Here is a 57,195-nt window from a genome sequence, read left to right as displayed (position 1 = left end):
ACGGCGTACGGGGCTTGGCCACCGTCTGGTCGGCCGTCATGCCTCCGCCCCGCGCCGTCCGAGTGCGTGGAACAGGGCAGTGGCGAGGACGAGCCCTTCCCGGGCGATCGGCGCGAGCAGGTGTTCGTCGGGCGCGTGCTGCAGGCACCCGGGATAGGAATGCGGCAGCCACAACGTCGGGAGGCCGAGCAGGTCGGTGAACACATGGTTCGGCAATCCCCCGCCGAAGCTCGGCAGGATCGCCGTCCGCTGCCCGGAAACCTCGTCGAGCACGCTCTTCGCCCAGCCGACCCACGGGTCGTCGACAGGGGTACGGCTGGCGACGAAGCTGCCCTCCGCGGTGACGTCGACCATCGAAAACCCTTTAGCGGCAAGATGTTTCGTGATCGCCTCGCCCACGCCGTCGACGTCGGTCCCCGCGACGTAGCGCAGTTGCAGCATCGCCCGGGCGCGGCCAGGGATGGCGTTGACCGGACGGTCGATGTCGGCCGCGCCGAGCGAAAGGACTTCGAGCGTGTTCCAGCCGTACAGCCGCTCGGCCGCGGTCAGCTTGGTGTCGCCCCAGCCGTCGTCCAGCGCCGGATCGCCCGGCTTGTTCCCGATCTCGAGGTCGGCGAGCGCCGCACGGACACTGTCGGGAAGCTCGGGCGGCAGGAGCTCCGGCACCTGGACGCGGCCGTGCCCGTCGACGAGAGAGGCGATCGCCCCGGCGAGGGTGGTGGCCGGATTACGCAGGACACCGCCCCAGTTCCCCGAATGATAGGCGTCGGGCCGGAGATCGACGTCGAGCGCGATCCGGACGCTGCCCCGCGCGCCGAGGAACAGCGTCGGCGTCGCCGCGTCCAGGCGCGGACCGTCGGACGCGATGAGGACGTCGGCGCTCAGCGCCTCCCGGTTCGCCTCGACGAACTCGTCGAGCCCGGGCGAGCCGATCTCCTCCCCGGTCTCGAACAGGAACTTCAGGTTGAAACCGAGCGAGCCCGTTTCGGCGAGGATGAGCCTGAGCGCGGTCAGATTGACCAGGTGCTGTCCCTTGTTGTCCGCCGAACCGCGGCCGTACCAGCGCTCGCCGTCGGCGGTCAGCGTCCACGGGTCCCGGCCCTCGCTCCACCGGCCCTCGTGCCCGTCGACGACGTCGGCGTGGCCGTAGCACAGGAGGGTCGGCAGCTCTGGGCGCTCGATACGGGTGCCGATCAGGAACGGGCCGCCGGCCGGGTCGGGGTTCGGGTACGTCTCCACGGAGCAGCCGAGCGCGGTCAGCGCGGGGGTGAGCACCTCGTCCAGGTATGCCTTGATGGCAACGCGACCGCTCGGATGGTCGCTCACCGTCGGATATCGGACTAGCTCGGCGAGCTCGGCGAAGAACGCGCCGGAGTCGACGTGCTCGTGGGCTTTCATGACCAGTTCCGCTGGGATCACCGCGTTGTCTCCCGATTCGCTCGTCGAGTGTCGCAGTGGAGCGTAAGTCGGTTTGCGTACCCTGACCATTGCCGTTTACCGTGCTCCGCGTTCTCATTGCAGCAAACCTGCGGAGCCCTTGATGCGACTACTGCCGATCGCGCTGACGTACTTCCTCGAAGTCGCCCGCACCGGTTCGGTGTCCGAGGCGGCGACCGAACTGACCGTGGCCCCCTCGGCCATCAGCCGTCAGATCGCCAAACTCGAAGCCGGCATCGGGGTGCCGTTGTTCGTCCGGCATCCGCGGGGCATGGTGCCGACCGAGGCCGGGACCCGGCTGCTGGACCACGTCCGGCGCAGCGAGGCCGAATCCGCCGTTCTCGTCGACGAACTCCGCACCGGCCGCGGGCTGCACGCCCGGTCGCTGACGGTCGCCTGCTCCGAAGGGTTCGCCCGCCGCGTGGTGCCGCAGGCCATCGCCGCGTTCCGGCGCGACCACGACGTCTCGTTCCACATCGACGTCGTGACCAGGGACGAGGCGACGCGCCGCGTCCTCGAAGGCGCGGCGGACGTCGCCGTCACGTTCGCGACCGGGCCTCAGCACGGCGTGCGCGTCGAGAGCGCCGTCGTGGTCCCGGTGTACGCGATCGTCCCGCTCGATCATCCGCTGACCAGCCGCGACGCCGTCGGGCTCGCCGAACTGTGCAGGCATCCGCTCGCGCTGCCGGCGCCGGGGCAGAGCCTGCGCGACCTGTTCGACATCGCCGCACGGATCGAGAACCTCACGGCGCATCCGGTGCTGGAGTGCAACGAACTGAGCCCGAAGTACGAGTTCGTCCGCTGTGGCGGCGGGATCGCCCTGGTCGGCGGGCTGGGTGACATCGAGCAGGACGCGGCCACCGAAGGGGTCGCCTACGTGCTGCTCGACAACGCCGTGTTCCGCAAACGCGAAGCCCAGGTGCAGACCATGGCGGGACGGACGTTGTCCTTGGCGGCCATGCGGTTCACCGCGCTGCTGACGTCGTTCGTCCGAGCGCCGGTCAGCCGATCAGCACTCCGGGATTGAGGATTCCCGCCGGGTCGAGCACCGATTTGGCAGCGGTGATCGCGGCGGCGAAGGGGCCGGGACGCTGCCGGTCGTACCAGGGCCGGTGATCGCGGCCGACGGCGTGGTGATGGGTGATCGTGCCGCCGTGGCCCGCGATCGCCTCGGAGACGGCGGTCTTGATCTCGTCCCACTGCGCGACCGTGCTCCCCCAGCGCCCGGCGGCGTAGATCCCGTAATAAGGCGCGGGTCCGTCGGGGTACACGTGGCTGAAACGGCAGGTGACGACGCCCGCGCCGCCGCACACCTCGTCGATCGCGGCGCGGGCCGCCGAGGTGATCGCGTCGTGGAACTCCGGGAAGCCGTCCCACGTGCACGCGGTTTCGAAGGTCTCGACGATCAGCGAGCGGCGGGCCAGCGCGTCGCGTTGATAGGGCATCCGCAAGAAGGCCGACCGCCACGCCGACGCGCTGTCCTGACCGGCGGAATCCTTGCCGCGCCTGGCTTTCACGACACCGCCGTGGCCCGCGGTCAGTTCGAGCGCGCGGTCGAGCCAGGTGTCGACCGGGTGATCGGCGGATTCGAACGCGACCAGCAGGAGGCCGCCGCCCACACTCGCGCCCGCGTTGATGAACGCCTCCGCCGGGTCGAGCAGACGGCAGTTCGACGGGTACAGCCCGGACTGCGCGATCGCGCGGGTGGCGGCGACGGCGTCTTCCTGCCGTTCGAAGGCGACGGACGCGGTCACCTGCCAGACCGGCCGGTCCTGCAGCCGCATCCAGGCTTCGGTGATCACGCCGAGCGTCCCCTCGGAGCCGAGGAACATCCGGTCCGGCGAGGGGCCGGCGCCCGAGCCGGGCAGGCGCCGCGATTCGCTGATCCCGGCGGGTGTGACGACGCGCAGCGATTCGGTGAGATCGTCGATATGCGTGGCGAGGGTGGCGAAATGCCCGCCCGCGCGCGTGGCGAGCCAGCCGCCGAGCGTCGAATGGGCGAACGACTGCGGGAAATGCCGCAGGGTCAGCCCCAGCGGGCGAAGCCGGTCTTCCAGCGCGGGCCCGAAGATCCCGGCCTGGATCCGCGCCGCGCGGCTGACCGTGTCCACTTCGAGTACCTCGCCGAGACCGGCCAGATCCATCGAGACCGCGGGGCCGTCGAACCGCGGTTCGACCCCGCCGACCACGGAACTGCCGCCACCGTAAGGAATCAGCGGGATCCCGGAGGCCGTGCACCAGTCCAGGAGGTCGACGACGTCCTGTTCCGTGCGCGGGCGGGCGACCAGATCCGGCACGTGGTCGAGCCGTCCGAGCAGATTGCGGACGACGTCGCGGAACGCCTTGCCGCGCGCGTGGGACAGCCGGTCGACCGCCCCGTCATTGCACAACGCGGCGAGCGTCGCGGGCGGCCGGATCCTCGGCGCCGGGAGGTCGAGAGCCGCGGGGTCCGGTGGCGCGTGGTCGGCGAAGTCGTGGCCGGGCAGCACACCCGAGGTGCGGGCGACCAGCGCGTCGGACTCTTCCCTGGACAGTTCGCCGTCGGTGGTGCCCCAGCCCCACCACGAACGCTCCTCGGCCGGCATCGTCGCCTCCGTTCGATCTGACTCTCTAGTAAGTTACTTATCAGTCAGTTAGCGTGTCAACGCATGGAGCACCGCACCGCCGGGCTGCTGAGGAAAGCCGCCCCCGTTCTGGTCGACCGGATCCTGCCCCGGCTGGATCACCGCATCACCGCCTGCGCGCGGATTACGGCGGCTTCGGCGCGGGTCTCGCGATCACCACGACGCCACAGGTCTCCTACTTCGTGCGGACGCCGATCTACGACCGAAGCTGCCGGTCGACTTCTTCACCCACCACGTGATCAACCTCGACGAGCGCACCCAGCTGTTGCTCACCGACGTCCGCGCGGCGGGCGCGTACTCGTTCGAGGGCGCGTTCAGGAGCCGGGCGGTTTCGGGGACCGGGTATTTCGAGTGGGTAGACTGCGAAGACCGCTAACGTGCGTCTTCGTGACGGCCGCCCCCAAAACACTCCCCCTGATCTACGTCGACGTCGATGGCCCGCTCATCCCGTTCGGTCTCGACCCGTCCCACTACCGGTCGTTCGCACCGTCGCCGCGGCATGACGAGAACCCGCTCCTCGGCCGGCTCGACCCTTCGCACGGGTCGAGGCTGCGAGCCCTTCCCGGCGAACTCGTCTGGGCCACGACCTGGCTGCACGATGCCAACGACTCCCTCTCTCCCAGGCTCGGCCTGCCCAGCCTGCCGGTCGTGGACTGGCCGGAGCCCTCCGACAGCGACGAGTTCGACACCCGTATCGGCCTGCACTGGAAGACGCGCCCTCTCCTGGAGCACGCCCAGGGTCGCCCGTTCGCCTGGATCGACGACGAGATTTCCGACGTCGACCGCGACTGGGTGTCCGGCCTGCACACCGCGCCGGCGCTGCTGTACCGCGTCGATCCCCAGCGGGGCCTGACCGGCGACGACTACCGCGAACTCCACGCATGGCTGCGGGAATCCCGCCGCTCCTGACACACCGGACAGCTCTTCCGCCCACGACCGATTCGACGCCTTCGACGCTTTACAACGTTGTATCAACGATGTAAAAACATCCTGACGGCCAGCCGTGGCCCGGCTCACACCGGTTCCCACCGGCCACGGGGTCGTGGTTTCACGCCTGCACAGGTCCAGCGGGAGGCGTACCTCCGCCGAGGCGGCCGCCCCCGGAGAAGGGTGTCGAGCAGATGTTGCCAACGTTGTCACCACAACGCCCCCGGAGACGCTTCCGGAAATCCCTGACCGCCGCGGTGGTCGCCCTCACCGCCCTGGCGTCGACGCCGGGGGCCGCGACGGCCGCGGAGAGCGGCTGGAAGATGGGCAAGCCACGCCTGACCACCCCGTGGACGAACCAGGTTTCGCCCACCAACGCGTTGCCCGAGTACCCGCGGCCGCAACTGGTGCGCGAGAACTGGCAGAACCTCAACGGGGTCTGGGAGTTCGCCGGCGCCGCACCCGGTGAGGTCCCGCCCTTCGGCGAGAAGCTCGCCGAGAAGATCCTGGTCCCCTACCCCACCGAATCGGCGCTGTCCGGGATCCAGCGGCACGAGGACTTCATGTGGTACCGGCGCACGTTCACCGTGCCCCGGAACTGGAACGTCGGCAAGGACAACACCCTCCGGATCAACTTCGGCGCGGTCGACTACAAGGCGAAGGTCTACGTCAACGGCAAGGAGGTCGCCGCGCACCAGGGTGGCTACGGCGCGTTCTCCGCGGACGTCACCTCGGCGCTGAAACCCCAGGGAGAGCAGGAGATCATCGTCGGCGTCGAGGATCGCACCGACGCCACCTGGCAGCCCGTCGGCAAACAGCGCCGGGTCCCCGACCGCGGGATCTTCTACGAAGGCGCGTCGGGGATCTGGCAGACGGTGTGGATGGAACCGGTCGCGGCCAAGCACGTCGGCACGCTCGGCATGGTCCCCGATCTCAAATCCTCCACGCTCAAGCTCACCGTCGACACCGGCGGCAACTCCGGGCTGACCGTCGAGGCCGTGGTCCGCGACGGCCGGAAGGTGGTCAGCCGCAGCAAGGCGGCCGCGGCCGGCACGATCTCGCTGCCGGTGCCCCAGGCGAAACTCTGGTCGCCGGACTCGCCGTTCCTCTACGACCTCGACGTCGAACTGAAGGACGGCCGCCGCACCGTGGACAAGGTGTCGTCCTACTTCGGCATGCGTGAATTCGGCACCGCGAAGGGCGCCGACGGCAAACTCCGGTTCACCCTCAACGGCAAGATCCTCTTCCTCCAGTCCACTTTGGACCAGGGTTACTGGCCGGACGGCATCTACACCGCGCCGACCGACCAGGCGCTGCGCTTCGATCTCGAGCAGCACAAGGTCCTCGGCTTCAACACGGTCCGCAAGCACATCAAGACCGAACCCGATCGCTGGTACCACCACGCCGACAAACTCGGCCTGCTCGTCTGGCAGGACATGCCGTCGATGCGCACGGGCGGCCGCCCGCCGGTCGACGCCCAGCGGCAGTTCAAGGCCGAACTGAAGGAATTGGTCGACCAGAAGAAGAACTGGACCTCGATCGTCGGCTATGTGCCGTTCAACGAGGGTTGGGCGGAGTGGTCGCGCGAGGAGACCGGGCAGGTCGCCGAGAGCGTCAAGGCCCAGGACCCGACCCGGCTGGTCAACGCGCACAGCGGGGTCAATTGCTGCGATTCGCTCGGTGACTCGGGCAAGGGCGACGTCCTCGACTGGCACTCCTACCCCGGCCCCGCGAAGCCGATGCCCGACGCCAAGCGGATCTCGATCGACGGTGAGCACGGCGGCTACGGCCTCGAAGTCCAGGACCACATGTGGTTCGGCGAAGGCCACGCGTACGAGATGGTGAAGGACCAGGCGACCCTGAACAGCCGCTACGTCCAGAATCAGCGTGACGTGCTCGCGTCCGCGCAGAGTTGCGGTATCAGCGGCTCGATCTACACGCAGATCACCGACGTCGAGCACGAGGTCAACGGCTTCTTCACCTACGACAGGCAGGTGAAGAAGATGGACTTCGCGCAGGTGCGCGCGGTCAACCAGGCGATCATCCGCAACGCCGACGGCAGCGGCTCGGGCGCGCCCGACCCCGGCCCCGGCACTCCGGGGATCGACGGCGTGCACGCCTACAAGTTCGACGAGGGCACCGGTTCCAGTGCCAAGGACTCGGTCGGCAGTGCACACGCCACGCTGACCAACGCGCAGTGGGCGGGCGGTGTCGAAGGTGGCGCGCTGGCCTTCGCGGGCAACGGGCAGGCCGACACCGGGGCGAACCTCGTCAACACGGCGGGCAGCTACTCGGTTTCGGCGTGGGCGAAGCTGGATGAGGCGAGCGGCGCGTTCCAGACCGTCGTCAGCCAGGACACCGGTCGCGACAGCGCGTTCTTCCTGCAGTACTCCGGGCAGGACCAGCGGTGGGCGATGAGCTTCGTCGGCCTCCGCGCCCTGTCGCCGGAGAAGCCGGAAGTCGGCCGCTGGTACCACCTGACCGGGGTTCGCGACGCCAAGGCGGGCACGTTGTCGCTGTACGTCGACGGCACGAAGGTCGCCTCGCAGAACGCCTGCTCGGCCGCCCCGAGCACCGGGCACACGGTGATCGGCCGCGGCCAGTACGGCGGTCAGCAGGTGGACTTCCTGCGTGGCGCGGTGGACGACGTCCGGCTCTACGACCGGCCGCTGTCCGACGCCGAGGTCGCCACGCTCGCGAAGCGCGACTGAGCCCGAGCACGCGGCGCCGGGGTCACTCCCGGCGCCGCGTGCCCGTCACCCATTCCCGCACGATGTCGCCGAGCACGGGCAGCGGCACCTGCCCGTTCCTGAGGACGACGTCGTGGAAGTCGCGGATGTCGAACGCCTCCCCCAACTGTTCCTCGGCGAAGGCACGCAACCGCTGGATCTCCAGCCTGCCCGTCATGTACGACAGCGCCTGACCGGGCCATTCGATGTAGCGGTCGGTCTCCGATCGCACTTCGACGTCACTGAGCACGCAATGGTCCGCGAGGTAGTCCACGCATCGCTGCCTGCTCCAGCCCAGCGCGTGCAGTCCGGTGTCGACGACGAGCCGCGCGGCGCGCAAGGAATCCTCGGCGACCATGCCGAGCCGCATCACGTCGTCGGAGTACAGCGCCATCTCGTCGGCGAGCCGTTCGGTGTAGAGCGCCCAGCCCTCGTCGAACGCCGAAAGCGGGACGAGCCTGCGCAGCCGCGGCACGTCCTCCAGCTCGTAGGACACTCCTGCCTGGAAATGGTGCCCTGGAACGGCTTCGTGGAAGGCGACCGACTCGGCGATGAACCGGAACCGCTCGGTCACCCGGTAGGTGTTGGTGGAGTAGACGCCGGGTCGGCTGCCGTCCGCCGACGGCGGCATGTAGTACGCCTGCGCGGCGGAGGGCCCGTCGGCTTCCGGCACGGCACGCACGACGCATTCGGCCGACGGTATCCGCCGGAACCAGCCGGGCGCGGCGGCCGCGGCCCGCGCGACCGCTTCCGTCGCGGTCGTGATCATCTCGTCCGCGTCCCGCCAGCGCAGCGACGGATCGGTGCGCATCCGCCGCCGGACCGCGACGGGGTCGTCCTCACCGAACACGGCCGCGCCGAGCCGCCGGTACTCCTCGTCCAGCGCCCGGCCGAGTGCGAGACCGGTCTCGTGCAGTTCCTCCGGCGAGATCCCGGTGGTGGTGTGCGTCTTGACCAGGCCGGCGTAACTCTCCTTTCCGCCGTCCAGCCAGCAGAGACCCGGCCGGTCGTCGGGGCGGCCGTGTCCGGCGATCTCCCGGGCGAGCATCTCGCGGTAGGCGACGAGCGCCGGCCGCACCCGCTCGGCGAACAGCCGCTCCCGGCGCGCGACGCGGTCGCCGGTCAGCGGCGGGACGAGCAACGGGTGGCGTTCGACCCCTTCGGCCACCATCGGATCGGCGAGGACGAATTCCGTCAACCGCGAATCCAGCCTGGTCAGGAGCGATTCCGCGTGATGGGCGATGACCCCGAGGGTGATCCGGTCCGGATCGGCGGACCGGGCGGCGAGCCCGGCGATCCGGACGGCCCGCTCCCGCAGCCGGTCGTCCCCCGCCTTCGAAACGTCCCGCAATTCGTGGTCGTGGCCGGGGACGTTGTCGAACGTCGCCATCAAAGGAAGTTCGGTCGCGAGGACGTCGAGGAGTTCGTCGGCCAATTCCGCCGCGGTGGGCTCATCGCTCATGACCGATGACTACCAGACCGGGCCCTTCGTTCGCTCGCAGATATTAGCGATCGCAAAGCAGATCAGCTTCGAATGCGTCACGACCACTCATCGTTTACGCATTCCGGTAACCCCTGTTCCGGAATCGCCGACCTCTTCGCAGGGAGGCAGCGATGACCATCATGAATTCTTCCGCACGTCCGCACGATCTCCGCCTCGCGCTCTGCATGCGTGGTGGTGTCAGCCTCGCCGTATGGATGGGCGGCGCGTGCCGCGAAATCACCGCGCTCCGGTCCGCCGACGGTTCCCAGGATTCGCCGGAAGCGGTGACGGCACGGGATATCACGCAGCGCGCCATTTACCGGAAGATCCTCACCGTCGCCGGATACGAGCACGTCGATGTCGATGTCATCGCCGGGACCAGCGCGGGCGGGCTCAACGGCGCGCTGCTCGCCAGTCATCTCGTCTACGGAATGCGTTTCGACGACGGAATCCGGGACATCTGGCTCAAATTGGGCGATCTCGAGTTGCTCACCCGGCACCCCGGGCACGGAATCCCGCCTTCTCTGCTCGACGGCGACGGCGGCTTCTACGCGAAGCTCGCGGAACAGGTGAAACAATTGCTCGACACCTCGTCGTGCAATCCCTTGCGCACCGATGCCTCCCCTCGTCTCGTCCGGCTCATCCTCACCGCCACGAGGCTGTTCCCGCGCAATGAATACCTGCGCCCTTCCGTCGGACAGGCCCTGCTCGCGAGCTGGTCTCAGGCTCACCTCGCCTTTCGCCATTACCGGACCGAATGCGGGGTCGCCCACCCGATCTTCAGCGATTTCCCCGCCGGTTCGACGGCACATCTCGACCGGCTCGCCTACGCCGCGCGGACCACATCGTCGTTCCCCGGGGCATTCGAACCGGCGAGGCTGACGGTGACCGGTCCCGAGATCGTCGACGACAAGCCGTGGCTCGACGCCGTCGGCACGTGCAGCGAGACCGGTGTCCCGGACGTGGGCGGCACCCAGGCGCAGTTGATGGACGGCGGTGTCCTCGACAACATCCCGCTCTCCTGGGCGATCCGCGCGGTCGCCGGCGCGCCCGCGCAGGCACCCGTCGACCGCTGGTTGCTCTATCTGCAGCCGGTGCCGCCGACGCCGGCCAAACTCCCCGCCAACAGCAAGGAACAGGGCTCGCTCGCCCGGCTGGCGCGGGTGGTCAAAGCCTTGGTCCGCACCAAGATGAACAGCGAGTCCCTGTTGGACGACGCGGCCGAACTCAGCGACGCCTGGACGTCCGCGCAACGGCTGCACGGCACCGCCGGCGGCCTTCCCGGGGACCCCAGCCTGCGAAACCTCCCCGGCGCGAAGGCACGCAGGAAGCTGATGCCGCGCTATGCCGAGGCCGTTGCCTCCGTGGAGGCCGACCGGCTGGCGAGACTGGTCGACGACCCGATCTCGTTGACCGGTCCCGATCCGCTGCCGATCCCCGACAGCCGCACGTTCACCTCCGGCCAGGCCGCCGCTCCGATCCTCGAACTCCTGCGGGGCCCCGCCGTTCCCGACCTCGTCTGTGTGCCCGGAGCGAAGAAGCTCACCGTCTCATGGTTCCGTTCCCTGCTGGCGCCCGCCCGCGCCGTCGCACTGGTCCTGGACTGGGTCCAGGCCATCGAAGCCGGGCAAACCCTGAACAAGAAGCAGAAGGCGGCGCTCAGTTCGATCCGCGACAAGCTCTACGAGACCCGCTTCGCCTGCGAAGTCCTCCTTGCCTGCCGCGATCGGTTGCTCCTCCGCGGTGGCTCACCGGATTTCGAAGTCCTTCCCTGGGTCATGGCGGCCTGCCGTCGTCTCGCCTGCTTCATCGAGACCGCGGGCGGACTCCGGTCCGGAGAGAACTGGTGCTGCGCCATCGCCGACGTCGCCGAACACGCCGTCCACGCGGATCTGCTCCCCGTCGCGCCGGACTTCCCGGAACCGTTCCTCACCCCGATCTGGCGCCGGGTCGGGAAACTGGCCAGGGAACTCGTCTCCGCACTGGGTAAACGCGCGAAGGCGCCGGGGTTCACCGCGCTCTACGAGGCGGCACGTATCGACCTGAAGTCGACGCTCGACGTCTTCGCCGTGGCCGAACTCCTGATCGGCCCCCTCCGCCCCGATCCGCTCTCCGAGCCGAGCCGGATCCGCGTGCACGCCATGTCCGCGGTCGCGAAGAGCCCCCTGGAACCGATCCTGCTGGCCGAGCCACCGGCCGACGACATCCAGCGGGTCGAGCGCAAACTCAGCGGGAACCAGTTGATGAACTTCGCCAGTTTCCTGTCCTCGCGCTGGCGGCTCAACGACTGGACCTGGGGCCGCCTCGACGCGGCCTGTTCGCTGGTCGACGTCGTCGCCAGGAGCGAGCGTCTCCAGGCGAGGAAGGACACCGAGCTCGTCGAGTGGCTCCGGGATCTCTATGCCGAGCATTACGTCCACGTCTTCGGCAAGACTTCGGACGACCTCGACGCACGTCCCGAACTGGCGGGGCTCATCGGACCTTGGGAAGCACTCGGCGTGACCCCGGCGAACGTCCGGCACAGGCTCCCGATCCTGCTCACCACCTGGCTGCACTGGAACATCCTGCAACAGGAGATCCCGCTGCTCACCGGCCTCGCCGAATTGCGGCACAACGGCGACATCCCGCCCACCGGCACGCAGCTCAAGGAAGCGACCGGGACCTCCGTCGCCCGGCTCTCGGACAAGGCCCAGGTTCTCGGCAAGGTGGGCGCCGAAACGGTGCGCGTGCTCTTCAAACGCCCCCATCTCCGAAGAGCGGGCCTGCGCCTCGGCCTGGTCACCTGGCGGGCGATCCAGCCCGCGGGAACGAGCAAGGGCGCCAAACTGGGACGGACGCTGTTCGCGGTGACCAAGCCCATGGTCGTGCCGCCTCTGCTGATCGGCTTCCTCGCTCCCTTGTGGAGTGTCGTCGCCGCGTTGCTCGCGTGGGGCGCGGTGTCGGTCGGCACGAACGAGTGGTTCAGCCCGCCGGGTCACCTTTTCCTGGCGATCGGGATCGGCTTCGCGGGCGGGTACTTCTGCTGGCACTACCTGCCGGACAAGGGCGGAGCGACCCCGTTCCGGCGGGTGGTCGCGTTCGCGGTGGGCGCGTTGCTCTACCTGCTCGGCCTGGGCCTGCTCCTGCGAAGAACCGCACTGCCGTGGGAATTCGATCCCTGGGAGCGTGCCGCCTACGTCGGCGGGTTGAGCGCGCTGAGCGTTCTCGTCTCGTTGTGGGGCGTCACCGCCGTCGGCATCCGGAGCGGGCGCGGGCGCCGTCTCACCTTCGTCGGGCTCACCGTGCTCTTCCCCGCGCTCGTCGCCGCGTCGCTGACCGCGCTGGCCTCCGTGCTGCTCTGGCCGGGAGAACCACTCACCGGCTGGGCGGCCACCGGCATCCTCTACTTCACCATCGCGTGGGAGACGGTCATGCTGACCAGGTACTTCCCCGACCCGCCGCTCGCGCCGTCGAATTCGGCTGAGGCGTACACCACAACCACGACATAGTAGGACTTCCTACTTTTAGGGTGGCTTGGTGAATGACGTCCAGTTCCTCGTCGAGAGCGGAATCGGCCGGATCACGCTGAACCGGCCGCGTGCGCTGAACTCGCTGAACCACGGCATGGTCCTCGCCATGCTCGACCACCTCGAAACGTGGCGTGCCGACCCGGGTGTCCGTGCCGTGCTGATCGACGGCGCGGGCGATCGCGGGCTCTGCGCCGGCGGCGACATCCGCGCCATCTACGAGGACGCGCGCGCCGGCGGCACCGCGTCGTTGCCGTTCTGGGCCGACGAATACCGCCTCAACCTCCTGATCTCGCGCTACCCCAAGCCGTATCTCGCCCTCATGGACGGCTTGGTGATGGGCGGCGGTGTCGGCGTCTCCGCGCACGGCAGCCACCGGATCGTCACCGAGCGCTCGCGCGTCGGCATGCCCGAGACCGGTATCGGTTTCGTCCCGGACGTCGGCGGCACGTATCTGCTGTCCCGGACTCCCGGCGAACTCGGGACGCATATCGCGCTCACCGCCGGGGCGATCTCCGGGTCCGACGCGATCCACTGTGGACTCGCCGACCACTTCGTGTCCAGCGAACGGATCCCGGCCCTGCTCGACGCGCTCACGTCGCGTCCCACGGACGACGCGCTGGCGCTGATCGCCGAACCGGCGCCGCCGAGTGCGCTGGCCGCGGACGCCGCCTGGATCGACCACTGCTACGCGGCGGACACCGTCGAAGAGATCCTGGCCCGGCTCCACGCCGCGGGTGACGCGGCGGCCACCGCCGCCAAGGAGATCGAGGCGAAGTCGCCGACCGCGCTGAAGGTGACCCTGCGGGCACTCCGGTCGGCGGCGGCGATGCCCGATCTGGAAACCGTGCTGGCGCAGGAATACCGGATCTCCGCCCACGCCCTCTCGTCCGCCGAGTTCGCCGAAGGCATCCGGGCTCAGATCATCGACAAGGACCGCGCGCCGAAGTGGTCACCCGCCACTCTGTCCGAAGTGGACGACAGGATCGTCGACGCCTACTTCTCCTGACCGGTGATCGCCCGGTAGAGCGGCCGCAGGAGGGCGGTGACCGAGGTTCCGTCCACCGTGGCCTTGAGCGGCGGGACCTCGTCGAGCAGTCCCAGCGGATCCCCGGCGGGCGGGCGTCGCCGGTTCGTGACGTCCCCGGCCGGGCCCCAGCCGAAGAAGTCGTCCATCACCTCGTCGAGCCCGGGTGTCCCATCTTCCGCGGCCGGGCCCGTCACGCGCGCGCCCGCTTGCCGTCCGATCTCTTCGAGCAGCGTCGCGCGGTCCCGCCCGCGGAGCGTGAAGATCGAGAACGGGTCCGCGTCAGCTTCGAGGGCGATCAGGCCCGCGACGACGTGATCGCACGGGACGCGGGTGCCGGGACACGTGCAGTCCAGCGACAGTTCCCACGCCGCCTCGGGGAACAGCGGCACCTGCTCGGCGGCGAAGAAGCGATCGATGCCGTCCGGTACCCGTCCGTCGAGCAGGGCGGTCCTCGTGGGCTCGTCCGCGACGACGGCGGCGACGACCGCCGTCCACACCTGTTTGCCGAACGCCGGCAGGCCGATACGGACCTCGTAGAACCGTTGCCTGGTCACCCGCACCCTGGCGACGGCGGCCCCCGGCCCGAGCGTGAGGGTGTCGACCGTGCAGGGCGGCACGAGTCCTTTGTGGACGCCCAGCTCGTCGAGCGCCCGGTGGAATCCGTCAGTCATCGGCCGCCTCCCGGCCGAGCGTGAAGACCTCGCGCAGCGAATCGGTGGACAGCTCGGTGAGCCAGTCCTCCCCGTCGGTGACGACGAGATCGGCCAGCGCCTCCTTCTTGGTGATGACGTCGTCGATCCGTTCCTCGATGGTTCCGGGGCAGACGAATTTCCGCACCTGGACACTGCGCCGCTGGCCGATGCGGAAGGCGCGGTCGGTGGCCTGCTCCTCGACCGCCGGATTCCACCACCGGTCGAGATGCAGGACGTGGGTTGCGGCGGTGAGGGTCAGTCCCGCTCCCCCTGTCTTCAACGACGCGAGCAGGATCGACGGACCGTCGCCCGATTGGAAGTGCTCGACGATCGAATCGCGGCGCCGCTGGGACAACCCGCCGTGCAGGAAGGCGATCTTCACGTTCAGCCGGTGCGACAGATGCGGCACGAGCAGGTGGCCGAACTCGGCGAACTGGGTGAAGCACAGCGCGCGGTCGCCCGAATCCAGGATCTCCGCCAGGAGTTCTTCGAGCCGGTTCACCTTGCCGGAGCGGTGCCCGATCGGCGAACCGTCGTGCAGCAGATGCGCGGGATGGTTGCAGATCTGCTTGAGCTTGGTGATCGCGGCGAGGATGTTGCCGCGCCGTTTGACCCCGGCGCTGTCGGCGATCTTCGTCATCATCTCGTCGACGGTCGCGCGGTACAGCGTCACCTGTTCGCGGGTGAGGCGGTATTCCTGCAGGATCTCGATCTTCTCGGGCAGGTCCGCGAGTACGGTGGGGTCGGTTTTGAGGCGCCGCAACAGGAACGGCCGGGTCAGGCGGCGCAGCTCGGTGGCGGCGGCGAGGTCGCCCCGGCGTTCGATCGGCACCTCGAACCGCTCCCGGAACTCTTGCCTGCCACCGAGGACGCCCGGGTTGAGCAGATCCGAAAGCGACCACAGGTCGGCGAGCCGGTTCTCCACCGGCGTCCCGGTCAGGGCGACCCGGTGCCCGGCGGGGATCCGGCGCAAGGCCTGCGCGGGTCCGGTGTTCTGGTTCTTGACCGCCTGCGCCTCGTCGAGCACGAGCCGGTGCCAGCGGATGGCCGCGAGTTCGTCGGCGTCGCGGGCGGCGGTCGAGTAGGTGGTGACGACGAGATCCACGCCCTCGGTCCGCACGCGGCCGCGGTCGGCGCCGTGATGGAGGTGGACACGCAACTCCGGGGCGAATTTGGCGGCTTCCCGTTGCCACGTCCCGAGCAGCGACATCGGACAGACCAGCAGTGTCGGCCGCTTGCCGTCCTGCGCTCTCTCGATCGCTTCGAGGGCGAGCAGCTGGACGGTCTTGCCCAGCCCCATGTCGTCGGCGAGGCAGGCCCCGAGCCCGATCGACGTCATGAACGAAAGCCAGGCGACACCGCGGCTCTGATAGGGCCGCAGCGTCGCCACGAAGGTCGGCGGCGGCTCGACCGGTTCGATGGTGCGCTGGACCCGGCCGGCCAGGAAATCGTCGATCCAGCCGTCAGTGGTGACTTCGGTGACCGGGAGCGGCGCTTCGAAACCGCCGTGGAGCAGGGCGAGGAGGTCCGCCGGGGTGGGCAGCGGCGGCTTCTCGCGATCCGGATCGCGACGGAGATACTCGAGGCCCGCGCGCAGCAATTCGGGGTCCACGCTCACCCACCGGCCGCGCAGCCGCACCAACGACGACTTCGCGGCGGCGAGCCCGGCGAGTTCCTCGTCGGTCAGCGCGTCCTCCCCGACGGCGAGCGCCCAGCGGTAGGAGGCGAGCTGGTGCCGCCCGAGCCGGTGCACGGCGGCCTGGTCGACGGGCGCGCCGCGGACGGACAGCTTGAGCGCGAGCTTGCGCCTGCCGCCCCAGCTCGCCGGGAGCTGGACGTTGAAGCCGGCCGCGACCAGCTGTTCCGCACCGCCGTCGAGGAACTCCACGGTTTCGGCGACGGTGAGGTCGTAGACGCCCGGCTTCTCGGCCTCGACCGCGGGCCCGAGCAGCGGCAGTACCGCGGCGGCGCGCTCCAGCTCGGCGGTGAAGAGACCTTCGGGGTCGGTGAACTTCGCGCCCGCCTTGCCGGACCAGACGTCCTCGGCCGGGAGCAGGAGACTGGGGTCGGCCGCGGAACGCAGGAGGAAACGCAGCTGCCACTTGGTCCCGTCGCCGGTCTGGTCGTCCGGATCGTCGGCCGGGCCGTGCAGCGTCGGAACCTCGTCGAGCCGGACGCAGACGGTGCCCTCGGTGAGGTCCGTGTCGCCGATCGCGTCCCAGGCGGCGATGCCCTCGGCGACGATCCCCATCCGCCCGGGCGACTGCCCGACCCGGTCGTCGGCACTTTTGAGCGCGTGGAGCCACGACCCGAACGGGCCTTCGCGCCCATCGCTTTCCGTCGCATGTCCGGCGGCCGCGAGCCGGTCGCGGACCGCCGCGTCGACCAGGGTGTGCAGCGCGTCGGTGACGAGCGCCGCCGGATCCGGACCGGGATGTTCGGCCCGGCCCACCGGAGGAGTGGCCGCGATCAGCGCGCGGACCGCGACCGCGTCACCGCCCCGGGCCACCGGCCGCCAGCGCGCCCGCGCCACGATCTCGTTCCGCACGAGCGTCGGCAGCACCCGGCCGCGGCGGACCAGGTCGTCCGCCAGCCGGACGACAGCGCGGAGATGGCGGACCGACGTGCCGTAGCTGACCGTCTCGGCCAGATCCTCCAGCTCCGAGGGGTCGATCAGGAGCGCCGGCACCGACCAGGGTTCCAGCGTCGGTTCCGGCTGCGGACGGCCGCGGGCACCCAGTTCGGGCGAGGCGATCGGGCCGCCGCGACGCGACGGCAGCAGCAGCACGGCCGTCGCGGGCTTGCCGGGATGCAGGGCGGTCAGATCCGCGACCGAGGCGGCGAACGGATGCGGCCGGGCCGCGCTCGACGGCCGCATCGACGTCGTCGCCGGGCGGTCGCCGTGTTCACCCCACAGCACGATCCCGCGGCCACGGGACCACAGGCCGTGCACGACGAGTGGCGACATGTTCCCCCTCTCCGCGCCTCTGGTCCCTCCAGCATGCCCGGCACCGATCAGCGGCCGGTCAGCGAGTCGCCGATAGGATCCCTTCGATGGAGGCAGCCGACGTTCTCGACGCGATCGATCCGCGCGAGGCACTGACCGTTCTCGGCCCTTCCAAGGCCAAGAACCGAGGCGGGCAGGCCGGGGAAACCGGGACGGCCTGGCCGGAACCGATGCTTCGCGCACGAGCCGGGATCTTGGCGAAGTCCAAGGTCGAAAACGGCGGTTTGCGGCCCGCGTGGCTGCGCTACAGCGGGAACTTCTACCGGAACGTCGGCGGCGCGCTGGGCGAGGCCGCCGAGAACGGGCGGACGCTGATCCTCAGCGGCGGCTACGGGATCCTGCGCGCCGACGAGCCGATCTCCTACTACGACCGGAAGCTGCGGCTCAGCGACTGGCCGGCAGGAGTACTCGAAGACGCCGTCCTGGGGGAAGCGCGCCGGATCGGCGCGACGCAAGCGGTCACGTTCGTGTCCGCCAGCGCCGATTACGCGAAACTGGCCCGGCGGATCCCTTGGGACATCGAGGCCTTGCTGGTGACGATCGAGTTCCGCGGTGGCGGGGCGCAGGTCGAGGTGCCACGTCGGCTGGCGCAGGCTTTCAGCGCGTGGTGGCGCCGGTCGCCGTCGGACTATCCGGCGGGCATGGTCGTGGAGGAACTGGGATGAGGGAAGGGGATCTCACCGAGTTCTACAGCCTGCTCGGACGGCTGGGTTCCCCACGTCGGCTGTTCGGGGCGACCGGCCGGGACGGCTGGCCGACTCATGGCGTCTACTTCTTCTTCGAGGACGGCGAGCTGCGCGCCGACGGCACTCCGAGGGTGGTTCGGGTCGGCACCCACGGACTCGCCATCACCAGCAGGACGAGGTTGTGGCAGCGCCTGGCGCAACACCGCGGCACTCTCAAGGGTGGCGGAAACCACCGCGCGTCGATCTTCCGCCGTCATGTCGGGACGGCGCTGATCAGTCGCGACCATCCTCCTGGCCCCTTGCTGGACGCGTGGACTGGAGCGCGCCGGCTCCCGGAATGGGCCGCCGCCGAGTCCGCGATCGAACGCGAGGTCAGCGACCACATCGGCAGAATGCCGTTCCGCTGGCTGTCGGTGCCCACCGGCGCCGACGGCACCAGCCTGCGTGGCGCCATCGAACGGAACAGCATCGCGCTGCTCTCGAATCTTCGTGGAGCCCCGGACCGACCGAGCCGTACTTGGCTCGGCCATCACGCACTCAGCGACAAGGTCCGCGCATCTGGATTGTGGAACGTGAACCACGTCGACGAGGACTACGATCCGGCGTTCCTCGAGTCGTTCCGGGCACTGGCCGACGGCTGACTCACGGCCACTGCGCCTCGGAAAGCACGCGCGCGGCCTTGAGGAACGCCTTGCGGTCGGCGGCCGACAGCCGGCCGAGCAGCCGTTCCTCCTGCTCCTGAATCCGGGCTTGGGCCGACCGCCGTGCGGCACGGCCCGCCTCGGTGATCCCGAGCAGCCGGACCCGGCGGTCCTTCGGATCCGGCTCGCGGGTGATCAATCCGTCCTCCTGGAGGGTGTCCAGGGTGCCGATGATCCGGGTCTTGTCCGCGCCGATCGCCTTGGCGAGCGCGGCCTGCGTGCGGACGGGCCCGTCGTCGAGGGCGCTGAGCACCACGTAGCCCCACATGGTCAACCCGTGCTCGGCCAGCACCGGCGTCTCGGCGTTCATCAGCCGTCGCATCAGCCCGCCGAGCATCGCCGCGAGATCCGGCCTCCCCTGCTCCGCCATGCGCAGACCATACCGACCAAAGTCCGGGAACCGGTTGACGAACTCGTATGCATGTGTAGATGATATGCACATGCCTATCAATGAACTCCGCCTGCTCGACGCCGTCGTGACCCGGGCCAGCCTCGACCTCGTCACCAAGATCACCCCCGCGGACCTGGCCAAACCGACCCCGTGCAGCGCCTGGACCCTGCACGGACTGCTGGCGCACATGGCCACCCAGCACCACGGCTTCGCCGCCGCGGCCGAAGGCGAGAGCAACCTCGACCATTGGCGGCTGCTCCCCCTGGGCGACGACCCCGTCGGCACCTACCGCGCCTCGGTGAACCGGGTACTGAACGCCTTCGTCCCCCACGACCTCGCCGAGCGGAAATTCGTCCTTCCCGAGTTCTCCACCGAAGTCACCTTCACCGCGGAGCAGGCCCTCGGCTTCCATTTCGTGGACTACCTGGTGCATTCGTGGGATGTGGCCAAGACCCTCGGCTTGCCGCTCACGTTCGAGCGCGAGGTCCTCGACGCCGGACTGCGGTTCGCCGAGGCGATCCCGAACGGGAAGAACCGGACCACGCCGGGCGCGGCGTTCGCACCGGCCGTCGAGGCGACGGGACAGTCCGATCTGGACACGATCGTCGCCCTGCTGGGCCGTTCCCCGTCGTGGCCGGACGACGTGGTCCCCCACAGGAACCTCACGCCGCGCTCTGCGTGAGCCTCACTGCTCCGACAGCTCGATGTCGACCGGCATCGGTGTGACTGCCGGTGACACGCGACGGGACGTGGTCCACCGTCAGAGGATGGACCATTCGCTGGACGCGTTCCGTGGCCGGCTGTTGATCCAATGCCGGTCGGCCACGGTGGCGTCGATCCTCGACATCGCCGAGCAGACCGGCGCGGGTCTAGTCCTCACCGGTGCCTCGCCGGAGAACACCGTCCGGCGACTCCGGGACCAGGGGTTCAGCGGTCCGATCCTCTGCGACGCCGACCGATATTCGGGCAGGCGCAGGATCAGTGCGGGCCGGGGCACCCACCCCGCCTGGATCCGCCGCCAACGCGACCTCGGTTTGGTTCCCCTGACCGACTCCGGCTACCTGGCGCCTCGCAACTGGACGGGGCTGAAGGCGATCCTCCAAGCGGCGAGCAGGGAGCCCGCACCCACCGTCGCAGTACTCCCCATGTCCACACGATGGTTCGCCACAGCAGCGATCTGCGCGGCGCTGACACGGGAGATCAACCGTTACGGCGTGCCAGTCGCGCTCGTACTCGAACACGAAGCCGATCCATTCGGACGCCAGTACCTCCTCAAAGGGCTGCTCCAGCTTTTGGCCGCTTCCACGGCACCCGTCCTCTTGTTGCGGTCAGACGTCTCCGCGATCGGCGCACTCTGCCACGGCGCCCACGCCGCGGCAGTCGGCACGATCGGCGCGCTTCGCCATCTCTATCCCGTCACAGGCCGCGGCCCGCGACGTCCGCTCGGATTGTCAGCGTTCGTGACGCGCCTTCTCAGCTACCACCGACTCGAGACCTGCGAGGAGATCTTCGCCGACACACCCGACATCGCCCATCTCTGGACCTGCGATTGCCCCGTCTGCGGAGGAGTGCCACCAGACCGGCTCAGCGCGACTGACAACCCAGGCGTGGCGGCTGCCCGTCATTCGCTCTACTGCGTCCTCGAACTTCACGCGGAACTCTTCCGCGGCCTGAGAACTCGCGACCAACTCGTCAGCGCTTGGCACGAAGCATGCAGCCACGCCCTCTACATCCACGATCAGGTGGCCGAGACCGCTGACCGCTGGCGGAAGCCCGCCAATCTCCGCACCTGGAACGCGATCACCGAGGATCCGCTGCCTTATCGCCACCGAATTCCAGGCCAGCCAGCAGAACACGGACCTCGGGTCACTCCCTCACATCGGCGCGAGGTCCCCACGCGACCTCGAGAATCCGGGTGGTGACGAGGTCGGGCTTCTCCAGCGACAACCCATGAGTGGCCTTGGGTACGACCTCGACCTCGATATGCGGGTTCAGTGACGCGAGCCGGGTCGCCACCGCGCGAGCGTCGTGGATGACGCTGCGTTCGCCGACGACGATCCGGGTGGGCACGTCGATCGCCGCCAGCTCGGCGTCGCTGAACTGGTGCATCTCAGGGAGCTGCTGCTTGTACTTGAGCGCGGCGAAGAGCAGCGGCCGCACGGTGTGCCGCACGTCCGGATCCCCCGACGCCACCAGCCGCAGGAGCCACCTGGGCAGGAACCAGAGGAAGATCTCGCGCAGGCTCCACCAGATGAAGCTCCGGCCGATCACGCCGAACCCCGCCGCTTCGATGGCGACGACACCCGCGATCCGGGCGGTGGACCGCGTCGCGAGGTTCAGCGCCAGCCAGCCGCCTCGCGAAACACCGGCGAGATAGACCTTTTCGTGGCCTGTTTCCGCGAGAACGCCTTCGACGACCTCGGCGAGCCAGTCCGCGCAGTCTTCCGCGGACTCGATCGGTGCGGTCTGGATCGACCGCCCGGGCTCGCCGAGGGAGTCGACGGCGTAGACCCGGTGCCGGACGGCGAGTTCGGCGATATGCGGATACCAGGACAGCGACGTGCCCATCCCGCCGGAAAGCAGCACGATCGGCGGACCGTCCGCCGGCCCGCACCCACGGACCCGCGTCGGGCCGAATCTCGTTTCGATGTCCAGCTCCACGGCGGGAACCGGCCACTTCCGCAGAATTTCGTCGTAGACGGCGAAGAAGCGCTCTTCGGCCTTCTTGTCGGTGAACTCCCCCAGCATCGGACCTCCTCCGAGTTTTATGGTGCACTTGCACCATAACAGCGGGTGGCCATTCCAGCCACCCCTCACCGGCATGGCAGAGTGACCGCGTGCCGAAACGTGTGGACCACCAAGAGCGCAGGCGCGAGATCGCGGAGGCGCTCTTCCGGATCGCCGCCGCCCAAGGACTGCAGGCGGTCACGCTGCGTGCGGTGGCCGCGGAGGCGGGAATCTCGATGAACCTGGTCCAGTACTACTTCCCGACCAAGGAGGAGATGCTGCGCTTCTCCTGGCAGCGGATCGTCGAGCTGACCGCGGAGCACGCCGGGAAGACCATCGGCGAGGCGATGAAGACCGGTGACGAGCGCACCATCGTGCGCGCCTACCTGACCGCGGTGCTGCCGGACGGCGACCGCGCCCGCATGCTTTCCGCCGTCCAGATCGCGTATTTCGCCGTCGACGTCACGCGCGGGAGCCAGGACCCCGACCAGGAACCGCTTCTGCCCCACCTGGTCCACGCGATCACCGAACTGCTCCGGGCGGCCCAGGAGAAAGGCGACGTTCCCGCGCGCCTCGACCCCCAGCTCGAGGCGGACTCCCTCGCGACGATGTCCGCCGGCCTCGTCACGGCGATCATGGTCGACGCCTACACGCCCGAGCGCGCGGCGGAGATCGTCGACTACCGGCTGGACGGGGTGTTCAGCGGCGCTCGATGAGCGCCTCGATGCCGTCCAGGATGCGACTGAGACCGAACTCGATGTCCGCTTCCTCGATGCCTTCTTCGCCGTACGCCTCACCGGAAATCACGGCGGCGACGCGCCGATAGCCTCGCGCTTCGAGGCGCGGCCCCAGAAACGAGCCCAGAGCCCGGACCTGTTCAGGAGGGCTCGCGTTCACGTCCCGGAGCAACGACGCGGTACTGCGAACCCATCCGTCGACCAGTACGGCGCAACCCGTGACGTCCTGGGCGTTCAGCCCTGAATCCGCCATCCCCTCAAGGAAGTTTTCCAGCCACCCCAAGAGATTCGGCGTACTGGGCGCACTCCGCACGGGCAGGTCGATCAGCCACGGATGACGGCGGCAACGTTCGAGGAGCGCGCGGGCCCAGGCGGTGACCGCGACGCGCCAATCGCCGGACGGCGTTTCCGGCGGCGGCCCCCAGGCCGCTTCGGCCACGAGGACGAGCAGTTCCTCTTTGGAGCTCAGGTACCGGTAAAGCGCGTTCGCAGTGACGCCCAGGCGTTTGGCGATCGACGGCATGGACAGCGCCGCATAGCCCTCCGCGTCGGCCTGCGCGATGGCCGCGTCGACGATCTGCTCGAGGCTGTATCCCGGTTTCGGCCCGCGCCGGGGCGCCGGGGCGTGCCCCCAGGCCAGCGCCGTACCCGGCGGCAGCAACTCGATCTCGACGTCGTCCATCGGGGCATTGTTGCACTCAAAACCGGTAAAGGCATACACTGTTCATGGCATACACAGTTTCACACGACTTGGGGGCTCGACCATGACCGAACCGACCAGACGGAACGTGCTCCGCGGGGCGGCCGCGCTCGCCATCGGTGGAGCCGCCGCGAGCTTCGGCAGCGGCGGATCCGCTTCCGCCGCGCAAGCTCCGGCGAAACCCCGCTACCCATTCCTCGAAGGCGCGTTCGCGCCGGTCACGGAGGAGGTGACCGCGTTCGGCCTGCCGGTCACCGGCCGCATTCCGAGCGATCTCTGCGGGCGGTACCTGCGCACCGGGCCGAACGTCCTCGGTCTCGAGGATCCGCGCGCCCACCACTGGATGCTGGGTGAGGGCATGGTGCACGGCGTCCGGCTGCGCGACGGGAAGGCCGAGTGGTACCGCAACCGCTGGGTCCGTTCGTCCGGGGTCGCCGCGAAGCTCGGCGAGCGGTACCCGTGGCCGGTGCCCGCCGAGGACTTCGCGCCGAACACGCACGTGATGGCCCATCACGGCCGCATCCTCGCCCTCCAGGAATCGGGCGCCCCGCCGTACGAACTCGACGGCGAGCTGAACACGTTGGGGCCGTTCGATTTCGGCGGTTCTTTGGAGGGTTCCTACACCGCGCACACCAAGTTCGACGCGCGTGCCGACGAGTTGCACGCGGTGACCTATCACCCGACCTGGGATCACGTGCGGCATCTGATGGTCGACCGGACCGGCCGCGTGGTGCGGACCACCCGCATCCCGGTCACCGACAGTCCGATGATGCACGACTTCGGGCTCACCGAGAACTACGTGGTCGTCTTCGACGTACCGGTCACCTTCGATCCGCAGCCGGGCAAAGTCGTGCCCTACAAGTGGAACACGGATCACCCCGCCAGGGTCGGGGTGATGAAACGCGACGGCGGCCCGGTCCGCTGGTTCGGGGTGGATCCGGTGTTCTACTCGCATACGCTCAACGCCTACGAGCAGGGCTCCACGGTGGTGGTCGACCTGACCACGATGCCCGCTCCGTTCGAGGTGGCAGGCAAGCAGGGCTTCGGCGGTCCGTCGGCGTCGGGCCCGCCGGTGCTGGAGCGCTGGACGATCGATCTCGCCCAGGGGCGGGTCCGGCGCCGCGTTCTCGACGACCGGCCGCAGGAGTTCCCGCGGGTCAACGAAAGCCTGGTGTCACGACGGCACCGGTACGGCTACTCGGCCTCTCCTGGCGAATTGTTCGACGTCTACCTGGACAAGCCGTCCGACTCCTTCGGCAACGCACTGATCAAGCACGACCTGCGGCACGGGCGCTCCGAGGTGCACCGTTTCGGCCGGGGTGCCGACGCGAGCGAAGCGGTGTTCGTGCCGTCCTCCCGCGGCAAGGCCGAGGACGACGGCTACGCCCTCGCGTACGTCAACAATCCCGACCGCAACGCGTCGGACCTGGTGATCCTCGCGGCCCAGGACTTCACCGCGAAACCCTTGGCGCGTATCCACCTGCCGAGGCCGGTGCCGCTGGGCTTCCACGGAAGCTGGGTCGCCGACTGACCGACCGGGCTGTCGCCGGAAACCCCGGCGACAGCCCCTCGGGTCACACTCCGGTGAGCACCTCCTCCAACGCGGCGGCGGAGTCCGGATACCGCTCGAGCAACGCCAGACCGGTGGGTGCGGTGCTCCCCCAAGGCTCGTCGCAGCCCAGCAGACCCGCCACCGTGTCACACGCCGCCGGATGCGCCGCCAGCAGCGCGAGGCCGCCGCCCCCGGTCTTCCTCGTCACCGCGACCGGTTCCGGCTGGTCCTTCCAGGGCGGAACCCATTCGTCGAGCGCCGCGAGCCGTCCCGGGAAGAGGCGGCCGGCTTCCCTCACGAGCAGCGGCACCAGCTCGGCGCCCCGGGACCGCAGCGTGGTGATCAAAGTCGGCAACCACGGCAACAGCAACCGGTCCGGCAGCTCGGCGAAAGCGTTCGACACCGCCTCGACCACGAAGTCGGCCAGCCCGGGCGCCGGCTCCAACGCGTGCACGAACCCGCTCAGGTAGCGCGGATAAGCGGGCAGCACCATCGGGTTCGCCAGCAGTTCGGCGCATCGCTCCCTCAGTTCCGCGCGCGAGAGACGACCGAGCTGCACCTGCGCGGCCCACAGCAACGCCACCTTCGACGGCTCCTGCGGATGCGATCCGACGATCGCGAGCTCCAGCTGCGTGCGGTCGCACCCCAGCGACAAGGCGAGCGACTCCATGCTGAACAGGAAGCCCAGCATCGCGGCGACCTGCTCGACACCGGCTTCCTCGTCGGCGAAGGCCGCCGGGAGCAGGGTGCAGTAGTGCGCGTACCCCGTCCTGACGAACTCCTCGATCCACCGAGGCAGCACCGGCTCGCTGGTCCGGTAGTGCGCCAGCAGTCTGCGCACCCGCCGCAACACTTCCGGAGCGCCGTCGACGGTGCGTTCGGTGGCCAGCACCTCCAGGGCGCGCGTCCCCAGCTCCCCCGCGAGCCGTGCGCTGCGAAGGTAGAGCGTCGCGTCTTCGACCGTTCCGAGCACCTTCGCGGCGGTGGCCTGCGGATGGTAGGCAGCGCGCCGAAGCCGTTGCTCCAGCACCTGCTCGACACTGACCCCCTCGTAGCCCAGCTCGATGAGGGCCCGCTGATGGGTGCCCAGCGCCAGATCCCACGACTCCTGGATCGGCCGCTCGCCGAGCCGCCGCTCGCCCATGATCGGCCTCGCCGCACCGCGTGGCATCAGGTAGCGCAGCATCCACAGGAGATCGGAGCAGGGCTCCAGCTCCGGCCTCGACGCTATGTCGAGCAGCGCCCGCTGCACACCTCGTTGCTGCAGCTTGAGGGCCAGCGGCTCCAGCCTGTCGTGCACGTCGCGCGCCAAGGGTGGCAACGCGTCGTACCCGACCTGGCCGATCCGGTCGCCACCCATCATGATCTCGACGAGGCGGCGCACGTCGCGCCTGCCGGGCACGACGTCCTTCTCGATGCAGGTGACCGCCGCGTCCTGGAAGTCGTACGGCGTCGGCTTGGCCCGGTCACGCATACCCGCCAGCAGGATCGAGGTCTCGAAGACCGCGATGGCGTCGGCCGTCGAGGACAGGTACCCGTTCCGGCGCGCCGCCCGCACGATCTCGACCGACCAGCCCAGCAGCTCGGCTTCGTCCAGCCGGTCGAGCACCGGAGGTCGTCGCAGGAAGCCGGAAAGCTGGTCCGATGGGTCCACTGCCACCGGATCCGGCGTCGGCGCGGGCAGCTCCGCGGCCTTCTTCCGCTTCGGCCCGCCCACCTGCCCTTCCAGCTGGAACTGCTTCACCTTGGTGCGCTTGAGGTTCTTGGCCCACTCGGTCGCCGCGATCGACACCGATCCCCCGGCCAGCCCGAACTGCGCCTCGATCGAGGCGTGGCTCGACGGGATCAGCCCGTACTGCCAGGTGCTCTCACTGCGCGGGCTGATCACGAACCCGTCCGCACCTTCGACGCCGAACTCCGCGACCCGGCTGGCCGCGTGGAAGGCGCCGCAGATGTAAAGGCACTCCGCCGGATCCGCTCCTGACGCGGCGAGGTGCTCGCGCATGCGGGTCCACATGTAGCGCTCGCGGTCTTCGTCGACCCGAACGTGCCGGGTGTCCCCCGGCGCCAGACGGCGGAACAGGCTGCCGATCAGGAACATGACCTGGCGATAGGTGTCGTGGTCGCTGTCGCCGAGCGGCAGCTCGACGTACTGGTGCCACCACTCCGACCAGTGCCGCACCCGCCCGTGCCGCAGCAGGTGCTCCTCGAGTTCGGCGAACCGCGGCCGCAGATCGCCGATCTCGACGCCGACCGCGTCACCGTGCAGCGCGGCCTCCTCCTCGGCGGGCGGCGCGTCCGGGTCGGCGGACGGCTCGGGCTCACGTTCGTTCCATTGAAAGACGTGGTCCGCTGACCGGTCGACGAGGACGAGCTCGACGCCCGGGGTGTCCAGGGCGTACGCGATCGCCTGGTATTCCGCCGAAGCCTCGGTGATCGGCGCGACCACGGACAAGGGCGCCCACTCCGCGGGGAACCCCTTCACCTCCGTCGCGAACGCCTGCACCGCCACGGGCAGACGGCAGTTGCGCAGCTCGGTCAGCAACGGCGCCATGTCCTCGCACAGTTCGAGGTAGACGACCTTCGGCTGCTTCTCCCGCAACCGCCGCGCCATCGCCACGGCCGAGGCCGGGGAATGGTGGCAGACCGGGAAGATCTCCAACGGCTCGCGCACCGCGCGGTCGACGTCGTCGACGAGTCCGAGCAGGATGCCCTCCAGTGCGCCGGGCCCGTCGGCGAAGGCGGCCGCGGCCTCCTGCAACTGGCCGCGCAACGCCTCGAAGGCGCCGCTCACGAGAGGGTGGCGATCGCGTCGCGGCCGCCGTCGAGGAACTCCGGCCAGTCCCCGCCCTCGTCCTTGCTGCGCGGCTCGACGACGCCGTGCAGGTACTTGTTGAGGATCGCCAGATCCTCCGGCTCACGGCGGGCGAGCGAACCGACCAGCGATGACGCCAGCGTACGGGCGGTAAGCGCGCGTTCCCCGAAGAAGTTGCTGTGCAGCACCGCGTCTTCGAGCACGCCGATCTGCTCGGCCGTGGACAACGCCGACTCCAGCTTCTCGTCGTCACTGCCCGCCGACGCCGCCGCGGCGCGAAGGTCGCCGAAGCTGCGCAGCAGCACGTCGAGCAGCGTCGGCGGCACGTCCAGCTCGATCTGGTGGCGGCGCAGCAGTTCCTCGGTGCGGAAGCGGACGATCTCCGCCTCGCTCTTCTTGTTCGTCACCACGGGAATGCGGACGAAGTTGAAGCGGCGCTTGAGCGCCGACGACAGGTCGTTGACGCCGCGGTCGCGGCTGTTGGCGGTGGCGATCACGGAGAACCCGGGTTTGGCGAAGACGATGCCGTCGCTGTCCAGCTCCGGTACCGAGATGTACTTCTCCGACAGGATCGAGATCAGCGCGTCCTGCACGTCGCTGGTGGACCGGGTCAGTTCCTCGAACCGGCCGATCGAGCCCGCCTCCATCGCCGTCATGATCGGCGACGGGATCATCGACTCGCGGGACTGGCCCTTCGCGATGACCATCGAGACGTTCCACGAGTACTTGATGTGGTCCTCGGTGGTGCCGGCGGTCCCCTGCACGACGAGGGTCGAGTTGCGGGAGATCGCGGCGGCCAGCAGCTCGGCGAGCCAGCTCTTGCCGGTGCCCGGGTCTCCGATCAGCAGGAGCCCTCGGTCCGAGGCGAGCGTGACGATGGCCCGCTCCACGATGCTGCGGTCACCGAACCATTTCTGCGAGATCTCACGGTCGAGGCCGTCGGCACGCTCGGACCCCAGGATGAACAGGCGCAGCATCTTCGGGGACAGGCGCCAGGCGAACGGTTTGGGGTTGTCGTCGACGGACTCCAGCCAGTCCAGCTCTTCGGCGTACTTGATCTCGGCGGGGGCGCGCAACAGGTCGGACATGTCTTGCCTTTCGGGGAGTTCAGGAGGTGAGGAAAGTCTTGAGTTCGTGAACGAGTTTGGTGATGTGGCCGGAGATCACGGGCGTGCCGAGATCCTTGAAGCGCTCGCGGAACCAGGGGTTGACGCTGCCCCGTCCGGCGCTGGTGACCGAACCGACCGGGATGAACTTCGCCCCGGACCGGTGGATCGCGGCCATGCTCTCGAAGAGCTGCTCGACGCGGGTCTCGTAGAAGTCGGAGATCCACACCACCACGGTGTTCGCGGGCTCGGCGATCTTCGGCTGGGTCAGCCCCATCGCGACCATGCCGTCGTTGCCGCCGCCCAGGTTCGTGCGCAGCAGCGTTTCGAAGGGATCGTGGACCCACGGGGTGAGGTCGAGCGCCTGCGTGTCGTAGGCGATCAGGTGAACGTCCACTTTGGGCAATCCGGCGAAGATCGAGGCCAGCACGGCGCAGTTGACCATCGAGTCCACCATGGAACCGGACTGGTCGACGACCGCGATGAGCCGCTGTGGTGTGGTCTTCTTCGCGGTCTGCTTGTAGTACAGGCGATCGACGTAGAGCCGTTCCTCTTCCGGGCTCCAGTTGGTGAGGTTCTTCCAGATGGTGCGATCGAGGTCGAGGTTGCGGAACACGCGCTTCGGCGGGACCGAACGATCCACCTTGCCCGTCGAGGCCTTCTCGACCTGGGTCCGCAGGACCTCCGCGATCTCGTCGACGTAACGCCGGATGAGCGACTTGGCGTTGGCCAACGCCACTCCGGACAGATTGTCCTTGTCCCGCAACAACTGTTCGATGAGGGACATACTCGGGCTCAGCTTCGCCGCGAGCGCGGGATCGGCGAGGACCTCGCGCAGATGCATCCGCTTCACGAGGTCCGCCTCGATGTCACCGAGGTCCGGGCCGATCGCCGGGAGCAGGGTACTCAGATCGGGAGTGCCGCCCCCACCTGTGCCGCCGAGCCCGGTCGGAGCGCCACCGGAGCGACCGCCACGCAGTTCGCCCGGACGGCAGCCCAGCGCGCGCTCCAGCCAGCCCGCGTCGGACTGCCAGCAGGACAACCGGCTGGCGGTCACCGTGTGCGGCGGCTGAGCGAAGACGTTCAGCAGCACCTTCGACACGAGTGCCGCGCGCCGCACCTCCGCCGCCTTGTCCCGGCTGTCCTCAGCTTCGGGGACCATCAGCCCGTCGAACTCGGCGGCCAGCTCCGGATGACGCTGGACGACCGAGTCGACCGCGACGTTCGGATCCAGCAGCGCCGACGGCAAGCCGATGTCCTCGACGACGGCCACACTCGCCGATTCGAGCGCGGCCTGCTCCTCGGTGTCGAAGAGCCGGGCGAGCAGCCGCCAGTACAGCACCTGGCGGCGGTTGTCCTCGGATTCGGTCATTTCCGCAACAGCCTTCCGGCACGCTCGCGCAGCACGGCCGCGGCGTCGGTGGCCGCCTTCTCGGCTTTCACCCCGGCCTTGTCCGTGGTGCCGCCGGCCCAGGCTCCGGCGTGCACGGCGGTGGTCTTCTTCCGCACGGTGGTCTCGACGGCGAGCGGCTGGAGGCGGAATCCGCCGTCCCAGCGGATCAGGCCGATGCACGCGCTGGAACTCGCGACGGCCTTCGGGGTCAGCGGACCGGCCGCGGGGATGCGGTCCGTCTCGACGAAGAGCCGATTCCCGGCGAAGGTGAACGTCACCTCGTCCTCGCCGCCCTCGACGTCGTAACCCTCGAGGAAGACAGGGACGGCGATCCGCACCGGATGCCGGTCCAAGGGCGCCACCATCGGCGTGACGGCCTTCGGCAGGACGACGCGCGCCGTCGAGAACGCGTCCGCGGGCTCACCGAGGCGGGCGTGCTCGTCCTGCCAGAGCAAGTCGCCCTCGGCGGTGACCGGCATGTCGGTGAGGTCCATGGAGCGGCCCTCGCTGATCGCCGTGAGCAGGGAGAGATGCGGGCGCAGCAGCTGCCAGATCCCGGCGCCGATGATCGTGTCCGGCTTGGGCACGGTCACGTTCGCCCGCACGAGACGGGGAGCCGTGCCGTCTTCGGGTTCGACCACGGCGTGGACCTGGGCCTGCGCGGCCGTCGAGTGTTCCAGCAGGTCGACCCCGAGCGGCAGCAAGCGGCCGGTGACCGTGCTCGTCGCCGATGCCCCGTGGTGAAGGGTCAGCAACATCGCACGCGACCACAGGTCGCCCCAGCGCCGGACGGGGACGCGCTCCAGCGCCGCACCAGGACACGACGCCGCGAGCTCGGCAGCGAAACCGTCGAGCAGCACGGCCAGTCGGCGCAGGCTCGGCTCGGCGAGCAGCGCCGAAATCACCTGCGCCGAGCCCGAGATGAGGTCGTGGTCGATGCCCTGCCAGCCCGCTCGGGCCAGATCGGCGAGCCAGGACCGGGCGGCCGCGAGGAGATTCGGCGACTCCGTCTCGGAAGCTTGCCGGGCCGAGTCCTCGTCCTGCGGTCGGCCACTCGCTTCAACAAGGCGCGCGAAGATCGCGTCGTGCACGGAGCCGAACACCGCGATCCTCGCCGCCGCAAGGGAAACGAAATGCTCCTCCCCGGCCGCACCAGCCGCGGTCTTCTCGGCCGCCTCCGCGACGCGCGACGCCAACGGCGACCCGGCGACGGCATCGGCGAGCTCGGTCAAACCGGCTGTTTTCTGAGGACGAAGCAACCCGGCGACGAGCACGTCGTCGAAGGCGTCGACGACCGCCAGTGCCTCGTCGAGACCGGCGATGGGATCGGTGAGCAGATCGACGCGCATCAGACCACCGCCCTGGTCGACGGGAACCACTGAAGCTCCGGCACCGGCGCCGTGGACGCTTCGAATTCGAGATATGCCAAGTGCCGCAAGAATTGGCTGAACACCGAAGCCGCGGCGGTGCTGTCACCCTGCGAAGGCCGTGTCGCGCTCATGGTCTGCGAAATGGCCTGCGCCGTCGGCTCGGGAACCTCGACGCGCAGGTATCGCGCCACCCGCTCGGCACCGTATTGAAGGGTGGATTCGTTGATCAGGGCGAGAATGTGGTTGCAGAACATCCCCCGCGCCCCGCCACACGGCCGGTTGTTGTTGGTACTACAGGAGAATTCGTACGTGCTCGCCGCGACCGACGAGACGTACACCCGCCCGATGTCCGATCCGCTGGACACCACGCCCTGCACCCGTCCGTCGGCCAGTTCGACGAACGGGACCTTCGCGAGCTTGCGCGGGCGGGCGGGTGGCAACACCCGGGCCGTGCTCGCTCTTTCCCAGTCTGACAACGCATCTTCTCCTTGCGGGGGTGCCTCGGTGGGGACTGGGATGAACCTAGCGGGAGGCACCGACAGTTTTGATCACATCCGGAGTTTTGCGAGCTGAGCGGCCAGATCGGCGAGGCCGTCGGCATGGAAGTCGAACCGGTCCGTCTCGGACGGCGGGTCACCGACGGGCCTCGCGACATAGGCGGTCCGGAGACCGACGCTCTGCGCTCCCCTCAGGTCCCACGCGTGGGTGGCGACCATCAGCAGCCGCTCCGGCTTCGTCTTGGCCAAGTCGACTGCCAACTTGTAGACCGCCGGATCCGGCTTGTAGGTCTGTGCCTCCTCCGCGGAGAGCGCTTGATGCCACCGGAGGCCGGCATGGGCGTTGATCCGGAGCAGGCTCGTCCGGCTGGCGTTGGAGAGGCCGATCAGCGTGTGGTGTTCAGCGAGCTTGGCCAGTCCTTCGACGGAGTCGGGCCACGGCGAGAGCTTCGGCACCACGTCCGTCTTAGTGGCGATCTGGGCCGCTTCGCGGTCGAGAACGTCGCTCGGCGCGTACGGCCGCTCCCCCGCCACGATGCGCCGCTGCTCGGCCTCGACATGGCCCTGCCACAGCCTGACCAGCTCGTCGGCGTCGGCATCCGGCGCGGCCTGCCGGACGGCCGCGCGGATCCCGGCCGGCTCGTCGACGAGCGTGCCGAGGATGTCGAACACCAACGCGTCGATCTCCACGATGAACCTCCCGGTAAGGGTTAAAGTGTCGGTTAACCGCGAACGTACGAGAGGTCGGTAAGGGATGCAAGTAGCGTTGGACGATTACGTCTGGGCGGCGGGCATCGCGACCGATCTGGTCAACACGGCGCCTGAGGTGTGGCACGGCGAAGACAAGCTGCCCGACCTGGAGTCTCTTGCCGCCTTCGCTGAGCTTCACTCGATACCCGTGAACACGCGGCCCAGTGACCTGCGCGCCGTTCACCGGCTGCGCCTCACAGTGCGCGATCTGATCGACCATCCGGCCCGGGACCGTCTCATCACCGGCGCGACCGCGCTCACCTCGTCGATCGGTGACGTCTCCCTCGATGCCACCTCAGGACGCGCTCGATGGACCGTTTCACTCCGACAGGGCGCGACCGTCGCCGACGCGCTTTCCTTGATCTGCGGTGTCGGGATACTCGGCGTCGTCCAGTCCCTCGACGTGACACGGTTCCGCGCCTGTGGCGCGCCGACTTGCCGGGGTGTCTTCATCGATACGACGCGTCCTGGACGGCGGCGCTATTGCATGCCAGGACTCTGCGGGAACCGCGTCAACGTGGCGAATCACCGAGCGCGTAAGGCGTCCGTACTTCACAACGCTTGAGCCGTACGACAAAGGCAGCGCTGGTAAGGCGGAGCCCGGTCACCCGAGGCGCGCGCTGTCCGCGATCCTGGTGAGGTCCTCTTCGGCAGGCGAGTCCGGCATCTGCAGGTCACCCCACACCACGACCAGCAGCGTCCCCTGCGCGGTGGGCAAGGCGACCACCCGGTAGGTGGTCGACGGCGGGTCGCATTCGCCCCTGCCGTGCGGAGTGACCGTGCCCTGCACCTGCGCCCCGCCGTCCGGGCGGCGTCCGACAGGGCCGGAAGACACCTGACCGCCGCTGCGGAAAGCCCGCGTTCCCCGATACATCAACGCGTCCGCCGCTGCCGCCATCGGATCGGTGGTACGCGCCCGGTCGAGGTACAGCTGACCGAGGATGGCTTTCGGATTCGCTGCGCAGTAGCCCGGTTTGTACCGCGCGCCTCGGGTTCGAGCGTCCGGGATGAAGGTTCCGTCGACCGGCTGCCAGGCGGGTGGCACCTCGACGAACACGCCCAGCCCGAGCTCCAGCGTCTTCCAGGCGGGCGCCGGCGGGGTTCGGGAGGTACTGCTCTCGCTGACAGGCCAGGATGAGGCAGCGCTGTCGTCCTTGCTGTTCAGGAACACCAGCAGCCCGGCCACCAGACCGGCGATCACCACCAGAACGCCGACGGTGATCCCGGCGATCATCCCCGTGCGACGCCGTTTCGGCGTAGGCGGGTAACCGGGCTGGGACGGGAAATCCGGAAACCACTGCTGCTGCCCCTGTCGCTCCACGAGCGCAAGCTAGCCCTCCGGCACGCGGTTCCGGCGCTGCTGTCCGCATCCTGCCAACGTCTCGTCATGCCGACGAGGGTGTAGCTGGAGTATCGGTCGCCGAGGCCCATGACAGCATGGTGCCGCCGAGAGGCGGGAAAATTCCCGTGGCAGCCCCATGAGCGGGCCAGTTGTAGTGATTGCTGCCTTTCCCGCTTTCGGCCCGTGAGGGGACGTTCCATGGCCGATGTCGCCGTCTTGCCCGTCACTCTTGCCGTCGCGGCCGGGGTGTTGGCTGCCGTGAAGCGGTTGGAGCGATCCGACTGGACACGGCCGCTGGCCTGGCTCGACCTGGTGGCCGCCGTCGCGTTCGGGGTTGGGGCGGGGGCGGTCGCGGATCTGCTCGACGACGGGACGGACTGGTGGTTGGCGGCGGTCTTCCTCTTCGCCGGGTTCTGCGGCTTCGGGTTACTGGCCGCCGTTGCCGCGTTCACGCTCGTGGCCTTCCCTGATTCGGAGGTGCTGACCTGGGCGGTCGTGCCCCTGCTGTTCGGTTTCGCGATCCAGCATCTCTTGCACACCACCCGCGGCTCCGACGTACCCACCGAATGGGCCGTGCGCGAGAGCGGCCGGGCTGACAAGCGGTGGCGGTGGGCGGCACGGGTGGCGCCGGTTTTCCCGTTCGTTCCCGTGTTCGCGATTCCCAGCGAGGCCCTTGGCGACACCGCGTGGCGCGTGATCGGTGCCGCGCTGCTCGGGTCCTACCTGTTGGCCGCCGACCGGCTGCGGGTACGTCTCCTGCGCGCCCGGAGGTGGACGATCACCTGCGCCGAGCTCAACCTCGCTCTGGTGGTCGCCGTCTACGCCGCAAGCCCGGGTGGTGCCCAGCTGGTGCGCTGGTGGGCGCGCGCGGACTGGTTGTCCGGGTGGAGGTGGTACCTGGCGGTGGTCCTCGCGTTCCTTGTCCTCTTCGCGGTGGCATGGGTCGTGGGGAACGGACTCGTCCGAGGGCCGCTGCTGGTGGCTGCCGCGGTCGTGGGTCAGGCCGGCAGGCTCGCGATGCACTTCGCCCTGCTGCTCGCCGTGTGCGTGCTGATGTTCCACCCGCGGTCGGACCTGCTGGTGCCCGGCGTCGTCGGGGCTTTGCCCACGGTGTTCTTCGCGTGGAAGGGGATCAGTAAGGGGCGGGTCGATCGCCAGCTCGGCGACGCTGCTCTGCTGGCTTCGCTCAGCCCGGTCGCGCGCGCCCAGGTGATCGACGGCTGGGTGCAGGACTGCGTGGTGCGGCCGGATCCCGACTTCTCGCTGCCCGACGCCGCGGGTGCCTTGGCTGATCAGGTGCGCACCGACCCACAGGTGATTCGGCCGTGGCGGGTCGACGCCGGGCAGGCGCTGGAGGTCGCCGAAGAGCTACTGGCCGCCGCCGGGCGCGCCAAGGGGGACGAGCGGCGGTTGATGGCCGCGCGTGGTGATCTCGAGCTGTGGCTGGCGCGGATCATGGCCGAGGTCGACGAGCCGGAGAAAGCGCTGATCTCGGCCAGGCGGGCCGTCGAGTACTTCAGTACCGCCGAGGCCGACTTCGCCACGGCGCTGGCCTACGCCGCCGTCGTCGACCGGGCGGGGGCGGACCCCGAGTTCGACGCGGTGGCCGAGATCGACGCCTGGCTGACCACCCCCGGCCTGCTGCCCGCCACCCGCAGACACGCCCTGGTCTCCGCCGCCCGGGCCGCGCTCGACCAGGGCGACGAGGCCACCGCTGCCACCCGGGCCGCCGCAGCGGATGCCATCCCGGTGAACCTCACCGCCGTGGCGATCGCAATGCGGGCCGACCGGGTGCACTTCGGAAGCACTCCCTGGCACCTGTTCGCGATCATGCGGCACTACGAAACCCGACTCCGTGCGGCCGCGCCCCGCTGAGCCGTAGCGGCCGTGTATTCGGAGACGGACGTGCGGAGTTGCGCTCTGGTCAGCGGTTGGCCGCCAGATCCGACCAGCTGCCCGCGTCCAGCAGTGCCAGTAAGTCCTTGGCCATCTTCCTGGCGGGGCTGCCGTCCGACCAGTCGCCGGCGACGGTACGTAACACGTCTTCCGACGGCGGCCGGGTACAGCGTCCCGCGATGGTCGTTGCCGACTGCGTCGACCAACCGGCCGACCGCCAAGGCGGCACCGTCAGCCGACACCGACGACGCCGCCAAATCCTGGACAGCGCCAGCGGCCGCCTCCGGCCGGTACCAGATCGGCCCAGGAACTGCGAACCAATCCACCGTCGTCCACCCGTCCATCGCGCCAGCGTACGCGCGACGTCGCGACTGGCACGCATGAATTCTGGCCTCGGCACGTGCGTGTCGGGTTGGGGTGACCGGTTGCCGGAACAAAGCCCGCGAAGTCGGTGACCGAGATACGCGTTCTCCCATTGCTCACATTGCGGGGATGCGCTGTGCCAAACGTTGGCATGCTTGGGTGCAGCTCGATGGATGACGCGCGGGCACGGGAACTGCGTGAGATCGAACTGGCCGTGAGCGTCATGTGATGCTCGGTGGCCAAATCTCCTTGATCTCGGCCAATATCGGCAACTATGCCATGGGATTGAGATGGATCCTCGCCGGCCATCCGACTGGGCCTTGGCGACCCCGAATCCGAACCATTCGTCGACTGGCAGCCGGCGGCTCCTGATCACTCGTCAGGCTGACTCCGTTTGTGTCGCGGACCGCGTGGCACTGGACTGGTCGCACATATCCAGTCTCCAAAGGACGGAAGGACCTGATCATGTTTGGCTGCTCACGCCTCAAGCGGGCCGGGGTACTGATTTCCGCGGCCGTGGCTGTCTTGTCGTCCGGCCCGGTCGTCTCCGCGGCGCCGTCCGCGGTCGGTGTGGCGCAGCAGCCGGCAGTGAACGGCGGCGATGCGATGTACACGGTCTCGCCGGGGCCCGGCCGTGAACCGTACTACTGCTCAGCGGGGTTCGCGATCCTCGTCAACGATGTCCGGTACATCCTCACGGCCGGGCACTGCACCGAACACGGGCTGGACTGGCAAGGTATCGGCCCCAACGTGGACACCCATTTCCCGGTGACCGATTACGGCCGTGTCCGGGACCTTTCCGGCTCCGGGCCCAGCCGGGTCGACCTCTACGACGGCAGCACCCAGCGGATCGTGCGCGCGGGCACCCCACAGGTGGGGCAGCCGGTGTGCAAAAGCGGCATGACCACGAAGAAGACGTGCGGGAAGGTCCTCGGCCTCAACCAGACCGTGAACTTCGGCGACGGCAAGCAGGTTGTCGGGACGATCGCCACCGACATCCCCATCGGGATCGGCGATAGCGGCGGCCCCCTGTTCTACGCCGGCGTCGGCTACGGAGTGCTGTCCGGCGGGAACAGCCAAGTCAGCTTCTTCCAGCCACTACGCCCCGTGCTCACCGCCTACGGCGCCACCCTCGCCTGAGGGACGAGGCACCATCGCCGAGTCGGCAAGAACCTCCGACCGACACCCGTGCAATATCAGCGCCAGCGCATCATGTAGGTCGGTCCGCTGTCGTCGTGGCGCGCATCGCGTTCGTCGAAACGCCATTGCGCGAACATCCTTCGTGCCATGGCGGGCGGCGTGGTACGGCGAGCGTCCAGCAACGATTCGAGCTCAGTGAGGCGCACGGGTTTGTAGTCCCCCGCGTCCCACGCTTTCACGTAGAGACGCCAGGCTTCCTGTTCGAGGGCGAAACTCTCGTCGTCGATCGGCCAGACGGAGAACTCATCGCCGTCCTCGAACAAGGTGTTCAGCCTGACGAAGTAGTGGGGAACGCCGGAGATGTCGGCGACACCGGCTTGCGGGCCGTCGTAGCGCTCGTTTTCCACGTGGACGTGTTCGAAGCCGACGGAGATCAGCTGCTCCCGCGTGGTGTAGCCGCGGTCTTCCAACGGAACGATCGGGACGGGGTACTCGGTGTACCGGCCTCCGACACGGAAACCGAGCCTGCGGTACACCGGTTCGTCCTCGGCGGACGCTCGGATCGCCACGGTGTCGTATCCGGCGGCGCGCGCACTGTCCACAGTGGCCAAGGTCATCACGCCGTCGAATTCCCGGCGCCGGGAAGCCGGCAGGGTTGAGATGTTGTAGATACCGGCGACCTCGGCATGCAGGAAGATCTCGCCTGCGCTCACCGGCTCGCCATGGTGGTAGCCGATCAGATAGTGCGCCGGGCAGTCGTCGGCGAGGGCGGCCGGGGCCACACGATCGTAAAACTCCACAACGGTGGTGGCCGGCGGATTCCAGCCGGCGGCCAGGATTCGGGCGTAGTCGGCCAGTTCGTCCGGGGTGCGGACGCGGCGGACTTCCAGATCCGGGTGTGGGCTCGCGCCCGAGATGTCCGCGGTGCGGGCACACATCGCGGCTTCCCTCTTCCCTGCCGTCAGTCCGAAAGAGCCGAACGGCATGTCCGCGGAATTCGCACCGGCCCACCACGAGAAGGCACGGCCGGTCAAACGCAGCTTGAACGCGGTGAGGGAGAGACGGTTCTTCATCCGATCCGGCGCGAAACGCGCGTTCGCGACGACGTTGAAGATACCGGCATCACCTTCGATACCGCTGTCGGCGATCACCAGATCGTCGGTTTCCGTCACGGTCATCCCGTCGGTACGGCGATGCAGATGACAGGCATGTTCGGCGAAGTTCGCCTCGATGCGCTCCGTGAGCCCGGCATACATGGGCTCACCGTACGGTCGGGGTCGACCCCTGACCAGCGGATTACGCTTGCCGGAAGGCGATCGCGGTGCCGAGCGCGGCCGTGGCCGGCACGAAGACATCTCCAGACGGCGCCCGCACCAGTGGAACGTTGTTGTCCCGCAACAGGTTCTCCACGGCGGCCAGATCGTGGACGGCAACGGTGCACGAGACGAGGGCGGGCAGTGCGGGAGCCTGCTCGCCGGGAAACAGCGCGGTGAGACCGGACGCGGGCACGAGGGTCAGCGTCGCCCCGTCGAGGTCGAAGACTCGGGAGGGCCCTTCCTTTCGGGGCGCCAGCCCCAGGTAACGCTCGTAGCGCGCCTGGACGGTATCCAGTTCGGCGTCGGCGGTGCAGAGAACGGCATCGACGAGGCCGCTTGCGCCGTTGGGGTGGTCGACCAGCCGAGTGGCCTGAACCCGTGGGTCCAGGTCCGCGACGACGCCGATCCTGCCTTCCGCCTCCAAGCCCGGCCTCGCGCCGTCGATCTCCAGATAGCGGACGGTCTCGACCTCGCCACCGGCCGGACGTCGCACCGTGTTCACTCCGCCATGCCCTACCCCCGCGGCGGTCAACCGGGTGGCGGTGACGTCGATGTCGGATGAAGAGAACATCAGGATGTGCAAGCCCTCGAAGCGTTCCAGGCATTCCGCCAGGTTGGCGCGAGTGGCGTTGATCCGCCCCACCAGCGTCGGCAGCACGTCGGGCGGGGCCTGCAGCGGGACGAGCCGGGCATCGGGCGGTACCTGGCCGTCGGTGGTGACGACCGTGGCCAATTCGAGGAAGTCGCCCAGGAAGTCGGCGTGCGTGTTGGCGGCGCCGAACGGCTCGGGCTCGCCCCCTTCCCTCGGTGGCATCGCGGGGTAGGTGGGCGCGGGCATGACGAAACCCAGACGCCGATAGAGATCGAGCGCAGCGGGCATGTCGCGGACGACGTGACCGGCGTGGTGCAGCCGGGTGATCTCGGTGGCCATGACGGCCACTGTAGAAGTAGCTCGACCAACTGGTCAATCTATCTTGCCCGGGCGTACTGTCACGTGATGAGCGCGGATCACATCGACGGCCGGCGCGTCCGCTATCAGCATCGGCGGCCCGAACTGCTCGAGGCCGTGACCGACCACGTCCTGTCGCACGGGCTCACCGGCCTGGCGATGCGGCCGTTGGCCGAGGCGGTCGGAGTCAGCCACGGGACGCTGCTGCATCACTTCGACTCGAAGGAGAACCTCGTCACGGAGGTCATCGACCTCTTGCGTCAACGGCTGTCAGACGCGACGGGCTTGGCCGGCTCGCCCGCCCGTCTGACGAGCCTGGTCGCCTGGTGGCGAGACTCGACGACAGCGGAACGTCTGCCCGTCTACCGGTTGCTGTTCGAGGTCTTCGCTCAGGCAGCACGGGATCCCGACCGCTACGAGCGCTTCCGGCAGCAGGTCGTGCTGGACTCGTTGACCCTGATGGAAAGTCTGGTCATCGCGGACGGGTGTCCCCGTGAGCAAGCGCCTCTGGTGGCGACGATGATCGTGGCCCAGGCACGCGGCCTGCAGCTCGACCTGCTCGCCACCGGCGACCGGGAACGGGTGGACCGCACCTTCACGTTGTTCGTGGATCTGATCGACCATCTCATGCGAAGCCGGCCCGACGAGCGCTGACGGCTAGTGAAGGAATGGGGTGTCGCCGAAGCCCATGTCGCGCATCGTCTCGGGCGAGAAGACGACCATGATCTCGTCGCCTCCGATGAACACGCGCCGCAACTGCGGCGGCTCGGGAAGAATCTCCGCAGCTCGCGACGAGGCGTTCACTGCGTGCTGGTGCGGACAGGGCCCTCCCCGGCAACAGCCGGGAAGGGCCCCGCCACAACCGAACCTCAGACGCCGGCCACCTGCTGGATCCACGGCCGGTACCGCGTGATGTTCGTGTACGCGGTCGTGGTCTGCCGGTCGCTCGTCGACGCGACGCCGACCTGGCGTCCGGAGGCGAACATCGGGCCGCCCGAGTCCCCGCCGGCGGTGATGCCGTCGCCGCGGCGCGCGCACACCGCGATGCCGCCGTTGTAGTCACGGCAGGAGACCGAAGTGACCGAGACGTTGGCGACCTTCAGGTAGCGCGACTGGCAGTTGATCTCCGAGCCGCACTGGCTCGTCGCGCCCCAGCCGTAGACCTGGACGGTCTGGCCGACGGAGACGCTGGCGGTGGTGCCCAGCGGCGAGTAGGTGGCGTTGACCGAGGTCGTCAGCTTCACGATCGCGAGGTCCGCGCTCGGGTGCCGGGTGACGGTGGAGCCGGTGGCCATGGTGCCGCCGCTCTGCTGGTCGAGGCTCCCGATCCGGAAGGTGAACGTGCCGCCGCTGGCCACGCAGTGCTTCGCGGTCAGGATGTACTGCGGCGCGATGATCGTCGAGGTACACGTTTGCCGGCCGTTGGCGAAGAGCCTGGCCGCCCACGGGCCGCTCGAGGCGTTCTGGCCGCCGATGATCATCGGCTGGACGTCGGAGGACGGTTCCGCGGCGGACGCCACGGGGGCGGTGACGCCGAGCAGTGCCGCGAAGGCGGTGCCGGCGATCAGTGCGAAGGAGCGAAGTCGCATGGTTCCGACTCATTTCTGCGGCCGGGATCCGGCCGCGCGATGGGGACGGGGTGTGCTGATTCTGGGACGCGGCAAGAGAAATCGGACACCGCCGAAAGTCGTGCAGTAGGTACTTATCTCTTCGCCCCCACCACCGCTAAGTGCCCCTCTAGGTACCGGAACCACCCGCCGGTTACGACACCCGGCGTCCGTCCACTTGAGACGGATGGCGGCATAACTCCAGGGACATAACCCGGCGCCGGGTCTTCCCGAAAACCCTTCCCGCCGACAGAATCGCCACCATGACCGCAGCACAGTGGACCCCGACCTACGGCGACCCCTTCGAGCCGGTTCCCTATCGTCCGGCGCGCATGTCCGAGGAGGAATCGCTGGCCACCGCCGCCGATCTGCGCCGCCGCATGGACGACCGCCGCACCGTGCGGATGTTCTCGACCGACCCGGTGCCCGAGCAGGTGGTCGTCGACGCCATCGCGGTGGCCTCGACCGCGCCCAGCGGCGCGCATCAGCAGCCGTGGACGTTCGTGCTCATCAAGGACGCCGCGACCAAACAGCGGATTCGTGAAGCCGCCGAAGAGGAAGAGCGCGTTTCGTACGAGGGCAGGCTCGGCGAGGAGTGGCTGTCCGCCTTGCGCCCGTTGGGCACCGACGCCGTGAAGACCCATCTCACCGACGCCCCGTACCTCATCGTGGTCTTCCAGCAGCGCTACTTCCTCGACGAGGACGGCACCAAGCACAAGCATTACTACGTCGACGAATCGGTGGGCATCGCGGTCGGCATGCTGCTCACGGCGCTGCATCTCTCCGGGCTGGCCGCGTTGACGCATACGCCGTCGCCCATGCGGTTCCTCGGCGAGCTACTCGAGCGGCCGCAGAACGAGAAGGCGTTCGCCGTCATCCCGGTGGGCTATCCGGCGGACGACTGCGTCGTGCCGAACCTCGTGCGCAAGTCGATCGATCAGGTCATGATCCGTCGCTGAGCCGACGCGCGACCCGGGTGCGCGCGCACCCGGGTTGCGCGAAGCGGCCGCGAACACACAGTCAAACTGCGCATTAGTGCAGTTTACTGCTCACTTTGGCGCATCTCTTGACATATCCGGCGGCGATTGGACAAAGTCTGGGCACCGAAGGCGACACGAAGGAGTGTTCTTCATGGCCGACCTGCCCTCTGTCTCCCGGCGGACACTGTTCGGTGGCGCGCTCGCCGCCGGGGCGCTCGCCGCGATGCCGGCGAGCGCCACCGCCGCGGAAGAAGCCGCGACCTCGCCCCGCCGTCCTGGCCGGCGCAGCATGATCGGCGTCCCGTTCGAACGGCACCAGACCGTCCGGATCGGGATGATCGGTCTCGGCAACCGCGGGATGTCCATGATCGGCGGCTGGAGTGCCGTCCCGGGCGCCGCGGTCACGGCCGTCTGCGACATCCGCGCCGAGCGCGCGAAGGCCGCCGCGGACAAGCTCGCCGCCGACGGGCGTCCGCGTCCGGCGGAGTACGGCGGATCCGCCGACGCCTACCGGAAGCTGCTCGCGCGGGACGACATCGACCTCGTCTACATCGCCACGCCGTGGGAGTTCCACTACCCGCAGGGCAAGGCCGCACTGCTGTCCGGCAAGCACGTCGGCGTCGAACTGCCCATCGCCACCGAGCTCGACCAGCTGTGGGACCTCGTCGACACCAGCGAGCAAACCCGCAAACACCTGTTCCTCGCCGAGAACTGCAGTTACGGCCGCAACGAGCTGGCCATCCTCAAGATGGCGCACGAGGGCGTCTTCGGCGAGGTCACCAACGGGCACGGCGGTTACCTGCACGACCTCCGCGAACTGCTGTTCTCCGACACGTACTACACCGACGCGTGGCGCCGGAAGTGGCACACGCGCAGCACCGCGAGTTTCTACCCGATGCACGGTCTCGCGCCGATCGCCGCCTGCATGGACGTCAACCGCGGCGATCGGTTCGCCACGTTGCGCGCCACGGCGACCGAGCCGAAGGGCCTCGCCGATTACCGGAAACGCCACATGCCGCCGGGTCACCCGTCGTGGAAGGAGACCTACATCAACGGCGACCTGGTGACCTGTCTGATCGAGACCGAGCAGGGCCGGATCATCCGCGCCGAGCACGACGTCAGCTCGCCGCGCCCGTACAGCCGCATCAACAGCCTCGCCGGCAGCCGCGGCATCGTGGAGGACTACCCCGCCCGGATCTACGTCGAGCCCGACCACAGCGGTCACGCGTGGAAGGACTTCGGGCCGTACCGCGACCGCCACGACCACTGGCTGTGGAAGAAGCTCAAGGACGACCCGAACCTCGGCGGGCACGGCGGCATGGACTACGTGCTGCAGTGGCGGATCGTGCAACAGATGCGGGCCGGGCTGGTGCCGGACATCGACGTCTACGACTCGGCGGCCTGGTGCTCCCCCGTGCCGTTGAGCGTGGTCTCCCTCGAGCGCGGCGGGAAACCGGTGGCGGTACCGGACTTCACGCGTGGCGGCTGGACGAAAGCCCGGCCGGGGCTGGACTCGCAGCCTTCGGAGATGCCCGGCTAAGCCATTCCCCGCAGATAGGCCGCCAGCGGCCGGGTGAACTGGTCGATACTCGCCGGGGTGCCCGCCTCGACGCCGTCGAGGGAACCCGCACCGGCGAACCGGTCGAACAGCAGGCCTTCGATCAGGCTGACGAGGTCCGCGCTCGCCGTGCCGGCATCGGACGCGCCGAGGGCTTCGCACAACCGCAGCGCGTGCTCACGGGAGAAGAGGGCCCGCGCGAGGAGTTCGTGGAGGTCGGGGAAGCCGGCGAGTTCGATCGTCAGCGCGTAGCGGGCGGTGACGTGATGGCGGCGGCTCACCAAGAGGTCGTCGAGCCACGCCGCCATCGCCCGCGCCGCGGCGGTGTGGCCGGCGACGGCGGCGTGCGCCAGTCCGGTCAGCTGGAAGCGGTGGGCGGACGTGTCCGCGATACGCCGGACCACCGCTTCCAGCAACGCCTGGCGCGTGCGGAAGTAGTACGACGTCGAGCCGCGCGGCAGGTCCAGCCGGACGTCGACGGCGCTGTGCGTCAGCCCGCGGATTCCTTGCGAGGCGAGGATTTCCGTCGCGGCTTCGGCGATCATGGTCCGCCGGTCAGTGGGCTCCACAGTGGACCTTCCCGTCGGACAGCGCGGTGAGCCTGCTCCGGATCCGGTCCAGATCCGGGACTTCCGGAGGGTCACGGAAGAGTTCGTCCAGCGACGCGGTCGCGTAGACGGCCAGTTCGACGCCCTGGTCGACGAGGATGTCGATCAGGACCCGGAACCGCATCGTGGCGTCGGCCCCCGCCGTCCTCAACGGCGGGACGTCGGTGATGGTCCACCGGCGGTGGCGCGCGGCCAGCTCCAGGTAGTCCCTGGTCGACATCTCCGTCGTCGCGCAGAGCTCGCCGAAACCGAACGTGACACCGGCCGTCGACTCGGGCGGCTCGCCGACGACGAATCGGCCCGGCCTGGTCCCTGGCAGGCGGTAGTCGTTCTCGCCGTCGAGGCGAACGACGTCGAGATGCGCCCGAAGCGCCGTCACGACGGCCTCGATCTTGTCGTGGAAGAGCGGATCCGGCAGCAGCCCTTCCGGTGGGTAGTTCGACGTCGCGACCAGCGTGATCTTCCGGGCGAACACCGCGTCCAGCAAACGCCGCAGGAGCATCGCGTCGCCGATGTCGTGCAGATGGAACTCGTCGACGCACAACAGCGAGAGCCGGTCCAGCACCGCGGCGACGGCCCGGTCGATCCCGCCGAGGTCGTGCGCGGTGGACTGCAGATGCGCGAGCAGATGATGCAGATGCCATCGGCTCTTGCGGCCGGGCGCGGCCGCGTGGAAGGCGTCGAGCAGCATCGTCTTGCCCCGCCCGACGGAACCCCACAGGTAGACACCACGCCGCCTGCGCGGCACCTCGTCCAGCAGCGCCGCCACGGCGATCTGCCCGGAGTCCAGCTCTATGCCCATAGAGGAAGCCTCTAGAGAAATAGAGGGCCGGGCAAGCGAAGGTGATCGAGAGGACACTCAGCCGTCGGCCGTGTACCGGGGAACGACCCGGAAGACGCGCAGGTCCCTCGGGGTTCCCTTGGCCCGGAAGTTCCGGCGCGGGCGCACGGTGAAGGTGTCCTGGTCGAGTTCTTCGACGACGCTGGCGCTGGCCAGGACCTCGTCGCCGTCGGCGGCGGCCATGATCCGGGCGGCGATGTTCACGTCGACGCCGAGATAGTCGTCGCCGACCCGCTGCGGATTCCCGCGGTGCAGCCCCGCGCGCAGATGGGGCAGGTAACCCTCGGCCTTGATCACGCTCACGGCGGAACACGTCTCGTAGGCGGCGTTCACCGCCTCCCCCGGGTCGGCGAACACGGCCATCACCCCGTCGCCGAGCCCCTTGACGACACTGCCGCGGTGCCCGGCGACGATCGACTCGGTCACCTTGGAGACCTCCCGCAGCAGCTCCAGCACGCGGTCGTCGCCGGCCTCCAGCGCCCAGGTCGAAAAGCCGACGAGGTCGGTGAACAGCACGGTGATGCCGTCCGCGGACAGCGGCGGGGCGCCGGAGCGGCGGACGGCCTGCCAGGCCTGGACCGCGGCCAGCCCCAGCTCGCGGGTGGCGCTGGGCCGGTCGGCACCCGCCTCGGTGAGCAGGCGGGCGAGCCGATCGGACGAGCGTCCCGTCGACGGCGCCAGTGGCTCGGCGTTCCCGGGGACGAGCCCGCGCAGGAACCGCGCGCCGCGCACCAGCTCACCGCGCTGGTCCGTCGCGCGCAGGAACCTGCGGGTCCGGAGGTGCCACGGCTCAGGTCGTTCGGTCACGATCAAGACGATAGTCGTTCGCCGCGCGGACGGAGCACCTGTCACCGGGGTGACAAGAACACGGACGGCAGCTCCCCTTTCCGCCTTCGCGTGACAATTCGCGAACTCACCATTCTCCATACGCGTGACAAGATCGAAGCGTAAAGAAAACGCGAGAGATCTTTCCCTTTCCTCGTTGGTGACTTTCCACCTACATTCGGTTTCGAGCCCATTCAACGACGAAAGGACCTGACATGACGGAAACCCTCGTACGGAAGGGTGTCCGGCGATTCCGCGCGGCCGGGATCGCGGCCGTGGTCGCCGGAACCGTAATGCTAACCGCGGCGGGAACCGCGGCCGCCGTCGAAAAGAATCTCACGTACAAGGGCGGCTTCCCCATCATCGGCGACCAGAAGGTGGCAGTGGTGGTGAAGGCGGAAATCCCGGCGACGGCCAAGGCGGGTGAGCCGATTTCGGTGCCGTTCACCCTCGACGTCGATTCCGGTCAGGCCGCCGGCGACGGGCTCCGGCTGGTCGGTGCGAAGAAGCTCTCCGGCACCATCAGCTCGAAGGTGAACATCGCGCTCGGCGAGCAGAAGGTGTCGATCCCCATCGAACTGCCGATCCCCGACACCGAGGTGCCCGCGGAAGGCTCGCTGAAGTTCACCGCGACGGGCAAGGTCGACTTCACCATCCCGGCCGGGACCCCCGCCGGTGAGGCGACCAGCAGCGTGGACGCCGCGGCGACCTCGCATATCGTCACCGACAGTTCGCTCGGCGAGTTCGACGTCAACCTCACCCTCGACCCGCCCGACCAGGACGCCGTCCTCGGCAAGACGACCGTCAGCTGATCACCCGTCTTCCCCCGGCTCGCCGAGCCGGGGGAAGACGCGTCTTGACCTCAAGCGCACTGGAGGTCACAGACTCTCGATCATGTGGATCTGCGACAGGTGCGGTATCGAACACCCGGCCACCCCGGAGCCGCCCCGGTGCGTGCTCGACCGCGGCGAGGTCGGTATGGAGGAAGCCGGTGACCTCGGCGCGCACACCGGACGCTGGTGGACGCACGAAGAACTGATGTCCTTGCCGCACAAGACCCTGCGCCGGGATCACGGCCGCGGGCTGCACAGCATCAAGCGGGACCCTCAGTTCGCGATCGGGCACTGGTCGTTCCTCGCGACGACTCCGGCGGGGACCCTGCTCTGGGATCCGCCGTCCTGGTTGGACACCGAGGTGCTCGACGTCGTGCGCGGTCTCGGCGACGTCGCCGTGATCGCCACCAGCCATCCGCATATGTTCGGCGCCCAGCTCGGCTGGAGCCGCGCGCTGGGCGGGGTCCCGGTGCTGGTCAACGAACGCAACCGCGAATGGCTGCCCGCACCCGATCCGGCGTTCGAGTTCTGGGACGAGCACGTGGAACCCTTGCCCGGCCTCGAACTGATCCGGCTCGGCGGGCATATGCGCGGCAGCGCCGTCGCCAGGACACCGGACGGCAGCATCCTGGCGGGCGACACGATCTCGGGTGGGCTCGCGCCGGGCTGGGTTTCGTTCCAGCGCAACTTCCCCAAGCACATCCCGCTGTCGGCAGCCGTGGTCCGCCGCATCGTCGACCGGCTCGACGACTTCCCCTACGACCGGCTCTACACCCTGGGCGGGGACACGATCGATCGTGACGCCCGCGCCGTCGTGCGCCGAAGCGCCGAAACCCATGTCCGGTGGGTGAACGGCGACTTCGACCACCTCACTTGACCGCGAGGTTCTCCTTGGCCTTCTCCTTGCGGCGGAAGAACAACGCGATGACACCGGCCATCCCCATGAAGAACGCGACGGCCCACATGCCGGGCCGGAAGCTGCCGGTCAGCCCCTGCAGCCAGCCGACGAGGTAGGGACCCACGAAACCCGACAGGTTGCCGAAGGAGTTGATCAGGCCGATGCCGGCGGCCGCGCCGACGCCGGTGAGGAAGGCGTTCGGCAGCTGCCAGAACACCGGGACCGCGGTGAACACGCCGACCGCGCACAGCGTCACCGCGGCCATCACCAGCAACGGCGAACCCAGGTAGAGCGCCGCCGCGATCGAGACCGCGCCGACGAACGCGGCGATGGCGACGTGCCCGGCGCGTTCGCCGGTGCGGTCGGAATGGCGTGCCCACAACACCATGGCGACGGCGGCGATGGCATACGGGACCGCCGTGATCAGGCCGATTTCGACGATGCTGTATTTGGTCTGGAACTGCTGCTCGAAGCCCTTGATCACCTGCGGGAGGAAGAACGCGAGCACGTAGAGGCCGAAGATGATCCCGAAGTAGACGGCGCTCAGCGCGAGCACGCGCGGATCGGTCAGCGCCTTCCGCGTGCTCACCTCGTGGCCGACCTCGCGGGTGTCCTCGGCGTCGAGGGTCGACTGCAGCGCGGTGCGCTGGTCCGGGGTCAGCCATTTCGCGTTCTTCGGCCGGTTCGGCAGCAGGAACAGCACCGCGATGCCGAGCAGGATCGAAGGAACACCTTCGGCGAAGAACATGAAGCGCCAGCCCGAGTCGAAGCCGAGAGCCCCGTCGCCGTGCTTGATGAGCAGGGCGGAGATCGGACTGCCGATGACCGACGAGAGCGGGACCGCCAGGAAGAACAGCGCGACGATCTTGGCCCGCACCTTCCGCGGGAACCAGTAGGTCAGGTACAGGATGATGCCGGGGAAGAACCCGGCCTCGGCGATACCGAGCAGCACCCGCACGATGTAGAAGCTGACCTCGCCCTGGATGAACGCGGTGGCCGAGGCGACGATGCCCCAGGTGACCATGATCCGCGCGATCCAGACCCTGGCCCCGACCTTGTGCAGGATGACGTTGCTGGGCACCTCGAAGAAGAAATACCCGACGAAGAAGAGGCCGGCGCCGAGCCCGTAGGCCGCCGAGCTGATGCCGAGGTCGGCGTTCATGGTGAGCGCCGCGAACCCGACGTTGACCCGGTCGAGATAGTTGAGCAGATAGAGCAGCCCGAGGAACGGGACCAGCCGGATCATCGCCTTGCGGACCGCCTGCGCGGTGGACACCTCTGCCGTCTGTTCGTCCATCCGCGGGAGTGTAGAGGGCGATCAGAACAACGGGGGCAGGAAGGCACCGAGGTTTCCGCCCGCCGCCCGATCCGCCGGATCCGGATCGATCCGGACCGACTCCGGATCGCGCGGGTCGTAGGTGACCTTGACCGTCGAACCGCGGGCCGGTGCCTGCAACGGCGAGGTGATCATCGTGGCGGTGACGGTCCGCTCCCCCGCGTCGGTGGGGAACCGGACCTGCACGGTGAACCGGGGATTCCCCATCACCCAGACGTTGGTGAACTCGACGCCGACCACGGTGCCCATCACCTGGCGGCCGGTCCGCGCCAGCGCCTCCGCGCGGTCGTCCGCTTCGGCCTTGGTGACGAACGCCCGTCCCAGCACCATGATCATGACCAGTGCGGTCACCCCGGCCACCACCGGGACGAGATACGGCTCGTAGTAGACGACCCAGTCCACCTCGGTCCACGGTTCGGATGGCAGCCGCTTCCCCACCGCCTCCGGCGGCGTCCAGGACGGAATCGCGGCGCCGGCGCCCAGCGCGATGCCGAGGGAGGCGGCCAGGCTGCTCGCCCGGAAGCCGACGCCCACCCCGCGCAGCGACACCCCGCCGCCCCACAGCATCGCGAACCCGAGCGACGAAGCCACCGTGATCGAGATGCTGAAGAGCAGGACGAGGGAGACCGCCGGGCCCGCGTCGGCCCCCCACGCGTCGACGCGGTTCAGCGACATCAACCGGAAACCGTCCAGCAGCCCGAGCGCGCCCGACCAGCCCACGACCGCCCAGGCCAGCGTCGTGGGCACGCCGAGCAGCCACAGACGCAGGCCTGGGCGGCGGGCCCGCCGGGAGTCTTCCGGCAGGCCGAATTCGAAGGTCCCGAACATGCCTACCGCCTAACCGATCGGGCCGAACACGGCGACCTTCGCCGGGTCGGCGGGGTCGACGCGGGCTTCGTGCCGGGTACCGGGCGCGTACTGCTGGAGCGTCGCCAGCGGCGTGATCAGCTGCGTCACCGTCCGGTAGGTGGTGCCGTCGGCGCGGGTGACCTCGAGCGTCGCCGTGTACTGCGCCTGTCCGGCGATCTTCCGCCCGGTCGGCTCCAGCCCGCGGACCGCCAGGGTGGCCGGCTCGCAGGTGTCGTAGAGCCGCCGCAGTTCGGTGCCGTAGGCCTGCAGTTCCTGCTGCTGGCGCAACTGCTCGTCCATCGGCAACGCCAGGAACGCCGCCATGTCCGGGTCGGCGTTGAGGCTCCGGAACGCCTGCGCGGCCAGCTGCGGAGTCGGCAGCTGCGGCGTGATGTCGTGGCCCTGCGCGGCGGCGGCCTGCCGGAACTGCTCCGCGTGGCGCTGGAAGTCCTGCTCTCCCCGCGCCATGCCCTGCTGCGTCGCGTCGTTGATCTTGTCGCGGATCTTCTTGAACATCGGGTGCCGCCTTTCGCCGTGTCGTTCGTGCTGGACACAGCTTCGGCGGCCCGTCCCGCTACCGAACCCAGGTTTTCCCGTCGTCGGTCGCGTCGAGGCAGGTCAGCGGCGCCCAGAAGACCGGAGAGGTCGCCGGTTCGGGGTTCTCGCGCCAGCGGGCGAGCCGGGAACGCTGCCAGGCACACAGCTCGGTGACCGGATCCTCACCGGCGAGCGCGGTGTCCACGGCGATGACCAGTTCGGACATCGGGTCCGCGCCGGGTACGGCGGCCGACGTCGGCAGCGCCCAGACGGTGGCGGCGACCAGACCGGCCCCGGCCGCGACGGCGGCGAGCAGCACTCCGAACGGTTCGGCGAGGCCGAAATCGCTCGCGCTGGCACAGCCGATGAGCGCCACCCGCGCGGGAATGTCCATTTCGGACAGTGCGAGGTCGGCGGCGGTGAACGGCCGGTGCGCGCCGATCGGGGCGGCCGTACCCGGAAGATCGGCCGCACAGGACAGATGCAGGGCGGTCTGCGCGCCGTGCTCATCGCGGACGCGGCTGACGTGCCCGACGAACACCAGCCGCGAACAAGGCCCCGCCACGAGTTCCGCGAGCAGGCGGCGGTCGGTGTCGGTGCGGCGCACCAGATCGAGCCCGCGTCCGGCGGCGGGAAGGACCGGCCCCTCGGCGAGCCGCTCGTCGAGATGGCGGATCAACGGTGAGGTCGCGTCCTGTTTGCCGAGCACGGAGCCCAGCTCGCCGAACGCGCTCTGGCCGGGGATGCGCGGGTCGAGCAGGTAGACCGGCGGGCCGTCGGCCGAGGACGGGCGACGCGGGATCGCGGACGGGGCGAGCAGCGAAACGTCGGCGACGTCGAGGACGCGCTCGTCGCCGTCGAAACAGAGGCCGAGCTCGTCGATTTCCAGCACGCGATCGGCCCGCCGGTCGGGCAGCGCCAGCAGTCCCCACGGGACACCGGCGAGGCTCGGCGACGGCTGGATCCGCAGGAGCGGGCGGTTTCCCCCGGCGGCGGCACGACGGAGTCGCTCGACCAGGTCGGCGGGCAGGAGGTTGAGCGCGAGCACACGGGCCAGGCGTTGTTCCCCGGCGAAGCTCCCGAACGCGTCTTCGCCCAGCGAGCGCCGGACCGCGTCGGCCACGCTTTCGCCTTCGTGCGGTGTCGGGGACGCGGCGTCCAAGACCTGGCGGGCGGTCCCGACCAGGGCGAAGCCGATCGGGTGCGTGTGGACGGTGTCGAGGTCCTCGGTGGTCCGCCAGGTGAGGAAGGTGTGCCCGGCGTCGGCGAAGCGCAGGAGGAAAGTCTCGCGCCCGGGCTTCGCGGCGGGCCAGGTCTCGACGGTGCCGGTGACCGGACGAGGCAGCCGGTACCGCTCGGCGGCGACGGCGAGCCACCGGTCCAGTTCCATGGGCGACGACGGCGACCAGCGCAGCGCGGGCGGCGGGGCGAGCCGCAGCGGAAGCGACGAAGTCACGGAACCCAGTGCCGCCAACGGAAGCCCCTCGGTGACCGGGCCGACTTCGAGACTGGGAAGCGCGCCGGTGAGGCCCAGTGTGGGCTCCTCCGTGCCCGTGTACGCGCCGACGGCACAGGTGCGCTCGACGAGTTCCGCCGCGAGCCTCGGCTCCTCGAGCTGGGCCAGCAACGCGAGCGCCATCCCCATCGTCGGGGCCGCGATGTCCCGCGCCCACGCCGTGCGCGCTTCCGGCGAGACGAACTCGAACCGGTATTCCGCTGCCGCGAGCGTCAGCGGGAGCAGCAGATCCAGCACCGCGGGCAGGTCTTCTCCACGGGCGAACCCGATCGACGCCGCCACGAAATCCGTGTGCAGGAGATCCGCCCAGTCCCCCGCCGTCCGCGCCGATTCCCTCGCGCGGTGCGCGTGGTCCTCCGCCGTCGCCCAGTCGCCTTCCGCGGCCGCGCAGCGGGCCAGTGCCGTGTCCACGAGGCGCAGACCCGGACCGTCGCCGTTGGCTGTCCGGATCGCTCCCGCGTGTTCGAACTGCGCTCTGGCCTGCGAGACGTCGCCCGCGTGCAGCAGCAACATGCCCAGCGCGTGGCTCGCCTCCGCGACGTCGCCGGTCAGGCCCGCCGCCGCGAGTTCGTCGCGGGCGGTGACGATCGCGGTGACCGCGCCGGGGAAATCACCCGCGAGGGCGCGGGCCTCCGCCAGCCCTATGCCCATCTTGGCGGCCATCGGGCTCCCAGCGTGCTGAGCCGTCAGCCTCAGGAGGTCCGCCCGCGCGTCGGCGTCCTCACCACCCGCCTGGCGGATCCTGGCACGTTCGGCCCTGACCATGGCCTGCTGGTGCACGACCCGCTCGCGGACCTCGTCGTTCTCGGCGAGCGCGTCCAACGCCGCCAGGATCTCGTCGATCGCCGTCCGCGCGCCGGCGAAATCCCCGGCCGCGATCTGCACCCGCACGTCGAAGATCCTCAGTTCCAGCTCGTCGACCCCGTGGACGTCGAGCAGCTCGGGCGGATACTGGTCCGGTCCCGCCTCCTTGCGGAATGCCGCCCGGCGCCGCTGCCCGGCGATCAGCTCGCGTGCCTTGGCGACGTCACCTTCCTCGGTGGCCAGGGAGATGAGCACGCGCTCGGCGACCTCGCGGGAGCCTTCGATCATCCGTGCCTCGGCATACTGTCCGAAGTGGACGATGGCGACGGCGCTCACCTTGAAGACGTTGAGCACGGCTTCGGCGCATTGCCGCGCGTTGCGCAGATCGCCCGCCGAATAGCAGAGCGTGGCCAGGTCGCTGACCGCGGCGAGTTCCAGATCCGTCCGGTCGAGCCGCTGCGCGATCTCCCGCATCCGGGCGTACTTCCGTTGCGCGTCCGCGACGTTCCGCGTGACAGCCAGTCGTTTGGCCTCGTCTTGGACCTTGGCCGCCTCCACCAGCAGCTTCCGGTACTGGCGTTCGGACAGCGAGCAGGCGGGGAGTTCGCCGTACGGGGCCGGATCGAGACCGAAATACCGTGCGACGCAACGACAGTTGTACCCGTGCGAGCTCGCGGGGCCCAGTTCGGGCGGAAGCGGGCGATCCGGCGGGTTCCGGGGCGGCGGCATGCCGACGAGCACGTCAGAACTCCTCATCGGCGGAAGCGGCCGCCGCCCGTTCGGCCAGCGTCCTGAGCTCGGGCGGGCGGGCCCGCACGAGCGCGACCACCTCCGCCCGGTCTTCCGCCGTGGTCCCGGCGACACTCTCGTCCGCCACCCCGACGACGACGGCGATCTGTCCAGGTGGGACACGCGCCGCCAGCCGGGCCGCGGTCTCGTCCAAGTTGGTCGTGCCGCTGAACCGACCGGCGCCCAGCTCCAGCGGCACCTCCGCGAACGACTCGCCCTCGTGGCTCGCGAACGCGCTGATCGCCGCGTCGGCGAACGCGCCCGCGACGACGACTTCGAGCCGGGTGGCGGCCGCGGCGGCGACGATCCGCCAGCTCACCGTGTCCTCGCCGGCGTCCAGGATCCCTGGCGGGACCCGCGCCCAGTCGACGCTCGCCCGTCCGCTCGCCAGTATGCCTTCGCCGGGCGCCACCGGATCGAGGCCCGCGGCCAGTGCGTACGCTTTTTGGCTCGGTGCCGGGGTTTCCACGCGCGCCGCGACTTCGGCGCGCACGACGTCGTCTTGCTCGTCGAACCAGGCGGCAAGGCGGGTGCACAGTCCCCGGACGTCGTCGGCGACCGGCCCCGCCGCTGCCAGGAGGGCTCCGTCCGCGACCGCCGCGTCGAACAGTTCCGCCGGAGAGGCTTCGAAACCGTCGAGAAGCCCTTCGGCCAGGTCCTCGACGTCGACCGTCGCGACCGCCGTTTCGAGGTCCAGCAACGCCGGGTCCAGCGACGGGACTCCGAGCGAGGGGCCGGCGGGCCACCAGCGCCGGAGCCACAACAGCAGCGCGAGCCTGCCCAATTCCGGCCGGGCGGGAAGATCCGCGTGGCCCTGGGCGAGCGCGGCGAGACTCGCTTCCGCGCCCACGAGCCGGGTCAGCCACGGTTCGGCGGCTCCGGCGTCGCTGAGCTCGACGCGCATCGTGGTCGTCCTGCCCGCGAGGAGATCGGCGAGGGCGAAACGGATGAGACCGCCGTCGGCCGCGACGACGGGCGTGTGCACCGGATGCGTCACGACACGGCCTCCAGATCCGGCAGGCGGGCCATGAGCGCGCGGCGCACCTTCGTCCGGAGGTCCAGTGACGTCGAGCGGACCACTCCGGTGACGAGGTCGCGGACGTCGGCGGCGTCGGCGGGAAGGTCGCCGCGGACGTCGAAGCCGTGAAGCCGGACCCACAGCCTGCCGAGGAAGTGCTTGGCGAACTCGCGAAGATCACGCAGGAGTTCGGCGTCGGGCCGCGGGGTGAGCGGGGTGGCCCCGGCCAGCGCGCGGCGGGCGTGCAGGACGTAACCCTCCCGCGCGACCTGCGCGTTGAGCCGCCGCGCGAATTCGGGGACCCCGGCGGGGGCCGCGCCGTCGAGCGGCCGCAGCGCGGGGGCGAGGACGACACCCAGCGCGAAGCACGCGGCCAGCGCGGGCAGGCCGAGCCCGAATCCGGCGGCGACCCGGGTGAGTTCGTCGTCGACGAGGTCCTCGACGGGAGGCCGCTCGTCCGGCGGAAGACGGCGCAGGGTGGCGCGCACGCGGCGTTCGACACTGCGTTCGAGGAGTTCGGCGCCGGTTTCGTCGCGCCGGTTCAAGGGCGGGACGGCGGTGCGATCTCCGCGCTGCAGACCGAGATCCGGCGCGGGCAGCCCGGAGATCTCCCGGACGATCTCGCTGAGCTCGCGTGCCCCGCCCGGCTCCCTCAGCCCGAGCCCGAGAGCGTGCCCGGCGGCCGAATCGGCGAGGGTTCGCCAAGCGGCGTCGGAAAGATCGTCGACGAACGTCCGGAGCGCGGCGATGTCTTGTGGCACAACGGTTTCGGCGGCCCAGCGGCGACGCAACTCCGCGGTCAGCCGCGTCTCGTGCCGCGGATCCGCGAGATACGCGGTGAGCCGATCCACGCCCGCCGCGCCGCCCTCGCCATGGAGATCCCGCAAGGCCGCCGCAGCCGTCGCCGCCGCGTCGGGCCCCGGCGAGCCGAAGCCCGTCGCCAGTTCATACGCCAGGGGGAAACAGACGTCCTGCACATTGCCCGCCGTGATGCGCAGGGCGCGGCGCTGACGTTTGAGGTGGGTGAACCACGCGGCCGTCGCGCGCAGCCTGTCCGCGTCGGCCAGCAGGAGTTCCGTCAACTCCGCCGCCGTCGCCGCGTCCAGCACGGGACGACCGAGCCGGGGACGCGCCGCCGTGCGGATCACCAGCGGGTCGATGATCTTCTTGATCGTGCGGGTCAGCGGGCCGCCGTCGGCGGAGGAGAGGACCTCGACGCCGTCGATCCGTTGCCACGCCTGCGCGAGAACGGCCGACCTCAGCCGGGGTTCGCCCGATGCCGTCATCGCCCTCCCTCACGCGCTGATCACAACTCTATCCGAGGCCGGGCCTCACCCTGATGCCCGAAAGACTCCACCGAGCAGACGACGCGAACCGCCCTGCTCGTCCCTAGTCTGTCAGGTCGTGAATGACGCCGTTCCCGTCGATTACGAGAGTGATCCCGGACGCTTCGCGGCCAATGTGCTCTCGACCGCGTGGTTCTCCTCGTGCGGCGACGTCCATCCGGAGATCGCCGCCGGCTTCGCGACCGAAGGATGTTCACTGGTGCTGGACGTCGGAGGCGGCACCGGAGCGCTTTCCCGGCTGCTGGTACGCCGGAACGTGCCGACGGTGGTGGCCGACCTGGCGTCGCACGTGTCCCACGCGCCCGGATACTCCGTCCAGGCCGATGTGACCGGCCTTCCCTTCCGCGAAGCGACCTTCGACGGTGCGGCCGCGTTGTGGATGCTTCACCATGTGCCCGACCCGGTGGAAGCGCTCACCGAGGTGAGGCGGGTCCTCTCCCCGGGTGGGCTGCTGGCCGTCTCAGCGTCGAGCCGGTGGAATGACCCCGAGCTGGCGTGGGCGCTGCCTCGCTGGGGCCGGGCGTCGAGCTTCGACGCGGAAACCGCCGAACCTCTGCTGGGCAAGGTGTTCGAGGTCGAGTCGATCCGAGCCTGGGACGCCCGATTGGTGACGCTTCCCGATCGCGCCGCGGTCGCGCTGTTCCTCCGCGGCCGGGGCCTGCCCGAGCCGTCCGCGTGGCGGCTGGCCACCAAGACGGCGGTGCCTTTGTCGCTGACGAAACGGGGACTGGTCGCTTGGGCACGGAAACGCTAGCCGGTCGGCTGGGACCTCGTGGACGCTTGCCGCTACTTGGGCGCAAGCCGTCAGTTGCCGCTTTTCGGCGACGGGCCGGAACGCTGAAGCCTAGCCCGCACAAGCCGTCCGTTGCCGCTTTCCGGCGACAGGCCAGAACCCTGAAACCCAGCCCCCACACCGCCCGTCACCACATTCCGGCGACAGGCCAGAACCCTGAAACCCAGCCCCACACCGCCCGTCACCACATT

Annotated in this window: 51 protein-coding genes (1 of these 51 running past the window's edge); 21 read left to right on the top strand and 30 right to left on the bottom strand. The window is 69.4% G+C overall.

Annotated features, from left to right (window positions below; translation table 11 throughout):
* Together ED92_RS11520 and ED92_RS11515 are read right to left on the bottom strand one after the other, a co-directional pair.
* A protein-coding gene (locus ED92_RS11520; protein WP_037336776.1) for an MFS transporter crosses the window boundary here: on the bottom strand, positions 1-40 show its start. Its footprint begins 1,238 nt before the window's first position; the window shows 40 of its 1,278 coding nt (coding positions 1-40); its start codon is at positions 38-40; its stop codon lies off the left edge, out of view.
* On the bottom strand, positions 37-1,398 hold the full coding sequence (locus tag ED92_RS11515) for a M20 family metallopeptidase (RefSeq protein ID WP_037339804.1): 1,362 nt from the start codon (positions 1,396-1,398) through the stop codon (positions 37-39). The genes ED92_RS11520 and ED92_RS11515 overlap by 4 nt, the downstream gene beginning before the upstream one ends.
* 142 nt (positions 1,399-1,540) lie before the next feature.
* On the opposite strand from ED92_RS11515, the gene ED92_RS11510 reads away from it, so the two are divergent.
* On the top strand, positions 1,541-2,464 hold the full coding sequence (locus ED92_RS11510) for a LysR family transcriptional regulator (protein ID WP_037336775.1): 924 nt from the start codon (positions 1,541-1,543) through the stop codon (positions 2,462-2,464).
* Here the strand turns inward: ED92_RS11510 and ED92_RS11505 are convergent.
* Complete coding sequence (locus ED92_RS11505) at positions 2,439-4,022, bottom strand: FAD-binding oxidoreductase (RefSeq protein ID WP_037336773.1); 1,584 nt, start codon at positions 4,020-4,022, stop codon at positions 2,439-2,441. The two genes, ED92_RS11510 and ED92_RS11505, sit on opposite strands and share 26 nt — an antisense overlap.
* Positions 4,023-4,296: 274 nt before the next feature.
* On the opposite strand from ED92_RS11505, the gene ED92_RS42885 reads away from it, so the two are divergent.
* The 3 genes from ED92_RS42885 to ED92_RS11495 all read left to right on the top strand — a co-directional run bounded on the left by ED92_RS42885 (position 4,297) and on the right by ED92_RS11495 (position 7,699).
* On the top strand, positions 4,297-4,437 hold the full coding sequence (locus ED92_RS42885; RefSeq protein WP_162483734.1) for a hypothetical protein: 141 nt from the start codon (positions 4,297-4,299) through the stop codon (positions 4,435-4,437).
* 11 nt (positions 4,438-4,448) lie between these two features.
* Entirely contained in the window at positions 4,449-4,970 is a 522-nt protein-coding gene (locus tag ED92_RS11500) for an HAD domain-containing protein (RefSeq protein WP_037336771.1), read from the top strand.
* Positions 4,971-5,245: 275 nt separating this feature from the next.
* Positions 5,246-7,699: a LamG-like jellyroll fold domain-containing protein gene (locus ED92_RS11495; RefSeq protein ID WP_037336769.1), complete on the top strand. Its 2,454-nt coding sequence runs from the start codon at positions 5,246-5,248 to the stop codon at positions 7,697-7,699.
* A 22-nt stretch (positions 7,700-7,721) separates the two neighbouring features.
* Here the strand turns inward: ED92_RS11495 and ED92_RS11490 are convergent, their stop codons facing one another.
* On the bottom strand, positions 7,722-9,179 hold the full coding sequence (locus tag ED92_RS11490; RefSeq protein WP_037336767.1) for a DUF885 family protein: 1,458 nt from the start codon (positions 9,177-9,179) through the stop codon (positions 7,722-7,724).
* A gap of 152 nt (positions 9,180-9,331) precedes the next feature.
* Here ED92_RS11490 and ED92_RS11485 point away from each other — a divergent pair, with 152 nt between their 5' ends.
* Both ED92_RS11485 and ED92_RS11480 read left to right on the top strand, forming a co-directional pair.
* Positions 9,332-12,688, top strand: coding sequence for a DUF3376 domain-containing protein (locus ED92_RS11485; protein ID WP_037336765.1), 3,357 nt, complete (start codon positions 9,332-9,334; stop codon positions 12,686-12,688).
* A 28-nt stretch (positions 12,689-12,716) separates the two neighbouring features.
* The gene (locus ED92_RS11480; protein ID WP_037336763.1) at positions 12,717-13,715 is read left to right on the top strand and encodes an enoyl-CoA hydratase/isomerase family protein; all 999 of its coding nucleotides are present in this window, start codon (positions 12,717-12,719) and stop codon (positions 13,713-13,715) included.
* Here the strand turns inward: ED92_RS11480 and ED92_RS11475 are convergent.
* Together ED92_RS11475 and ED92_RS11470 are read right to left on the bottom strand one after the other, a co-directional pair.
* Positions 13,703-14,407, bottom strand: a complete 705-nt coding sequence (locus ED92_RS11475) for a hypothetical protein (RefSeq protein WP_037336762.1) — start codon at positions 14,405-14,407, stop codon at positions 13,703-13,705. The two genes, ED92_RS11480 and ED92_RS11475, sit on opposite strands and share 13 nt — an antisense overlap.
* The gene (locus ED92_RS11470; protein WP_037336760.1) at positions 14,400-17,396 is read right to left on the bottom strand and encodes a DEAD/DEAH box helicase; all 2,997 of its coding nucleotides are present in this window, start codon (positions 17,394-17,396) and stop codon (positions 14,400-14,402) included. The genes ED92_RS11475 and ED92_RS11470 overlap by 8 nt, the downstream gene beginning before the upstream one ends.
* Before the next feature lie 86 nt (positions 17,397-17,482).
* On the opposite strand from ED92_RS11470, the gene ED92_RS11465 reads away from it, so the two are divergent.
* On the top strand, positions 17,483-18,100 hold the full coding sequence (locus ED92_RS11465) for a hypothetical protein (protein WP_037336758.1): 618 nt from the start codon (positions 17,483-17,485) through the stop codon (positions 18,098-18,100).
* Entirely contained in the window at positions 18,097-18,762 is a 666-nt protein-coding gene (locus ED92_RS11460) for a hypothetical protein (RefSeq protein ID WP_037336756.1), read from the top strand. Before ED92_RS11465 ends, ED92_RS11460 begins: the two co-directional genes overlap by 4 nt.
* Position 18,763: 1 nt before the next feature.
* Here the strand turns inward: ED92_RS11460 and ED92_RS11455 are convergent, their stop codons facing one another.
* Positions 18,764-19,192 (bottom strand): MarR family winged helix-turn-helix transcriptional regulator, encoded by a 429-nt coding sequence (locus ED92_RS11455; RefSeq protein WP_037336754.1) that lies wholly within the window; start codon positions 19,190-19,192, stop codon positions 18,764-18,766.
* 70 nt (positions 19,193-19,262) lie between these two features.
* On the opposite strand from ED92_RS11455, the gene ED92_RS11450 reads away from it, so the two are divergent.
* Both ED92_RS11450 and ED92_RS11445 read left to right on the top strand, forming a co-directional pair.
* Complete coding sequence (locus ED92_RS11450) at positions 19,263-19,895, top strand: TIGR03086 family metal-binding protein (protein WP_037339802.1); 633 nt, start codon at positions 19,263-19,265, stop codon at positions 19,893-19,895.
* Positions 19,896-19,980: 85 nt separating this feature from the next.
* The gene (locus ED92_RS11445; protein ID WP_200882693.1) at positions 19,981-21,135 is read left to right on the top strand and encodes a hypothetical protein; all 1,155 of its coding nucleotides are present in this window, start codon (positions 19,981-19,983) and stop codon (positions 21,133-21,135) included.
* Here the strand turns inward: ED92_RS11445 and ED92_RS11440 are convergent.
* Positions 21,080-21,961, bottom strand: coding sequence for an alpha/beta fold hydrolase (locus ED92_RS11440; RefSeq protein ID WP_037336753.1), 882 nt, complete (start codon positions 21,959-21,961; stop codon positions 21,080-21,082). The genes ED92_RS11445 and ED92_RS11440 overlap by 56 nt on opposite strands.
* A gap of 89 nt (positions 21,962-22,050) precedes the next feature.
* Here ED92_RS11440 and ED92_RS11435 point away from each other — a divergent pair, with 89 nt between their 5' ends.
* A complete protein-coding gene (locus tag ED92_RS11435; RefSeq protein ID WP_037336751.1) occupies positions 22,051-22,656 on the top strand; it encodes a TetR/AcrR family transcriptional regulator in 606 nt (201 codons plus the stop codon).
* Here the strand turns inward: ED92_RS11435 and ED92_RS11430 are convergent.
* Entirely contained in the window at positions 22,640-23,359 is a 720-nt protein-coding gene (locus ED92_RS11430) for a TetR/AcrR family transcriptional regulator (protein ID WP_037336749.1), read from the bottom strand. The genes ED92_RS11435 and ED92_RS11430 overlap by 17 nt on opposite strands.
* Positions 23,360-23,441: 82 nt before the next feature.
* Here ED92_RS11430 and ED92_RS11425 point away from each other — a divergent pair, with 82 nt between their 5' ends.
* Entirely contained in the window at positions 23,442-24,908 is a 1,467-nt protein-coding gene (locus tag ED92_RS11425; RefSeq protein WP_037336747.1) for a carotenoid oxygenase family protein, read from the top strand.
* Positions 24,909-24,951: 43 nt separating this feature from the next.
* On the opposite strand, the gene ED92_RS11420 is transcribed toward ED92_RS11425, so the two are convergent.
* The 6 genes from ED92_RS11420 to ED92_RS11395 all read right to left on the bottom strand — a co-directional run bounded on the left by ED92_RS11420 (position 24,952) and on the right by ED92_RS11395 (position 32,800).
* On the bottom strand, positions 24,952-27,723 hold the full coding sequence (locus ED92_RS11420; RefSeq protein WP_037336745.1) for a DUF5682 family protein: 2,772 nt from the start codon (positions 27,721-27,723) through the stop codon (positions 24,952-24,954).
* Positions 27,720-28,832: an AAA family ATPase gene (locus ED92_RS11415; protein WP_037336743.1), complete on the bottom strand. Its 1,113-nt coding sequence runs from the start codon at positions 28,830-28,832 to the stop codon at positions 27,720-27,722. Before ED92_RS11415 ends, ED92_RS11420 begins: the two co-directional genes overlap by 4 nt.
* 19 nt (positions 28,833-28,851) lie before the next feature.
* Entirely contained in the window at positions 28,852-30,222 is a 1,371-nt protein-coding gene (locus ED92_RS11410) for a VWA domain-containing protein (RefSeq protein WP_037336741.1), read from the bottom strand.
* Positions 30,219-31,592 (bottom strand): hypothetical protein, encoded by a 1,374-nt coding sequence (locus tag ED92_RS11405; RefSeq protein ID WP_235213254.1) that lies wholly within the window; start codon positions 31,590-31,592, stop codon positions 30,219-30,221. Before ED92_RS11405 ends, ED92_RS11410 begins: the two co-directional genes overlap by 4 nt.
* Entirely contained in the window at positions 31,592-32,089 is a 498-nt protein-coding gene (locus ED92_RS11400; protein ID WP_052120476.1) for a hypothetical protein, read from the bottom strand. Before ED92_RS11400 ends, ED92_RS11405 begins: the two co-directional genes overlap by 1 nt.
* A 72-nt stretch (positions 32,090-32,161) precedes the next feature.
* A complete protein-coding gene (locus ED92_RS11395) occupies positions 32,162-32,800 on the bottom strand; it encodes a haloacid dehalogenase type II (RefSeq protein ID WP_037336735.1) in 639 nt (212 codons plus the stop codon).
* Positions 32,801-32,876: 76 nt separating this feature from the next.
* Between ED92_RS11395 and ED92_RS11390 the strand changes: the two genes are divergently transcribed.
* Positions 32,877-33,425, top strand: a complete 549-nt coding sequence (locus tag ED92_RS11390) for a CGNR zinc finger domain-containing protein (protein ID WP_235213253.1) — start codon at positions 32,877-32,879, stop codon at positions 33,423-33,425.
* Between the two features lie 39 nt (positions 33,426-33,464).
* On the opposite strand, the gene ED92_RS11385 is transcribed toward ED92_RS11390, so the two are convergent.
* The gene (locus ED92_RS11385) at positions 33,465-34,181 is read right to left on the bottom strand and encodes a hypothetical protein (protein ID WP_152610915.1); all 717 of its coding nucleotides are present in this window, start codon (positions 34,179-34,181) and stop codon (positions 33,465-33,467) included.
* A gap of 219 nt (positions 34,182-34,400) precedes the next feature.
* On the opposite strand from ED92_RS11385, the gene ED92_RS11380 reads away from it, so the two are divergent.
* Positions 34,401-36,077, top strand: a complete 1,677-nt coding sequence (locus ED92_RS11380) for a hypothetical protein (RefSeq protein WP_037336729.1) — start codon at positions 34,401-34,403, stop codon at positions 36,075-36,077.
* Positions 36,078-36,977: 900 nt separating this feature from the next.
* Positions 36,978-37,601, top strand: coding sequence for a S1 family peptidase (locus ED92_RS11375; RefSeq protein ID WP_235213252.1), 624 nt, complete (start codon positions 36,978-36,980; stop codon positions 37,599-37,601).
* Positions 37,602-37,657: 56 nt separating this feature from the next.
* Here ED92_RS11375 and ED92_RS43135 read toward each other — a convergent pair whose 3' ends face one another.
* Positions 37,658-38,857: an N-acetyltransferase gene (locus tag ED92_RS43135; protein WP_063777577.1), complete on the bottom strand. Its 1,200-nt coding sequence runs from the start codon at positions 38,855-38,857 to the stop codon at positions 37,658-37,660.
* A gap of 40 nt (positions 38,858-38,897) precedes the next feature.
* Positions 38,898-39,848, bottom strand: a complete 951-nt coding sequence (locus ED92_RS11365; protein ID WP_037336724.1) for a VOC family protein — start codon at positions 39,846-39,848, stop codon at positions 38,898-38,900.
* Between ED92_RS11365 and ED92_RS11360 the strand changes: the two genes are divergently transcribed.
* Entirely contained in the window at positions 39,819-40,520 is a 702-nt protein-coding gene (locus ED92_RS11360; RefSeq protein ID WP_235213251.1) for a TetR/AcrR family transcriptional regulator, read from the top strand. The two genes, ED92_RS11365 and ED92_RS11360, sit on opposite strands and share 30 nt — an antisense overlap.
* A 3-nt stretch (positions 40,521-40,523) precedes the next feature.
* On the opposite strand, the gene ED92_RS42755 is transcribed toward ED92_RS11360, so the two are convergent.
* Together ED92_RS42755 and ED92_RS11355 are read right to left on the bottom strand one after the other, a co-directional pair.
* Positions 40,524-40,670, bottom strand: a complete 147-nt coding sequence (locus ED92_RS42755; protein WP_161791102.1) for a hypothetical protein — start codon at positions 40,668-40,670, stop codon at positions 40,524-40,526.
* 65 nt (positions 40,671-40,735) lie between these two features.
* Positions 40,736-41,455 carry a trypsin-like serine protease gene (locus tag ED92_RS11355; protein WP_037336721.1) on the bottom strand — a complete coding sequence of 240 codons (720 nt, stop codon included), beginning with the start codon at positions 41,453-41,455 and terminating at the stop codon, positions 40,736-40,738.
* A gap of 281 nt (positions 41,456-41,736) precedes the next feature.
* On the opposite strand from ED92_RS11355, the gene ED92_RS11350 reads away from it, so the two are divergent.
* Positions 41,737-42,432, top strand: coding sequence for a nitroreductase family protein (locus ED92_RS11350; protein WP_037336719.1), 696 nt, complete (start codon positions 41,737-41,739; stop codon positions 42,430-42,432).
* A 172-nt stretch (positions 42,433-42,604) separates the two neighbouring features.
* Positions 42,605-43,993: a Gfo/Idh/MocA family protein gene (locus tag ED92_RS11345; protein ID WP_037339793.1), complete on the top strand. Its 1,389-nt coding sequence runs from the start codon at positions 42,605-42,607 to the stop codon at positions 43,991-43,993.
* Here ED92_RS11345 and ED92_RS11340 read toward each other — a convergent pair.
* From ED92_RS11340 to ED92_RS11330, 3 genes are read right to left on the bottom strand one after another with little or no spacing between them, the layout of a single operon-like run.
* Positions 43,990-44,580 carry a TetR/AcrR family transcriptional regulator gene (locus tag ED92_RS11340; RefSeq protein WP_200882691.1) on the bottom strand — a complete coding sequence of 197 codons (591 nt, stop codon included), beginning with the start codon at positions 44,578-44,580 and terminating at the stop codon, positions 43,990-43,992. The two genes, ED92_RS11345 and ED92_RS11340, sit on opposite strands and share 4 nt — an antisense overlap.
* Positions 44,567-45,421, bottom strand: a complete 855-nt coding sequence (zapE, locus tag ED92_RS11335; RefSeq protein WP_037336717.1) for a cell division protein ZapE — start codon at positions 45,419-45,421, stop codon at positions 44,567-44,569. Before zapE ends, ED92_RS11340 begins: the two co-directional genes overlap by 14 nt.
* A 57-nt stretch (positions 45,422-45,478) precedes the next feature.
* Complete coding sequence (locus ED92_RS11330; RefSeq protein ID WP_037336715.1) at positions 45,479-46,273, bottom strand: adenylate/guanylate cyclase domain-containing protein; 795 nt, start codon at positions 46,271-46,273, stop codon at positions 45,479-45,481.
* A 227-nt stretch (positions 46,274-46,500) separates the two neighbouring features.
* Between ED92_RS11330 and ED92_RS11325 the strand changes: the two genes are divergently transcribed.
* Together ED92_RS11325 and ED92_RS11320 are read left to right on the top strand one after the other, a co-directional pair.
* Positions 46,501-47,097 (top strand): DUF6801 domain-containing protein, encoded by a 597-nt coding sequence (locus tag ED92_RS11325; protein ID WP_037336713.1) that lies wholly within the window; start codon positions 46,501-46,503, stop codon positions 47,095-47,097.
* Between the two features lie 82 nt (positions 47,098-47,179).
* Positions 47,180-47,995, top strand: coding sequence for a hydrolase (locus tag ED92_RS11320; protein WP_235213250.1), 816 nt, complete (start codon positions 47,180-47,182; stop codon positions 47,993-47,995).
* Here ED92_RS11320 and ED92_RS11315 read toward each other — a convergent pair.
* From ED92_RS11315 to ED92_RS11290, 6 genes are read right to left on the bottom strand one after another with little or no spacing between them, the layout of a single operon-like run.
* Positions 47,988-49,313: an MFS transporter gene (locus tag ED92_RS11315; RefSeq protein ID WP_037336711.1), complete on the bottom strand. Its 1,326-nt coding sequence runs from the start codon at positions 49,311-49,313 to the stop codon at positions 47,988-47,990. The genes ED92_RS11320 and ED92_RS11315 overlap by 8 nt on opposite strands.
* Positions 49,314-49,334: 21 nt before the next feature.
* Positions 49,335-50,180, bottom strand: a complete 846-nt coding sequence (locus ED92_RS11310; protein ID WP_037336709.1) for a DUF3592 domain-containing protein — start codon at positions 50,178-50,180, stop codon at positions 49,335-49,337.
* 9 nt (positions 50,181-50,189) lie between these two features.
* Positions 50,190-50,717 carry a hypothetical protein gene (locus ED92_RS11305; RefSeq protein ID WP_037336707.1) on the bottom strand — a complete coding sequence of 176 codons (528 nt, stop codon included), beginning with the start codon at positions 50,715-50,717 and terminating at the stop codon, positions 50,190-50,192.
* Between the two features lie 58 nt (positions 50,718-50,775).
* Entirely contained in the window at positions 50,776-53,814 is a 3,039-nt protein-coding gene (locus ED92_RS11300) for a tetratricopeptide repeat protein (protein WP_235213249.1), read from the bottom strand.
* A complete protein-coding gene (locus tag ED92_RS11295) occupies positions 53,801-54,844 on the bottom strand; it encodes a hypothetical protein (protein WP_037336703.1) in 1,044 nt (347 codons plus the stop codon). The genes ED92_RS11300 and ED92_RS11295 overlap by 14 nt, the downstream gene beginning before the upstream one ends.
* A complete protein-coding gene (locus ED92_RS11290) occupies positions 54,841-56,151 on the bottom strand; it encodes a hypothetical protein (RefSeq protein WP_037336701.1) in 1,311 nt (436 codons plus the stop codon). Before ED92_RS11290 ends, ED92_RS11295 begins: the two co-directional genes overlap by 4 nt.
* A 118-nt stretch (positions 56,152-56,269) precedes the next feature.
* Between ED92_RS11290 and ED92_RS42750 the strand changes: the two genes are divergently transcribed.
* Positions 56,270-56,965: a class I SAM-dependent methyltransferase gene (locus ED92_RS42750; RefSeq protein ID WP_161791101.1), complete on the top strand. Its 696-nt coding sequence runs from the start codon at positions 56,270-56,272 to the stop codon at positions 56,963-56,965.
* A 50-nt stretch (positions 56,966-57,015) separates the two neighbouring features.
* Here ED92_RS42750 and ED92_RS43305 read toward each other — a convergent pair.
* The coding region (locus ED92_RS43305; RefSeq protein WP_235213248.1) for a hypothetical protein at positions 57,016-57,195 on the bottom strand (180 nt) is incomplete at its 5' end.

The sequence above is a fragment of the Amycolatopsis sp. MJM2582 genome (genome assembly GCF_000754115.1).
GTDB lineage: Bacteria > Actinomycetota > Actinomycetes > Mycobacteriales > Pseudonocardiaceae > Amycolatopsis > Amycolatopsis japonica.
The sequence above is the reverse complement of the archived record's forward strand: the minus strand, read 5'-3'. Positions and strand labels throughout refer to the sequence as shown.

What these genes read in the sequence shown, in the direction of transcription:
- ED92_RS11515 (WP_037339804.1), bottom strand. Translation starts at nt 1,398, where the DNA reads ATGAAAGCCCACGAGCACGTCGACTCCGGCGCGTTCTTCGCCGAGCTC.
- ED92_RS11510 (WP_037336775.1), top strand. Translation starts at nt 1,541, where the DNA reads ATGCGACTACTGCCGATCGCGCTGACGTACTTCCTCGAAGTCGCCCGC.
- ED92_RS11505 (WP_037336773.1), bottom strand. Translation starts at nt 4,022, where the DNA reads ATGCCGGCCGAGGAGCGTTCGTGGTGGGGCTGGGGCACCACCGACGGC.
- ED92_RS11490 (WP_037336767.1), bottom strand. Translation starts at nt 9,179, where the DNA reads ATGAGCGATGAGCCCACCGCGGCGGAATTGGCCGACGAACTCCTCGAC.
- ED92_RS11485 (WP_037336765.1), top strand. Translation starts at nt 9,332, where the DNA reads ATGACCATCATGAATTCTTCCGCACGTCCGCACGATCTCCGCCTCGCG.
- ED92_RS11475 (WP_037336762.1), bottom strand. Translation starts at nt 14,407, where the DNA reads ATGACTGACGGATTCCACCGGGCGCTCGACGAGCTGGGCGTCCACAAA.
- ED92_RS11470 (WP_037336760.1), bottom strand. Translation starts at nt 17,396, where the DNA reads ATGTCGCCACTCGTCGTGCACGGCCTGTGGTCCCGTGGCCGCGGGATC.
- ED92_RS11465 (WP_037336758.1), top strand. Translation starts at nt 17,483, where the DNA reads ATGGAGGCAGCCGACGTTCTCGACGCGATCGATCCGCGCGAGGCACTG.
- ED92_RS11460 (WP_037336756.1), top strand. Translation starts at nt 18,097, where the DNA reads ATGAGGGAAGGGGATCTCACCGAGTTCTACAGCCTGCTCGGACGGCTG.
- ED92_RS11455 (WP_037336754.1), bottom strand. Translation starts at nt 19,192, where the DNA reads ATGGCGGAGCAGGGGAGGCCGGATCTCGCGGCGATGCTCGGCGGGCTG.
- ED92_RS11450 (WP_037339802.1), top strand. Translation starts at nt 19,263, where the DNA reads ATGCCTATCAATGAACTCCGCCTGCTCGACGCCGTCGTGACCCGGGCC.
- ED92_RS11445 (WP_200882693.1), top strand. Translation starts at nt 19,981, where the DNA reads ATGGACCATTCGCTGGACGCGTTCCGTGGCCGGCTGTTGATCCAATGC.
- ED92_RS11440 (WP_037336753.1), bottom strand. Translation starts at nt 21,961, where the DNA reads ATGCTGGGGGAGTTCACCGACAAGAAGGCCGAAGAGCGCTTCTTCGCC.
- ED92_RS11430 (WP_037336749.1), bottom strand. Translation starts at nt 23,359, where the DNA reads ATGGACGACGTCGAGATCGAGTTGCTGCCGCCGGGTACGGCGCTGGCC.
- ED92_RS11425 (WP_037336747.1), top strand. Translation starts at nt 23,442, where the DNA reads ATGACCGAACCGACCAGACGGAACGTGCTCCGCGGGGCGGCCGCGCTC.
- ED92_RS11415 (WP_037336743.1), bottom strand. Translation starts at nt 28,832, where the DNA reads ATGTCCGACCTGTTGCGCGCCCCCGCCGAGATCAAGTACGCCGAAGAG.
- ED92_RS11410 (WP_037336741.1), bottom strand. Translation starts at nt 30,222, where the DNA reads ATGACCGAATCCGAGGACAACCGCCGCCAGGTGCTGTACTGGCGGCTG.
- ED92_RS11405 (WP_235213254.1), bottom strand. Translation starts at nt 31,592, where the DNA reads ATGCGCGTCGATCTGCTCACCGATCCCATCGCCGGTCTCGACGAGGCA.
- ED92_RS11380 (WP_037336729.1), top strand. Translation starts at nt 34,401, where the DNA reads ATGGCCGATGTCGCCGTCTTGCCCGTCACTCTTGCCGTCGCGGCCGGG.
- ED92_RS43135 (WP_063777577.1), bottom strand. Translation starts at nt 38,857, where the DNA reads ATGTATGCCGGGCTCACGGAGCGCATCGAGGCGAACTTCGCCGAACAT.
- ED92_RS11365 (WP_037336724.1), bottom strand. Translation starts at nt 39,848, where the DNA reads ATGGCCACCGAGATCACCCGGCTGCACCACGCCGGTCACGTCGTCCGC.
- ED92_RS11355 (WP_037336721.1), bottom strand. Translation starts at nt 41,455, where the DNA reads ATGCGACTTCGCTCCTTCGCACTGATCGCCGGCACCGCCTTCGCGGCA.
- ED92_RS11350 (WP_037336719.1), top strand. Translation starts at nt 41,737, where the DNA reads ATGACCGCAGCACAGTGGACCCCGACCTACGGCGACCCCTTCGAGCCG.
- ED92_RS11345 (WP_037339793.1), top strand. Translation starts at nt 42,605, where the DNA reads ATGGCCGACCTGCCCTCTGTCTCCCGGCGGACACTGTTCGGTGGCGCG.
- zapE (WP_037336717.1), bottom strand. Translation starts at nt 45,421, where the DNA reads ATGGGCATAGAGCTGGACTCCGGGCAGATCGCCGTGGCGGCGCTGCTG.
- ED92_RS11325 (WP_037336713.1), top strand. Translation starts at nt 46,501, where the DNA reads ATGACGGAAACCCTCGTACGGAAGGGTGTCCGGCGATTCCGCGCGGCC.
- ED92_RS11320 (WP_235213250.1), top strand. Translation starts at nt 47,180, where the DNA reads ATGTGGATCTGCGACAGGTGCGGTATCGAACACCCGGCCACCCCGGAG.
- ED92_RS11315 (WP_037336711.1), bottom strand. Translation starts at nt 49,313, where the DNA reads ATGGACGAACAGACGGCAGAGGTGTCCACCGCGCAGGCGGTCCGCAAG.
- ED92_RS11310 (WP_037336709.1), bottom strand. Translation starts at nt 50,180, where the DNA reads ATGTTCGGGACCTTCGAATTCGGCCTGCCGGAAGACTCCCGGCGGGCC.
- ED92_RS11305 (WP_037336707.1), bottom strand. Translation starts at nt 50,717, where the DNA reads ATGTTCAAGAAGATCCGCGACAAGATCAACGACGCGACGCAGCAGGGC.
- ED92_RS11300 (WP_235213249.1), bottom strand. Translation starts at nt 53,814, where the DNA reads ATGAGGAGTTCTGACGTGCTCGTCGGCATGCCGCCGCCCCGGAACCCG.
- ED92_RS11290 (WP_037336701.1), bottom strand. Translation starts at nt 56,151, where the DNA reads ATGACGGCATCGGGCGAACCCCGGCTGAGGTCGGCCGTTCTCGCGCAG.